The following is a 56,646-nucleotide window of genomic DNA, read 5'->3' on the forward strand; positions in this document are numbered from 1 at the left end:
GAGCCAGAGCCAGACCCGCAACCGCAGCCCGAGGCTGAGCCCGAGCCCGGCACTCCACCGATCGATCCCGGCGACGGCACCGGCGGCTAAGCGACCCGTTGCAACTAAGTAGAGGATTGAGGCCACTATGTGGCCCGAATCCTCCACCTAAGCGGCCGCCAATCTACTTAGGTGAGCCTTCGTAGCGGCGTTTCCCGCCGAGATGCAACTATGAGCAGGCATCAAGCATAAGTTACCGACGGGTAACTTAGAATAAGTTACTGTTGAGTAACTTACCAATACCGGGAGGCCTGCGGGTGGACACGCAAATGCTGATCAGACTGGTCATCGGCGTACTCATGACCGCGATCGTGCTGTTCTTCGCCGCCAAGCGCATGCTGTGGCTGACCAACCTGATCCGGTCCGGCCAACCGACCAGCGACGAGCGCGGCCGCAAAGACCACCTCGCCACCCGCATCACCACGCAGATCAAAGAGGTCTTCGGGCAAACGCGCCTGCTGCGGTGGTCGATCCCCGGCATCGCCCACTTCTTCACGATGTGGGGCTTTTTCATCCTCGCGTCGGTGTACCTCGAGGCCTACGGCCTGATCTTCGATCACGACTTCCACATCCCGGTCATCGGCCGCTGGGACGTGCTGGGCTTCCTGCAGGACTTCTTCGCCGTCGCCGTGCTGCTCGGCATCATCACATTCGCGATCATCCGCGTGGTCCGCGAGCCCAAGAAGCACGGCCGCGACTCCCGCTTCTACGGCAGCCACACCGGCGGCGCCTGGCTGATCCTGTTCATGATCTTCAACGTCATCTGGACCTACGCGTTGGTTCGCGGCGCCGCGGTGAACACCGGCGCACTGCCCTACGGCGACGGCGCGTTCTTCTCCCAGTTCATGGGCTGGGTGCTGCACCCGTTGGGACACACCGCCAACGAGTGGATCGAGACCATCGCGCTGCTGGCCCACATCGCTGTGATGCTGGTGTTCCTGCTGATCGTGCTGCACTCCAAGCACCTGCACATCGGCCTGGCGCCCATCAACGTCACGTTCAAGCGGCTGCCCGACGGCCTGGGCCCGCTGCTGCCGATGGAGTACAAGGGCGAGCCGATCGACTTCGAGGATCCTGCCGAAGACGCCATATTCGGTCGCGGCAAGATCGAGGACTTCACGTGGAAGGGCTATCTGGACTTCACCACGTGCACCGAATGCGGCCGCTGCCAGTCGCAGTGTCCGGCCTGGAACACGGGTAAGCCGTTGTCTCCCAAGCTCGTCATCATGGACCTGCGCGATCACATGTTCGCCAAGGCGCCGTACTTCCTCGACGGCAAGCCCGTGCCCGAAGAGGGCGCCGAGGAGCTCACCACCGCCGAGGGCGGCTTCATCGAAACCCACCACGACGAAGAGCACCACGTGCCGGAGTCGGGCTTCGGCCGCGTCCCGATGAACAGCCCCGAGCAGGCCACCCGCCCGCTGGTCGGCACCGCTGAGCAGAAGGGTGTCATCGACCCCGACGTGCTGTGGTCGTGCACCACCTGCGGCGCCTGCGTGGAGCAGTGCCCGGTCGACATCGAGCACATCGACCACATCGTGGACATGCGCCGCTACCAGGTGATGATGGAGTCCGAGTTCCCCGGCGAGCTCGGCGTGCTGTTCAAAAACCTTGAGACCAAGGGCAATCCGTGGGGCCAGAACGCCAAAGACCGCACGAACTGGATTGACGAGGTCGACTTCGACGTGCCGGTGTTCGGCAAGGACGTCGACTCCTTCGAGGACTTCGAGTACCTGTTCTGGGTCGGCTGCGCCGGCGCCTACGAGGACCGCGCCAAGAAGACGACGAAGGCCGTCGCCGAGCTGCTCGCGACCGCGGGCGTGAAGTTCTTGGTGCTCGGCGAAGGCGAAACCTGCAACGGCGACTCCGCCCGCCGCTCCGGCAACGAGTTCCTGTTCCAGCAGCTGGCCGCCCAGAACGTCGAGACGCTCAACGAGCTGTTCGAGGGCGTCGAGCGCGTCGACCGCAAGATCGTCGTCACCTGCCCGCACTGCTTCAACACGCTGGGCCGCGAATACCCGCAGGTGGGCGGCAATTACACCGTCGTGCACCACACCCAGCTGCTCAACCGCCTGGTCCGCGACAAGAAGCTGGTGCCCGTCAGCCCCGTCAGCCAGGACGTCACCTACCACGACCCGTGCTACCTGGGCCGGCACAACAAGGAGTACACCGCGCCGCGTGAGCTTGTCGGGGCGTCGGGCGCCAAGCTGACCGAGATGCCACGGCATGCCGACCGCGGTCTGTGCTGCGGTGCCGGTGGCGCGCGGATGTGGATGGAAGAGCACATCGGCAAGCGCGTCAACCACGAACGCGTCGAAGAGGCGCTGGACACCGGCGCGTCGACGATCGCGACGGGCTGCCCGTTCTGCCGGGTGATGATGACCGACGGCGTCGACGACGTCGCGGCGGCCAACGATCTGCCGAAGGCCGAGGTGCTCGACGTGGCGCAGCTGCTGCTCGGCGCGCTGGACAAGAGCACGGTCACGCTGCCGCCCAAGGGTGCCGCCGCCGAGGCCGCCGCCGCCAAGGCCGCGAAGGCTGAGGCCGCTCCGGCACCCGCGAAGGCCCCGGCCGAAGCGGAGCCGGAACCGGTCGAAGCCAAGACCGAGGCCCCGGTCGAGACCAAGGCGGTCACGGGGTTGGGCATCGCCGGCGGCGCCAAGCGACCCGGCGCCAAGAAGGCCGCTCCCGCGGCCGAGGCATCTGCGCCTGCGGCACCTGCCAAGGGGCTGGGTCTGGCTGCCGGGGCCAAGCGCCCAGGCGCCGCGAAGGCTGCGCCGACGGCCGAAAGCGCGCCTGCTGCCGAAACCGCCTCTGCGCCTGCGGCACCCGCGAAAGGCCTCGGCATCGCCGCCGGCGCCAAGCGGCCGGGCGCGAAGAAGACGGCCGCGGCACCCGCCGAAACACCTGCCGAAAAGCCTGCGGAGGCACCCGCGGCGGAAGCCAAGGCCGAGCCGCCAGTGAAGGGCCTGGGCATCGCCGCCGGCGCACGTCGGCCGGGCGCGAAGAAGGCGCCGGCCGCCCCGCAACCCGCCGCGGCGGAGCCGCCGTCCACCGCTAGCGAACCCGAGTCCACGGCGGTCGAGCCCAAACCCGCCGCGAGCACCGATGACAATGGCGAGAAGCCGCAGCCGCCGGTCAAGGGGCTGGGCATCGCGCGGGGCGCGAGACCGCCTGGCAAACGTTAACCGGACGTTCGTGCAAATTCAGTGGACGACGATGAGACCATGGTGAACGTGTCCACCCATCAGCTGCCGTGGCAGACCACGAGCCACCACCCGCGACAGCGCACGTTCACGCAGTCGACCAAACTGCAGGACGTCCTGTACGAGATCCGTGGCCCGGTGCACGAGCATGCCGGGCGGTTGGAGGCTGAGGGCCACCGGATCCTCAAGCTGAACATCGGCAATCCCGCCCCGTTCGGCTTCGAGGCGCCCGATGTCATCATGCGCGACATCATTCAGGCGCTGCCGTACGCGCAGGGGTATTCGGACTCCAAGGGCATCCTGCCGGCGCGACGGGCGGTGTTCACCCGCTACGAGCTCGTCGACGGTTTCCCGAAGTTCGACGTCGACGACGTCTTCCTCGGCAACGGCGTCTCCGAACTGATCACCATGACGCTGCAGGCGTTGTTGGACAACGGCGATCAGGTGCTGATCCCCGCGCCGGACTACCCGCTGTGGACGGCGTCGACGTCACTGGCGGGCGGCACGCCCGTGCACTACCTGTGCGATGAGACCCAAGGCTGGCAGCCCGATATCGCCGACATGGAGTCCAAGATCACCGAACGCACCAAGGCGATCGTGGTGATCAACCCGAACAACCCGACCGGCGCGGTGTACAGCCGCGAAATCCTCGAGCAGATCGCGGATTTGGCGCGTAAGCATCAGCTGCTGCTGCTCGCCGACGAGATCTACGACAAGATCCTCTACGACGACGCCAAACACATCGCGATGGCGTCCGTTGCGCCAGATGTGTTGACGCTGACCTACAACGGGCTGTCCAAGGCATATCGCGTGGCCGGCTACCGGTCGGGCTGGCTGATCATCACCGGGCCGAAGGAGCACGCGACCAGCTTCATCGAGGGCATCAGCTTGCTGGCCAATATGCGGCTGTGCCCGAATGTGCCTGCGCAGCATGCGATTCAGGTGGCGCTCGGCGGGCATCAGAGCATCGATGACCTGGTGCTGCCGGGCGGGCGACTGCGCGAGCAACGCGACGTGGCGTGGGAGAAGCTCAACGAGATCCCGGGGGTGTCGTGCGTCAAGCCGCAGGGCGCGTTGTATGCGTTCCCGCGGTTGGATCCCGAGGTCTACGACATCGTCGACGACGAGCAGCTGGTGCTCGATCTGCTGTTGCAGGAGAAGATCCTCGTCACGCAGGGCACCGGATTCAATTGGCCTGCACCGGATCACCTGCGCATCGTCACGCTGCCGTGGGCGCGTGACCTGGCCGCCGCGATCGAGCGGCTGGGCAACTTCCTGGTCAGCTACCGGCAATGAGGTCGTCACACGACGACTGAGTGTCGAGTGTGCAATCACTGCGTCGAGTGTGCAGTGACTGCGGGATTTTTCGAGTTTCGGCGCAGTGGCCGCACACTGAACGCAGTGAACGCACAGTCGATGCGACGACCCTGCAGCTTCGCCCCTTACCCTTGCCGGGTGACGCACTCGCACGCCCACTCGCACTCGCTGGACGGCCCGGCCCCGCTCGGCCCGCTGGCCGCCAGGATCGTCGTCGGCCTGCTGATCGCCATCGGCATCGCCGTCATCGCCGGCGCCGCCCTGCTATGGCCCAGCCAGCAGAAGGTCGACATCCCGCTGCCGTTTCAGAACGCCGCCGGCGGGGCCGTCACCACCGAAGCCGGCCACGTCCTTTCCAGCAGCCTGGCCACCTGCGGCAGCCCGTCCGTCGGCGCAGTGCTGACCGACGACCCTCTGCCCGCCCAGGGCGACGGCGCGCAGTGCGTGCAGACGCTCATCGCCATCGACTCCGGCCCCAACAAGGGCGCCAACACTGTCCTCGAGTTCAGCGGCGGCCCCGGCCAGCCCCAGCTTGTCGCCGGCGACGATATTCGCCTCAGCCGCCAGGTCGATCAGGCCGGCACCACCACCTACGCGTTCTACGACTACGAACGCGCCTGGCCCCTGGTCATGCTGGCGCTGGTGTTCGCCGTGGTGATCGTCGCGGTCGCACGGTGGCGCGGGCTGCGCGCGCTCGTCGGCATCGTCGTCGCATTCGCCGTGCTGGTGATCTTCCTGCTACCCGCCCTGCGCGACGGCGCTGCCGCCATCCCCGTCGCGTTGGTCGCCTCCGCGGCCATCCTCTACGCCGTCATCTACCTCGCCCACGGCGTCAGCCTGCGCACCAGCGCGGCGCTGCTCGGCACGCTCACCTCGCTGGGCCTGGCCGCCGTATTATCCTGGATCGCAATCAAATTCGCCCACCTGACCGGGCTGTCGGAAGATCAGAACAACGAAGTCGCCGCGTATCTCGGCAATGTATCGATCACGGGGCTGCTGCTGGCCGGGTTCATCATCGGCTCGCTCGGTGTGCTCAACGACGTCACCGTCACGCAGGCGTCGACGGTGTTCGAGCTGGCCGAGATCGAAGGCGCCACACGGCGAAAGATCTTCACCGGGGCCATGCGCGTCGGCCGCGACCACATCGCCAGCACCGTCTACACGCTGGTGCTGGCCTATGCCGGTAGCGCGCTGCCGCTGCTGCTGTTGTTCAGCGTGGCCAATCGGTCGCTGGGTGACGTGTTGACGAGCGAGAGCGTGGCCATCGAGATCGCGCGCTCCGCGGTCGGCGGCATCGCGCTCGCGCTGTCGGTGCCGCTGACTACGGGCATCGCCGCGGTGCTGGCAACACCGAAATCCGTTACCGCTCCAGTAGTTCGAGCAGATAGGCGCCGTATCCCGACTTGAGCAGGGTGTGCGCTCGCGCGGCCAGCTGGTCGTCGTCGATGAAGCCGACGCGCCAGGCCACTTCCTCCGGCACGCTGATCTTGAGGCCCTGCCGACGCTCGATGGTGCGGACGTAATCGGCGGCGTCCAGCAGTGAGTCAAAGGTGCCGGTGTCCAGCCACGCGGTGCCACGCGCCAACACCTCGACGGAAAGCCGACCCTGGTTCAGGTAGATCTGGTTGATTTCGGTGATCTCGTACTCGCCGCGGGCCGACTTCTCAAGGGAGCGGGCTATTTCCACCACGTCGTTGTCGTAGAAGTACAGCCCCGGAACGGCGTAGTGCGACTTCGGCGTCGCGGGCTTCTCTTCCAGCGACAGCGCGGTGCCGTCGGCCCCGAATTCCACCACTCCGTAGGCCGATGGGTTGGCCACCCAGTAGGCGAAAATCGCTCCGCCGCTGACGTTTTGGAATCTCCGCAAGCTGGTGCCAAGCCCTGGCCCGTAGAAGATGTTGTCGCCCAACACCAATGCTACCGAGTCGTTCCCGATGTGGGACGCCCCGATCACGAAAGCCTGTGCCAGCCCGTCGGGCGCGGGCTGCACCGCATAACTGATGTCGATGCCGAAAGCCGAACCGTCGCCGAGCAATCGGTGAAAGCTCGGCGCGTCGTCGGGCGTGGTGATCACCTGGATATCGCGGATGCCGGCCATCATCAACGTGGACAGCGGGTAATAGATCAGCGGCTTGTCGTACACCGGCACCAACTGCTTGGACACGCCCATCGTGATCGGGTACAGCCGCGTCCCCGATCCACCCGCCAGGATGATGCCCCGCATCAGCCCATCAAATCCTCTTCGGTGAGGTCGGTGGCGGCCAGCGCGGACTCCAGATCCGGATGCCGGAACACCGACGTCACGTGGTCCTGCACGACGCGAAACGCCGACGCCATCGGGGTGGTCTGGCCGTCGGCGGAGGTCACCTGCTGCTCGACGACGACCACGCCGTCGTGCACGTACATCCGGCCCGGCTCGGCCTTGATCCCGGCCGACTGGGCCCACTCCAGCAGGGCGGTATGACCCTGCGCGGCGCCGTTGGCGTCGCCCACCTCGATATCGTCGCTGGACAACCGGACCAGCGTGTCGAAGTCCCGCTCGTTGAGCGCGTCATGCCAGGCGAGAACGGTGGCCATCTCCGAAGTCGTCATGCTGGCAAGGTACGCCACTCAGAACGGCGTGCGCTCCAACCAGTCATCCCAGATGGCGTTGTCGCCGAAAACCTCGATGCCGGCCTCCGCACCAGAGCGCCGCCGCGTGATCGTCAGCAGCAGGTCCTTGGCCGGGCCCCGCAGCGCCACATCGCCCTTCGCGTGCGCATGCGACCAGTCCAGGCCTTCCTCGTCGCTGGTGATCTGCCATTCGCCGATGCCGCCGAGGTTGTCGTCGGTGGCGTGCAGATGCAGCGTCTTGCCCAGTTCCAGCGGGCGCTGGCCGCGCCGCTTGGTCTCGATGGCGACGCGTTCGATCCATTCGCTGATGGCGTCGGCGGCCAGTTCGGACGGCAGGTCGTAGTCGGCGCCCAGGGCCAGCGCGGCGTCGGCGCGATGCACCACGACCTCATGCACGCGCCGGCGGATCCACCAGCCCGCCGGGCGCGGGCCCAGGAACGTCCACACCCTCGCGTCGGAGCCAACGTGATCGACCGCCCGGATGACCAGCTCGGCGCCGTCGTTCAGCCAGTCGATCGCCGCGTCGGGGTCGTCGGGCGGTTTGCCCTCGGGCACCTCACGCGGGTCGGGCGCTTCGGAGAGCCGGTGCGCGACAATCTGTGCGGCCCAGCGATTCCCGCGCCCGACATGACGGAACAACTGTTTGAGCGTCCAGTCGGGGCAGGTCGGGACGGGCGTCGTCGGATCGGCCGTCCGGATGAGCTCGCCGAACGCTCGGGTCTGCTCGAGCAGTGCCGCTCGGAAATCCACGTCACGAACTTACAGCCGCGCGCGCCTTCCCGAGTGCGATCGGCAGCGTCGACCACCCATGCAGCACCCGGGTTTCGCGCCGGGCGCCCTCACCGGCCAGCCGCGCGTCGGGGAAGCGCTCGAAGAATGTGCGCAATCCGACTTCGCCTTCCGCGCGCGCCAGCGCCGCACCCAGGCAGAAGTGCCGTCCACCGGAGAACGACAGGTGCCGGCCGGCGTTGGCGCGTTCGATGTCGAAGCGATGGGGGTCGTCGAACACCTTGGGGTCGCGGTTGGCGCCGGCCAGGTGAATGATGACCAGCTCGTCTTGCCGCACGGGCGTACCGGCGATCTTAGTGTCCGTGCCCGCGATCCGCGCGGTCACCTGTACCGGCGAATCCAGCCGCAGGATCTCCTCGACGGCGTTGGGCCACAGCTCGGGGCGGGCAGCGAGCGTATCGAGATGCTCGGGCGCGTCGAGCAGCATCCTGATCCCGTTGCCGAGCAGGTTCACCGTCGTCTCGAAGCCGGCCGCCAGCACGAGGCCGGCCAGCGCCTGCAGTTCGCGTTCGTTGAGCGGTTCGTCGTTGTTTTCGTTGGCCACCAGCATCTGGCTCATCAGGTCGTCGCCCGGGTTGCGGCGCAGCTCCCGCAAGTGTGCGGTCAGCCAGCCCTGGAACCCGACGATGCCCTGATGCACCTGCTTGTACTGTCGCCAGGTCAGCCCGAAATCCAGGCTGGGCGCGGCGAGTTCGCCGTAGTGCAGGATGCTCGGACGCGCGTCGTAGGGAACGCCGAGGATGTCGCCGATGATCGCGACGGGCAGCTGCGAGCAGTACCGCTCGACCACGTCGACGACGGTGTCGCCCTCGATGTCGTCGAGCAGTTCGTTGGCGGTTTTCTCGACCCCATCCCGTAGCTTCGCCACCGCGCGCGGGGTGAACACCGACGACACCAGCTTGCGGTAGCGGGTGTGGTCGGGCGGGTCGACGGCCAGCAGCGACGGCGGTTCGATCGGGTGCAGCAGCCCGGTGTCGGTTTTCTCGACGACCCAGCGCAGCGGCCGGGGCAGCCCGTCACCGCCCGCAGAGGTGACGAGGAAGTCATCGGAGCGCAGCAATTCGGCCGCGACGGCGTGGTCGAACGTCAGCAGGCCCAGCATGCTGCGGATCATCGGGCCGCGGCCGCGCAGCTCATCGGCGAAGGCGGCCTGGTTGTCCTTCACCGTCGGGTCGGCGATCAGGCGTGCCTGCGGGTCGCCGCGACGGGCTCCGTACGCCGCGAGGCCGCGAACCACTCCGTGCAGGGCCAGCCAACGGATGCGTTGCCTCATGTTTTGAGCGTACGACCGCGCCCGCTGTTCTACAAGTGTCAAACAGTGGCCCGGCCGAGCGCGTACACCCGCCAGCCGGCGTCGTGCCACCGCGCGGCGTCGAGGCAATTGCGGCCGTCGACAACGACTTTGGCGCGCACGGTGTCGGCCAGCTCGGCGGGATCCAGCTCGACGAACTCGCGCCATTCGGTGAGCACCAGCACCGCGTCGGCCCGCTCGCAGGCCTCGACGACCGACGTCGAGTAGTTCAGCGTCGGGAAGAGTTTTTGGGAGTTCTCCAGCGCCTTGGGGTCGTAGACGTTGACGGTCGCCCCGTTGAGCTGCAGCATGCCGGCCACGTTGAGCGCGGGCGAGTCACGCACATCGTCGGACTCGGGTTTGAAGGCCGCGCCCAGCACGGCGATGTTGGCGCCCAGCAGCGAGCCGCCGCACGCCTTGGTGGCCAGTTCGACCATCCGGGTGCGACGGCGCATGTTGATGCTGTCGACCTCGCGCAGGAATGTCAGCGCATGGTTGGCGCCGAGCTCGCCGGCGCGCGCCATGAACGCGCGGATGTCCTTGGGCAGGCAGCCGCCGCCGAAGCCGAGGCCGGCGTTGAGGAAGCGACGGCCGATGCGGGGGTCGTAGCCCAGCGCGTCGGCAAGCAGGGTGACGTCGGCGTCGACGGCCTCGCACACCTCCGATATCGCGTTGATGAACGAGATCTTGGTGGCCAGAAAGGCATTCGCGGACACCTTGACCAGCTCGGCGGTCTGCAGATCGGTGACCAGGAACGGCACACCTTGATCGAGCAGCGGGGCATAGAGTTCGCGGACGGCTGCTTCGGCGCGTGTCGAATCTCGTTGCACGCCAAGGACGATGCGGTCGGGGTGCAGGGTGTCGTGGACGGCGAAGCCTTCGCGCAGGAATTCGGGGTTCCAGGCGATTTCGACGTCGTGGGACGCTAGCTTGCGCGCCCGCTCAGCGAGTTCGGCGGCGGTGCCGACGGGCACGGTGGACTTGCCGACGATGATTGCAGAGCGCTTCAGCCGCGGGACGAGCGTGTCGATGACGGCGTGCACGTGGCGAAGGTCGGCGCCGTAATCGCCCTTCTTCTGGGGGGTTCCGACGCCGAGGAAGTGCACATCGGCGTGCTCGGCGGCGTCGTCGTAGTCGGTGGTGAAGCGCAGCCGGCCCGCAGAGAGGTTGCCGTTGAGGACTTTTCGCAGCCCCGGCTCGTAGAACGGGATGTCACCCGCCGCGAGCTTGGCCACCTTGCCGGGGTCGATGTCGACGCCGACTACCTCGTGGCCCAGTTCGGCCATGCCGGCGGCGTGGGTTGCGCCGAGGTAGCCGGTGCCGAATACGGTGCATCGCATACTGCCTCTATAGGCAGGCGGAATGAGCTAACCGCTACGCGACACTGAGCGCCAGACCAACGGCAGATGAACCACAAACGCCCCATCAATCCGAAGATTGATGGGGCGTTGCGAGAGTCTGGGTTAGACGACCGTTACGCCGGTTGCCTGCGGACCCTTGGCTCCTTGCTCGACCTCGAACTGAACCCGCTGGTTCTCTTCGAGAGAGCGGTAGCCGCTCCCGCCGATTTCGGAGTAGTGGACGAACACGTCTTCCGCGCCGCCGTCAGGAGCGATAAAGCCAAAGCCCTTGTCGCTGTTGAACCACTTCACAGTTCCCTGTGTCATACAAATAACTTCTCTCATTTTCAGTGGATGTCAGGAAAACATCCACGTCAACCATATCACGGTCGAATTTTTTTCAATCTCGCCCGTGGGGCCGCACCCTGGCCCCTCGAGTGTGCGGCCACCGCGTCGAGTGTGAACCCACGACGCCATACGCCGACAAATCCCGCGGTCAGTGCACACTCGACGCGGTCAGTGCACACTCGACGAGCTGCCCGGCGAAACCGACGCAATGGTTGCGAAATGCCTTACGAGAGCGACCATTTCGTCGATCTCGCGACGGGCTAATTCTCGCAGAACACCAGGAAGCAGTTGCCTCCGCCCGAGCCGCCGCGCGAACCACCGCGGTCGTAGTCACCTGAGCCTGAGCCTGAACCCGATCGCGGCCATTCGCTATCCGAACCCGAGCCGCTACCCGAGCCCGGGTACTGCGGGCCCTGCGGATAATCCGGATAGTCGGGCCGCTGGGGGTACTGCGGGTACTCCGGCTCGTCGGGCTCCTGCCACGGCGGAGTCCACGGCGGGCGGGCCGGCGGATCATCGTCCTGCCACGGCGGCCGGAAGATCGGCGGCTGCGGCCGCGGCGCCACGATGACCGGCGGCGGGTAGTACGGCCGCGGCTGGTACACCCCCGGCGGGGTGAAGATCGGCGCGGGTGCCGGCTGCACCTGGACCGGCGGGGCCGGCGGCGGTGCCGCCGGAGCGGGCGCGGGAGCAGGCGGAGGCGCGGCGGGCGGAGGCGCGGGAGCGGGCGCCTTCGGCGCAGGTGCCGGTGCCTGCTCGACGTAGACGGTGCGCGGCGGCGCGGCGGGCGCTTGCTGCACCACCGGGATGGGCGCCTTGATGGTCTCAGGCGGTGGCGCCGCGGGCGGCGGTGCGACCGGTGCCGCTTCTCGCACCGGCGGCAGCGGGGCGGGCGCCTCGGAGCTCGGCACGATTGCGGCCTCGCCTGGGGCCGGCCGCTGGTCGACCGTCGGCCGGATGCTCACCGCGAGCGAAATCACAAGAGCCACAACGCCTACCACGAAGATCGACGTGAGTGCGCTGCCGACGAGCAGGAACGGCTTGCTGCCCTCGTCGATCGGCTCTTCGTCGGTGACCGGATCGAAGTCGGCCACCGGCTCGGCACCGACGGGCGCCAACTGGGTGGCCGCGCCGGCCAGCCCGGCGTAGGCACTGCCCGCGGTGGTCCCGTCGTCGGGATCCAGCGAGTAAGCCAGGCCGACGGTGGTGGCCTCGAGCGCCGGGGCATTCGCCGAAGCCAAAGCGGCGCCGCGGGCCAACGCGAGTTCGGGCTCCTCGGGCGCACTCACCGGCAGCGACACGAGGTGCTCGAGGTGCGCTTTGACGGAGCTGACGTCGACGCCCGAGCCGACGATGAACATGCACTGCGGTCGCGGTTCCTGCGCGTCGACGGCCGCGGCCATCTCGGTGAGGACGGCCATCGCGTCCTCGCTGTGCAGCGTGCGGCTGAGCACCTTGACGACCGACCCGTCGTCGGTCTGAACCACCGACAGCGTCGCGGTGTCGCGGTCGATGAACAGCAGCGCGGTGGTGTCGTAACCGACCGCGCGTCCGACCGCCTGGGCCAGGGCCGCGGCGGCGTGGGTTTCCGAAACGAGCATCACATCGTCGATGCCGCGGGCGGCCAGCGCGTCGCGCAGCTGCGACGCCTCGGTGTGATCACTCCATGTGACGCCGATGGACTTCAGATAGTGTCCGCCCGCCTCGGCGGACTCCTTGGTGCCGAGCACGGCGGCGATGACTTGTTCGGCCGCGCTCGACGTTGCCGAGCCCTCGACTGCAGAGATGTCGAAGACATCATGATCGACCGTGACACCGTCGGCTTTTTCGCCTTCGACCAGCACCATCCGGACCGTCGTAGGTGTCATCGACACACCTAATACGATCTCCACCGATCCTCCAATTGAGTTTGCTACGCTGCCTAGCCCGTCCTTGCACACCCATCTCGCACAAGCCAACAACTAGTACTTCATCGTCGCAACCAGCTCCGTCGTTACAAACGACGGCATTAGCTGATGGCTTCCGTCTTTAGACCCTACTCGGATAGACGGACAATCGCGCCGGCCAGTTCAATATCCAACGGGCTCTGCGGGATCAGCCCTCTTCAGCTGCCTCGGGTTGACGCCCGAGAGCGTCGAAAGATCCGAAGGATGAGGGCCGACGCGACGGCGTGTACCCGTGGACGCCCTCGGCGTAGGCGGTCTCGGCGTGCTGGGTGAAGTCGACGCCGGTGGTCTCGTCCTCGGCGCTGACCCTGAAGCCCATGATGCGGTCGATCACCTTGGCGATGGCATAGGACACGGTGAAGGCATACACCGCGACGACGACCGCCGCGAGCGCCTGCTTTCCGAGCTGGGCCAGCCCGCCGCCATAGAAGAGGCCCTCGGCGCCGCCGGTCATCACCGCGGTGGCGAGGAAGCCGATCAGCAGCACGCCGACGACGCCGCCGACAAAGTGCACGCCGACCACATCGAGCGAGTCGTCGTAGCCGAACCGGAACTTCAACCCGATCGCGAACGAGCAGACGATGCCCGCCGCCAGCCCGACGATCGCGGCGCCCAGCGTGTTCACCGTGCCGCAGGACGGCGTGATCGCGACGAGGCCGGCGACCACACCCGACGCCGCGCCGAACGTCGTCGGCTTGCCGTCGCGGATGCGCTCCACCGACAGCCAGCCCAGCATGCCGAGGCAGCCCGCGACGAGCGTGTTGAGGAAGACCGCGGCGGCCGTGCCGTTGGCGGCCAGCGCGGACCCGGCGTTGAACCCGAACCAGCCGAACCACAGCAGCCCGACGCCGAGCAACACGAACGGCAGGTTGTGCGGGCGCATGGCGTCCTTCTTGAAGCCGATGCGGGGGCCGAGCACCAGAGCCAGGGCGAGCGCCGACGAGCCGGACACGATCTCGACGACGAGGCCGCCGGCGTAGTCGAGCACGCCGAGTTCGAAGAGCCAGCCGCCGGGACCCCAGACCCAGTGCGCCACAACGGCATACACCGCGACGGCCCAGATCGGCACGAACGTCATCCAGGCGGCGAATTTCGCGCGGTCGGCGATGGCACCGCTGACCAGGGCGGCGGTGATGATCGCGAAGGTGAGCTGGAAGGTGGCGAAGAGCAGCTCGGGCACGGTGCCGCGCGCGGTGGTCGGGTCGATGCCGAGCATGCCGAAGTGGGCGAGGTTGCCGATCAGCCCGCCGGCGGCGTCCTCGGAGAAGGCGACGGTGTAGCCGAGCAGCAGCCAGGCCACCGTGCACAGCGGGATGGTGATGAAGCTCATCATGATCATGTTGAGCACGCCGGTGGTGCGGACCATGCCGCCGTAGAAGATGGCCAGGCCGGGCGTCATGAGCAGGACAAGGGCGGTGGCGGCGAGCAGCCAGGCGGTGGCGGCAGGATCGATCGCGTCCAATTCGGGCTCCCTCCAGGATCGGAGACGAGCATGTCGGCCGTGCGTTTCGGGGATGTTTCGGCGGCGTTACCGAATGCTCACCGCGCTGTCGTCGCGCCTAGGACTTGAGGAAGTTCTGGTACGAGCGCGACGGCGTCGGCCCGCGCTGGCCCTGGTATTTCGAGCCGGCCTTGGCGCTGCCGTAGGGATGCTCGGCGGGGCTGGTCAGCCGCAGCAGGCAGAGTTGGCCGATCTTCATGCCGGGCCACAGCGTGATGGGCAGGTTGGCGACGTTGGACAGCTCGAGGGTGATGTGGCCGGAAAAGCCGGGGTCGATGAAGCCGGCCGTCGAGTGGGTCAGCAGGCCGAGGCGGCCCAGCGACGACTTGCCTTCGAGGCGGCCGGCGAGGTCGTCGGGCAGGGTGCACAGTTCCAGCGTCGAGCCGAGCACGAATTCGCCGGGATGCAGCACGAACGGCTCGCCCGGATCGGGCTGGACGAGGCTGGTGAGCTCGTCCTGCTGAATGCTCGGGTCGATGTGGGTGTAGCGGGTGTTGTTGAAGACGCGGAACAGGTTGTCCAGGCGGACGTCGACGCTCGATGGCTGAACCAGGCTGTCGTCGAACGGCTCGATGCGCAGCCGCTCGGCGGCGATTTCAGCCCGGATATCACGATCGGAGAGCAGCACTCGATGAGAGTATCGGCTGAGGCTGCTAATCTCCGTGATCACTGATGCCAGTCAGAACGCCGATGTAGTTCAATGGCAGAACATCAGCTTCCCAAGCTGAATACGCGGGTTCGATTCCCGTCATCGGCTCCACTGCACCGACTTACTTGCAGAGCCCTTCGATTCGCTCGGTCTCGGCCTGCGCCTTCTGCAGCAAGCCAGCTTGGTCTGGCGCGTTGTTGTCGATGCCTGCCAGTGCGTTCACCGTTACCGTCTGCACATTTCTGAAACACGTTTCAGTGTCGATATCCTGGACGTACACATTCTGTTTCACTGAATAGCGTGAACAGGAACATGACAGGAGAGGTAGCGCGATAAAATCCCTGTTGACTAGCTATTCAGCTTCGAAGACCGTCGGACCATCGACAGTTCGAACTTTGCCAGTTGTAATATTTTGAATATTACGATCCGTAGTGTTTTTAGCCTCAAAAGGCCCTCGTTCGCGACGGCATGAGCTCGCTGCGCATCTTCGGCTAACCATTTGGTCGGGATCAGAATGAGCGACTGGCGACCGTCAAACCTGAGAATGCGGGGTTCGGTCCCGGCATTGCTCCGATTAATCGATCCGGATGACGTACGTCCCGTCTTCGTCGCGCTCGACCTGTCCGCTGTCGGTGTTGACCCAGACCACTGGAGCGTCCTGCGCGCCGAGATAGGCGTTGCGGATAGCCCCGCCCCCGGGCTGCAGGTAGACGTTCCACGGCCCTTCCGGACCCGCGAGCGTAGAGAGCGTCGCGACCACTTCTCCATTGGCGCGGCGGACCGCCAGGATGTGCCCGTTCGCCTCTCGCTCGTCCATCTCGTCGTCTTCGTCAGCCTCGATGGCCCACGCGTCGTCCACAGTCAGCTCGTCGTCATGCATGCGCCTCACAGTAGTGGCCTCGGGTGTCCTCCTCGGGTCGTGAAATGAATCCAAACCGATCATCTCGATCGAATCTTCTCGCTACACTCCCTCGCGATTGACGAAGCCGTCAGAAGGTTCCGCGGATGAGATTGTGGGATGGCGAGCGCGCTCTGACCCCGCGCACCGTGCTGCACGAAAAGACCCTCACGACAAGCGGTTTGGCCTTTCGATACCCGACCGAACAAGTGGACGCAGAGACTGATTGGTGCTGCGTCGATGACACCCTGCACTTCATCTCCGTGCATCGTCGCGCATAGCTGCGATCGATGGAGTTCGAGGTCGACTGGGGCCAATCCGGCCGGACCCTCCTGAATGCGGGCGACATTTGGGTGATCCCCGCGGGGCAGCGGTGCTCGGCGCTGGTGCGCGGGGACACCATGAGCTACTGCCAGATCGCCATCCCGGACCGAGCCATCGACACCACGCCGTTGGTTCCCCGGATCAACCATTGGGACCCGCTGATACACCAACTGGTCGAAAAGCTGCACACCGTCGCACGGCTGCTCAAAGACTCTGCGGCAGAGACGTTTCGGCTCTTGGTCGCCGACTCGTACTCAGCGGCGCCGCCACGACGTAAGGAGCGTTGTCGTCGCACTCTCTACGCCGCCACTCGGTCGCTGGTTGTCGCGTACCTCGAGGACGGTCTCGACTCACAGATCACACTGGAATCGCTTGCACGGCTGGCCGATATGTCTGTCAGCAACTTCATCACGGCGTTTCGCGCGGCCTTTCATACCACCCCGTATCAGTTTCTGCTGGACCGGCGGATCGATCGCGCCAAGACCCTGCTGTTGGCGACCAAACAATCCATCACCGACATCGGCACCTCCGTCGGGTTCTCGACTCCGAACCACTTCGCCACCGCTTTCAGGCGCCGCGTCGGGGTCTCGCCGCGCGAATACCGCGCGAGCCGCTGAGCGCCGGCGACACCGACAGTGCAGGCGACAGCGAGCAACGGCCCTTACCGCGACGCGCGGATCACCTGCACCAGGTTGAATTGCCACCGCTCGAAAAGCTTGAAGCCCAAGCTGTTTGGCACAGCGAAGGCGGGCGTATTCCCGAACTGCGGGCCCGGCGGCAGCGGCGACCCCACCTCGTGCTGCGGCCTCGTCTCATCGGCTTGGGTGATGATCCACACGTCGCGGCAGTGGTGGAGCGGCCCGACGCTGGCCTCCGGGATGAGGTTGGTGTCGAACACCGCGTTGCGCTCCGTCGCGCGTTGCCAGAGGCTGACATCGATCAGCTTGCGGTAGGCGTCGGGCCGCGCCGCCATCAACGGGCGCATCGGCGCCGGGTGAAACGTCACCGTGTCATTGACAAGAAGGCAATCACCGGGCGCCGCCTTTGCGGTGATCAGATCGGCCACTTGGCTGTAGTCCATCCCGTACTTCGCATACGGACTCTGCTGCACCAGAAGATAATTCGGCGCCGCAGCCATCGCCATCACGCCGACGACGACGGCCGCCATCCACGGCACAGTGGCCACCGCGCCGACGCAGACACCCAACACCAGCGCCATCGCGGGCGCGGTGAAGGACATGTAGCGCGGGGTGTACACCGAATCCGCCACCGCCGACCACATCACGATCAGTCCTGTCGGTACCGCAAGCCACGCGATCGCCAACACGAGGAGCTGACGATCACCACCCACCAACCGTCGGGAAGTAAAGCGCCACACCGCAATCGCCGCCGCCACGACGAGCGCGGAGACCGCCAGGAACAGCGGGCTTCTGTCGAAATACTGTTGGACGGCGACGTCTTCGATCGTCCGCCGACCGATCGGTGTGATCCAGCTGATCTGCTGCACTTGATCCGTGACGATGCGCACGAACGGCGCCACCGCGCCGAGGGCCAGCATCGAGGTAATCGTGAAGGGCACCAACGCCGGTCGCATGCGGTGGAAAAGCAGGACGAAGACGACGTGCGCGATCCACAGCAACGCCAGATAGACGGAGAGCAAGATCGACAGCACCAGCACAACGCCGTAAACAGCCCACCGCCACCCGCCACCGCGCCGCGCCGCATACACCAGGGCTACCGTCAGCCAGACAGCGGCCATCATCGTCAGGGCGTACGGCCGTGCCTCGATGCCCGCCCACGTCGACCTCGGCAGGATGGCGCAAATGACGCCCGCTGCCACTCCCACAGTGCGCGACGAAAAGTGCTTGCCCAGCACGACAATTCCGGCCGCGGCTGTGCCGATCGCCAGCCCGCTGGGCGCGCGCGACCAGAACTCGGTCGGCGGGAAGATCTGGAACCAGCCGTGCATGAGCATGTAGTAGAGCCCGTGCACGGCGTCGACGTGGCCCAGCATCTCCCACAGCTGCCCTAACGAACGGCTGTAGGCGGCGGAGATCGTCGCGGCCTCGTCGTACCAGAACGACGGGCGTGCAGCGCCGGCCAGGCTGACCGCAGCGCCGAGCAGCCCGACGGCCAGCGGATCCAGCAGCCTGCCCGCGGCGGGACGAATGCGAATCGCTACCAGACGCGTATGTAGTCGATCAGCATCGCCGCCGGGAACTGTCCCAGGTTGGGATCACCGCCGCCGGGGCCGCCGACCGCGAGGGTGAACATGGGCGACATCCAGTAGCCGGGATTGTTGAATGGCCAGCGCAAGTCGCCGGGCCGTCCGGAAACCGGGATGGGCTTCGGCGGCACACTGAAGTACGGCTCCGCACCGTCCACGTAGTCGCGCCAGAACTTGAAACCGTCCTCGTCCCAACGCATTCGCCAGGTATGCCAGGCATTGTCGACCATTCCCGGAATCGACTTGCCCTCCCACGTCTTCCCGTTGGATGCCGCGTGGACGGTGGTGCCCGGAGGCCACTGCCCATTGCCGTACCACTCGAAGACGTCGACCTCACCGTCGGGCAGCGGATCCTCGTTCACCGCCCAGAACGCCGGCCAGCAGCCGGGAGTCAGGCAGTCCAGCTTGACTCGCGCTTCCCACGTGGTGTTGATCATCCCGCGCCAATTGCCACGCAGTTTGCCGCTGTAGTACCGGCCGTCCATATCTCGCGTGGCGAGCAGGACGAGATTGCCGTTGCCGTCCTGAAAGACGTTTCGACGATCATCGCGATATAGCCCCTGCACCGGCGGGTACACGTCGTCCTGCCAGCTCTGCACGGTCCACTTCGAGTAATCCGGCGGCGCGCCGGCCGGGCCGTCGAACTCGTCGTGGAAAAGATACGACCCCGGAGTGGCCTCAGGCGCCGTCGGCGGCGGCACACGGTCCACCGGCGAGGCATTGGCCCGGGTGTCCGGCAGGGAGATCGCGGCTGCCAGCACGCCGATCCCGGTCATCAACATCATGCTGCGACGATCGAATTCAGGCACACGCAGACCTTAACGGCCCGACTTCTGGACTGTGCGCCTTTCCCCGAGGCAAAGTTCCGTGCCGCAGGTCAGGCGACGAATTCAGCGGACGTATACCTCGTCGCCGTCGGGATACCCGCCACCTTTGGTGGTGATGTGGACGTGGTCATAGTGGCCGTAGCCGCCCGCTCGCGAGCCGCTAGGCGTGTAATAGGTGCCGCGCCAGATGGCATCTTGGATGGCGAGTCGCTCCGCATTCTTGAGCACATACGCGACGATCTGGTTGCCGAGCGCAATGCCCTCGTCGCTGCTGGGGTTGGGGATCATCACGTCGATCGCCAGACCGTGCGGATGCCATGGGAGCGGATCCGGCCGGACGCCGCCGATGCTGAGAATCTCGGGGAACACCGCGCTGATACTGCGGGCGGCAAGGATCGTCTTGACCTGCAGGCCCTCCTCCGGCGCGATCCCCTTGGGCAGCAACTGCGGGACATGACGCTCGACGACGCGCCACCTGGAGGCGGGCGCCGCCTGGGCCGGGGCGGAACTCGCGGCGGGCTGCGCGCCGGGTGCAGGCGCGTTGGGCGCGGCGGCGACGATCTCGATGCAGCACGGCGGACCGTCCTCGGCGACCTTGGCGGTCTCGGTAACGGGCTCCGGCGTGTCGCGCGGGGGAAGGGGGCGGACATCTCCTCCGATCGCGAAGAAGACGGCGGCCGGAGCGACGAGCGCAGCCAGCGCTAACGGCGGCTTCCGTCGTTCCTTGGCTAAGCTGTGGCGCCCCACGGAGAGGCAGCATACAAAAATCACGAAATAGTCACAATCTTTACCGCCCCGTGACCTGGGCGGCGCGTGAGCTCGGCCAGGCTTCAGGCGTCGAGACTGTCGTTAGCGAGACGTTTGTCGAGTGCGGACGTCGATAACTACAGCCTCGCGGAACGGCGGATATTCGGTGCGTCGCCGCCGTCGACGGTCGGCGATCCGCAAACTCCGACACGCACTGCAAGGCAGAGCAAATGGGTTGTCGTCAGCGCGGGGAAGTTGGGTCCGCCGGAGGTGTCGACCGGTGAGCCGGGGAAGCCGCGGGGGCTTTCAGGTAAGGCCGCTGCTGTTCACCATCGCGCTGAGCGGGCACTGCCTGTGGCAGCAGCAGTGACGGAGATCTAAGAGCCCCTTGGCAATCTACCCCGAAGTGCGCGCGGAGTCGGGACCCGTCGCCAGACTAGGACGCAGGTTTGCAAGGGGGCAGCGTGATGGCTAACGCGGTTGATCAGGTGCGCGCCGAGTACGACGAGGTGCCGTACGACTCGCATGCGTTTCCGTTGTCGGCGCCGGGACATCTGGCCGCCATCGCTTACCTTTTCGGCCTGGATGTACCTGACGTGTCCAGTGCGCGAGTGCTGGAGATCGGCTGCTCGGCGGGAAGCAACCTCATTCCGTTCGCGGCGTGGCATGCCGAGGCGCACGCCGTCGGTATCGACTTGTCGCAGGTTCAGATCGACCAGGGGCGACAGCGAGTACAAGCGCTGGGGCTGGACAACCTGGAACTACTGCAAGGTGATATCGCCGAGATGGCCCTCGAGGCGTTGGGCCAATTCGACTACATCATCTGCCACGGCGTCTACAGCTGGGTACCGGAGAACGTCCAGGACGCAATCCTTTCCGCTTTCCGTCGATTGCTCGTTCCCGACGGCGTCGCCTATCTCAGCTACAACGTCTATCCCGGCTGGAAGGCCAAAGAAATCGTGCGCGACGCGATGCTACTGCGCGGTGGTGGCAGGGGCACACCGGACGAGAAGCTGGGTTATGCGCGCGGCATGATTGATTTCCTGGAGGAGGTGGCGCCCGCGGACAGCGTGTTGGCCAGGGCCCTGGCTGATTTCAGGATCGCCACCGGCAACGTCAGGGACTACTACCTGATGCACGAGTACCTGGAGACGTTCAACTCGCCGTGCTACTTCCTGGAGATGCTCGAACGTGCGCAAGAGCACGGCCTGGCCTACTTGGCGGATGCGGTGCCCAGCACAATGTTCGCAATCAACTACGGCGACAAGGTTTCCGAACCGCTGCTCAAAGAGTGTGGGCACAGCCAGGTGCTGCTGGAGCAGTACTTGGACTTCGTTGTCAATCAGACGTTTCGGCGATCGCTGCTGATCCACGCCGAACGTGCACCACAGATCCGCTATCGGCTGGACCGCAGCCGGTACGGCCGGCTGCATTTCGCCGCGTGGCTACCGCCCGTCGCCGGAGAAACCCGTATGGACGAGTCGCGGCAGGAGTACGGTGACCGTGATGCGGGCACGTTGATAACGCACGATCCCGGCGTCAAAGCGGCCGTGGAGGCACTCAATGACCGCTGGCCGTGGACACTTTCGCGCGACGAGCTGTTGACGGCGGCGCAATCGCGGCTCAGCGCCGCAGGGATCGGCACTCCGTCCGATCTAGATGCGCGCCTCGACGATCTGCTGGACCTGCTCATTGTCCGCGGGCAGCTGCGATTCCGTCTCGAACCGGTAGTGCCTCACCCGTCGGCCACGCCGACATGGCTGGACGAGACCACGAGGCGACTGGCGGAGTTGGCGCGCGAGGACCCCGATCCGTGCGTCTACAACGCCTGGCATGAAGAAGTAGCGCTGTCGCCCCTTGATCGGCATCTGCTGCCATTGCTCGACGGCACCCGGGATCGCAATGACCTCGTCAAGGAGCTGTTGAACGTCGCGGGCACCGACGTCAACGCTCTCAGCCGCGACGCCGTGACCCAACACGTCGACACGATTCCGCAGCGGCTGGCGGGAATGAAGCTGTTGCTTCCGTGACTGCGGTTGGCCCTACCGGCCGGCGATGTCTTGAATCGCATCCACCAGCTCCTGGTTGGCGACGATCAGCTGTTCCCGCAGGACGGGGTTGTACCGCTCCCGATTCGCCGCATCCAACTGCCCGGACCGGATGGCCTCGGCGAGCTGCTCACTGAGCAGACCGATCCTCTGTTGATACTCATCGATTGCGACGTCGATCGCCGTGTCGGTGTCGTCGGCCATCGCCGTACTCGCGGGGCCGGCCGTCACCATGGCACCGGCAGCTAGCGCAGCGAGGATGACCTTTCCTGCCCACTTGGCGTTTGTGGCCATGTTCTGAATTCCTCCCTTTGTGGGCGGGTTGCGTCGTTCAAACCGCTCGAGAAACAACAACCCACGTGAGCTCGACAAATCGACTAAGTGTCTGGTGCCCTATCTCCTGATGAGGCCCTAGCAGCAAGGCTAACAAAGCAGCTTGACCACGAGAAGCCATTCAGGTATTTGCCGACGCGGCGGACCGAGATGTTTGCACTTTCAACTAGATCCGCTCACGAATCTTTTGACTTTGGAACGAATGAGTAAAGCCTCAACTGGCTTTGATGTGCAACTATCGCAATTCAGTTAGATTCGCTTAGTGTAATGCCTGTACTCAGAGAACGCGCTTGGATTCCGGGGATGGCAATGTTTACCTTGCTTCAGCGTGAGACGCTGGCGAGTTTTGCGCATCGTGCAGTATTGACCGAAGCGAAACCAAACTTCGGTCGTAGCGTGATGTTCTTTTGCTAATTGGTCCCCAAAATCGTTTGCTCTCGCTAGTGTTCGTTTTGCCAGATAGGCACCCCATACAAGGAGGGAAGACCCATGAGTCAGCACAGGAACAGCTCAGCGGGTAAGCGCAGGCTTGCGGGTGGCATGTTGCTCGGCGCCGCGGCGTCGGGCGCGTTGGCCATCGGAGCACTGGGTTCGGCCGGCACGGCCGAAGCCACCTGCGCATCGGTCAGCGGCATCAACAACGGCGGCGGCTGCACAACTACTGCGGGCCCCAACGTTGCGGTGGGCATCGGCGCCGACACCACGGCAACTGCCGCCGGGTTCGGTAACCTCGCCGTCGCGGTGGGCACCAAAGCCAATGCTCAAGCAGTGGGCACCGGCAATCTTGCAATCGCGGCTGGCAACCCCGCCAACAACTCCGTTCTCGGCCCTAATACGCCGACGACCGCGGTGGCCGCTGGCAGCTTCAATAGGGCCGTTGCGATCGGAAACGGCAGCACGGCGGTAGCAGCCGGCGGCGGCCTCATCCCGACGCTGGCAAACCCGGGCAACAACACGGCGTTCACGTTCGGCGACGGCAGCAATACGCAGGTCACCGGGAATAACAGCGTCGCGACCGTAGTTGGCAACGAGAGCAATGCGGTGGCGCAGGGTGGCAACTTCAACCTGGCGGCCGCGCTCGGCAACAAGTCGACTGCCGTCGCGGGCCCCGGAGATGGCAAGGTCGCCATCTCCGGTCCGGGCGAGACCTCGACGAACCCGTAGGTCGACGTTGTCGCAGCACGGTGTCATGCCGCGCTGCCTGGGAGGGGACGTGGGATTTCCCACGTCCCCAACCTGTCATCCGGCTAGCGCTACAGATCAACCGGTTCCAGGCGTCGTTCACCTCTTAGCTGGCGCACCTCTAGCAGTTTGCTATATCTGTACGGATAGGCCTATGGTGCTTTGCTGGCATGGATCATCCGCTGCGATAACGCGCCTGGCCGGGCCACGACGAAAACGCAGGTCAGACCGGAGTTCGCATGGTCTCGCGTTGCGACGCCGCCGCCAAGAAAATATTGCTGTCAAGTTCGGATTCAAGATCAGTTTGCTAACCGTTCGTTCGTTCAATTCAAGATCACGAACCGAGCCGACTAAGCGACGTTAATGCTGTAGTTCTTTACAGGAGTTCTGCCTAGGGTCGTATCAAGCAATTATTACGGCTGGCGGGAAGTAGAGGTTCTGCGACAAGCACCGAATGCCTCCATGAAAATTCGTTCGCTTTTCTACTGGCTTCGCCACCGAAGCCGATGTGCGGCGCCTGAATTTTGACCCCTTTCGTCGAGCACCTGCGCGCGAGTTGAGAGGAAAAGAAGGTTGTTGTCAGTCGATGAATGGGCTGAAATCCGTCGGCTGCATCAAGCGGAGGGCTTGCCGATCAAGATGATCGCGCGGACGTTAGGGATATCGCGGAACACCGTTCGAGCCGCGCTGGCCTCCGACAGACCGCCGAAGTACAAACGCAAGCCGAAGGGATCGGCGGTTGATGCGTTCGAGGAGGCGATCCGCGCCGAGCTCGAAGCGGCGCCGATGATGCCGGCGACGGTGATCGCCGAGCGGGTCGGCTGGACGCGCGGAATGACAGTGTTCAAGGAACGCGTACGAGAGTTGCGTCCGGCGTATCGGGCGCAGGTCGGCCGGACGACCGATGAGAACAAACGTACTGCCCAGTGCGACTCGTAGGTCGCCGGCGCAAAGCGCGCGAACAACCCGCCGTTGGGGCGGCTAGGTTTCGTATCAGGACGAGCACTAGGTTCGTGCGATTGGAAACAGCCGCGAACCCGGCACCAGCGGGTCGTAACCCAAGCCGACGTCGTTGATCGCGTTGTTGATGACAATCGCATTCGACGGGATGTTGTCGATTTCCACGCCGAGACCGTCGAGGATCGCCTGCACTTCCTCAGGCAATAGCTCTTGAACGTCGACGCCGACTGCGTCGAGCAGACCGAACAGCGGGCCGGTGGTGACGGCGGCGATATCCGCGTCGGCCTCCGGCATGCGGGGTGCGGCGACCCCCACCGTCAACGCAGCAGCCGCTGCTGCGGCGGCTCCCGCAAGCGTGAACTTCCTAACTCGTTTGGTCTCGCCCACGTCCACCATGGCCCATGGACGTTACCCCGCAGTCAATTCCACTGTATTCGGTTTGGCGCCAATGATTTTGGTGCGCAACGGCAGCAGGTGTTAGCTGGAACTCCAGTTCGCTAATACAATTTCGCTGTCGTTACGGATGCCACCACCGTCAACAAACCATTCGTGCCAGATCGGCAACCGCTTACTGGAACGGCCCTGGATACGGATTCGGACTCTGCTGCTGTGGCACCTGAATGGGAATCGGCACCGGCACAAAGGGCACCGTCACGTACGTCGTCGTCATCGGATTCGTCGTCGTGGTGGTTGTCCTGGTGGTGGTGGTTGTGGTCGGCGTGGTCGTTGTCGTTGTGGTCGTTGTCGTTGTGGTCGTAGTCGTGGTGGTCGTAGTCGTGGTGGTGGTTGTCGTTGTGGTCGGCTGCGTGGTCGTCGTGGTCGTCGTCGCCCGCCACGTCGTCTGCGGCGGTTGCGTTGTCGTCGGCGGCGGTGGTGGCGGAGGAGGCGGCGCCGGCTCTTCGCTGACCGTGACGACGCGCGGCGGCGGAGGAGGTGCAGATGTCACCGGCGGCGGTGCCACACTCGTCGGCGGCGGCGCTTCGGCCGTCGACGTCGGACCGGTGCTGCTCGTCATCCCGGTCAGCGCGTACGCCACCCCGCCCACAGCGACCACCGCCGCCACCGCTGCCAGGCCAAACGCCAGCGTAGGCAGCCGCTGCCATGAGCGTGGCTCCTCGATCGGCCCGGTCGGCGGCACGTACTGCACCGGCGGGCGCGCGCTGGGCGCATCGGTGTCGTAATCCTCGCCCGCATAGGGCACGGGTTCGCCGTCGGCGTCGTCGGCCTCCGACCACGCCAGCGCCCGGAACGTCGCCGACCCCGGCTCGTCGCTCGGCACATCGGCGACGACGGGCACCACGGGCGCCACCCCGGTCTGTGCCTCCGCTGCCGCCCCGTACGCGGCGAACACCGCGGCACCCACGGCCGCGTCGAGCGCCGGCTGCGGCGTCGTCACCATCGGTGCTCGGGAATGCTCCGAAAGCCGTTGAGTGATAAGCGGAATACTGGCACCGCCACCGATTGTCACCACCGATGACACGTCAGCCCAGTGAATCCTGTTGCGCTGCAGCACGTTCTCCAGAGCTGACAGCACGCCGTCCAGCTGGGACGAGATCAGACTCTCCAGCTCGGTGCGGATGAGCCGAACCCCGGAGCTGTATCCCGGTAGCTCGACGCGCAATTCAGTGACGGTGTCCGAGGAGAGCCGCTCCTTGGCGCGACGGCACTCCTCGCGCAGCCGCGCAAGCGAACCCACCGCCGCGGTTCCGGCCGGATCGACGGCGCCGGCCCTGGCGATGTCCTCCAGCACATGGGTCAGCAGCGCCTGGTCGATCTGGTCACCGGAAAAGTCTGTGTGGCGCACGGTCTCGTCGATCAGCTCAAACGACGACGCCGCGTCGGCCAGGGTGATGCTAGTGCCGCTGCCGCCGAAATCGAGCAGCGCCACCACACCTTGTGGCGGCAGACCCGGATTGGCGTGCAACGCCGTCAGCGACGCCACCGCGTCCGGCACCAGCCGCGCCGGCACACCGTTGGGCGCCAGCACCGGGTTGGCGCGCATGCTGTTGCGCAGCGCCCACAACGTCGACTCGCCCCAATGCGCCGGCACCGCGATAGCGATGTCCGCGGTCGGCTGGCCGCCGGCGGCCTGCACCATCAGGTGCAGTGCGTCGACCAGCAGCCGCTCGGCGGGGTGCGACGAGCCGTCTTCGGCCACCAACGGCACCGGATCGCCGACACGTTCGACGAATCCGCTCATGGTGACGCCCGACGGCAGCGTCAATACTGCCCGCCGCGTCACGGGTTGATTGCCGACACGTGCCGCGACCAAGTTAGTCGTCCCGATCGACAACCCCAACGGGTCGCTCATAACGGTCCACACCATAGTCGCCGCGCACAGCCGCGCACGTCAGACACTCCGCGCGGACGGTGTCGAACAGCGTTGGACCGCCGAGGTTTTGCCTGCTCGCAGGTGGGTACAAACACGGGCATGACGTCACTGTGGCTCGCCGATCGAGTTAGCCAGCCGGTACCGCCAAGTCCTCTCGATGAATCGAATCGCAGCGCCGATGTCGTGGTCGTCGGCGCGGGCATCACGGGATTGGTGACGGCAGCATTGTTAGCCCGCGCCGGCAGGGACGTGCTGGTGCTCGAGGCCCACACGGTCGGTGCCGCCGCGACGGGCAACACCACCGCAAAAATCACGCTGCTGCAGGGCCGCAAGCTCTCGAAGATCCTCGCCAAACACGGCGCCGACGTCGCACGCAACTACGTCCAGGGCAACCGCGAGGGCCAAGACTGGATCCTGCGCCACTGCGACGCGCACGGGCTGTCCGTCCAGCGCGAGGACGCCTACACCTATGCCCAGTCCGAACAGGGTGTGCCGGCGGCGCGCGCCGAGCTGCAGGCCTGCGAAACCGCCGGGCTGCCAGCCGAATGGGCCGACGACGCCGATGTGCCGTTTCCGTTCCACGGCGGAGTCCGGCTGGCCGATCAGGCGCAGTTCGACCCGATGCCGTTGCTGGACAGTCTCATCGTGGAGTTGGAAGAACGCAGCGGGCGCCTGGTGCAAGGCGTTCGCGTGCAACGGGTCTCGGGTGACGGCAACGGTCTGAAGCTGCACGTGCGCACGGTGACCGGTGACGAGTTCGACGTGGTATGCGGGCAATGCATTCTGGCGACGGGCATTCCGATCCTCGATCGCGGCGGGTTCTTCGCCCGCCTCAAGCCCAACCGCTCCTACTGCATGGCGTATCAGGTGCCCGGCAACATCACCCGCGGCATGTACATCTCCTCCGACTCGCCCACCCGATCGGTGCGTTACGCGCCCACCAGCGACGGGGATCGGTTGATCGTCGGCGGCGCCGGGCATCCCGTGGGTCGCGAGAAGAGCCCGGCAAGCTCGGTGCAGGAGCTGGGCTCGTGGGCCAAGATGCACTATCCGGGCGCGATGCAGACGCACTACTGGTCGGCGCAGGATTACACGCCGGCCGACGAGCTACCGTACGTCGGCCCGATCCTCCCTGGCAACGAGAAGATCTTTGTCGCAACGGGTTTCGACAAGTGGGGTATGACGAACGGGACCGCGGCTGCGCTGGCCCTATCGAGCCGCATTCTCGGCGGGCGGATGGATTGGGCCGATTCGTTCGCCAGCTGGAGTCCGCATGCGGTATCCGGCATTCCGACCGCGCTGCAAGCCAATCTCGAAGTGGGTTTCAACCTGGCCAAAGGCTGGATCGCCCCGGTGACGCGCATCGGCAGCCGCGTGCCCGAGGACGGCGGCGTGGTCAGCGGCCCGCCGTGGCACCTGGAGGCTCGATGCCTGGTGGACGGCGTCGAGCACCGGGTATCACCGGTGTGCCCGCATCTCGGCGGCATCGTCAACTGGAACGACGCCGACGAATCGTGGGACTGCCCGCTGCACGGGTCGAGGTTCGCACCCGATGGCACGCTGCTGGAGGGTCCGGCGACGCGTAACCTGACACGCCATGGGTGACATCGACGACATCAAACAAGTCAAGTACCGCTACCTGCGCGCCCTCGACACCAAGGACTGGGACGAGTTCGCCGACACGCTCACCGAGGACGTGGCCGGCGATTACGGGCAGTCGCTGGGCGGCGACGGCCTGCACTTCACCGACCGCGCCGCGCTGGTGGACTTCATGAAGCGCTCGCTGGGCCCGATCATCACCGAGCACCGCGTCACCCACCCCGAGATCACCGTCGACGGGGACGAGGCGACGGGCACGTGGTATCTGCAAGACCGGGTGATCGCAGCCGATTTCAACTTCATGCTCATCGGCGCGGCCTTCTACCACGACCGCTACCGCCGCACCAGCGACGGGTGGAAGATCTGCGCGACGGGCTACGACCGTACCTATGACGCCACCATGTCGCTGGAGAATCTGAACTTCAAGCTGAAAACCGGTCCAGCACTGAAGATTTGACGGCTATTTCGCGATAGCGATCAACGCGCCCGGGCGCAGCCAGCGCATGATCTGCACCAGCGTGGCGTCGTCGATCGCCACGCAGCCCGCCGTCGGTCCACCGTCGGTGGTGTGCAGGAAGAAGGCGCTGCCGTGGCCCGGGATCCGCGCCTTGTTGACACCCATCACCACGGCGTGCGCGTACTGCGGGATGTCGAGGTTCTCACTTGCGCCGTCGATGCGGAACGGGCACTGCTCTCGCTTGCACACCTGCATGGTGTTGTAGGTCGGGCTGTTTACGTCGCCGTCCCACCAATGATCCGGGCCCACCTGCACATACTGCAGTCCGGTGCCGGGATTGGGCTGCGTGCCGAACGCGAAGTCGAGCGTGAAAACGCCCATCGGGGTCTTCTTCTCACCTTCGCGTATTTGCGGGGCCATCCCGTTGGCGCCGATGTGCGCGGGGATGCCCGCGGCGATCGGCTGCCAGCCTTGGGGGCCGCGTTGCCACACGTCCATCTTGGCCGACGAACCACCCACGCCCACAACGGAAATCACCTGCGTCGCACCGCCGACCGAGCCGGCGAACCACGGCGTCACCGCATGGCTGATCGGTGCTGCGGCCAATGCGATTGCCGCGCATACCAACACCAGCAGCCATCGCATCCACCCATGCTAGGTGGCGACGGGTTCACCTTCGAGCAAGCCACGCAGCCACGCCGCCCATTTCGTCTTCTCGGCTGCCGCGGTGTCGGCGGCGTCATCGCCGTAGAAAAAGACGCTGGCAACCCCGCGGGCCCCGTCCCCCATCCGGAAGGCGCCGATTACGGCAATGCCGCCTGCGGGCTCGTCGAGGCGGAGCATCAACTCGCGGTGGTCGGCGGCCTGGTGGACGCGCTCGACGACACCGGCGAGCCGCGGGGCTCCGGAGGGAGTTTCACGCCGGTCACCGACGTTGGCGCCCGCGAGGTTCAGCGCGCTGGTGAGCCGCTCCCACACCTGCGCCTCGTCGCCGGGGTAGTTGGCCATGGCCCTGACGGGCGCTGGGCGCTGACCCGCGAAGTGCTTCAGGTACACCCGCAGCACCTCGAAGAAGCCGGGCCAGCCGCCCTCGAAGCTCTCGAGTTCGTCGTCCCAGTCGTCTTTTTCGGTGAACAGGCTGTGCACCATTCGCACCACACATTGCCCGCCGGAGTGACTGGTGACGACGACTTCGGTCGCGACCGGCGGCGCGTCGCCGCTCCACCCGTACTCCTCGTAGGCGAACCGGACCGGCGGCTCCCACGCCGTCACCGTTCCCGTAGAGGTGACCTCACCGCAGTTCACGTCGCCGAAGTCGAATGTGATTGTGCCGCGGACACGTTCGTCGACCGTGGTCGGAGTGAACCACGCGCTCATACCCGGTCCGGTGGCGATCGCGTGCCAGACCTGTTCGGGAGTGCCGGGCACGAGAAACTCCATCTCAACCCAGCGACGGCCTGAATCGTCCTTCTTCAACGGCATTTCGCGTCCTCCTTGGTGTCTGGGGCGTCTGGCATGGGATAGGCGGCGAGCACCAGCCGATAGGCGCGGCCGGCGTCGTCGTGATAGCGGGCGACCAACGACGTGACCGCCTCCGATAGTTCCTTGGTGAAGGCGGCACGGTCGGCGGGCGACCGGAACCGCACAGCCGTGTCGATCGTCAACGTCGCCAGCCGCTTGTTCTGCTGGCGCGCCTTGCGCCACAGCCCGCCGACCTCGCGGACCGCCCGCGCGGCGACGGCGATCAGGTAGCTCGCAGATAGCCGGTCGTTGGTGCGGCCGGGATCCGCGGCGACGGGTCCGAGCGCACCGGGAGACACGACGTAGGACGACGCGGTCGCGACCATCAGCCGTTCGGTGAGCCCACCCCACCGGCGCTCGCCCGCGACTTCGACCAGCCGATGAGACTCCAGCGCACGCAGGTGATAGTTGACCTTCTGCCGCGAGATTCCCACCCGCGACGCCAGCGTGGCGGCCGACGCCGGCTCGGTCAGCTCGGCCAGAAGCCGGCTGCGGACGGGGTCCAATGCGGTCACCGCGGCGGCCGGGTCGGCGATCACCTCCACATCGAGCATGCCTGCATCGTCGCCTTGACAAGTTTGGTTGTCAAGGGCACGGGATACGTTGGCTTCATGGATCTGCCGTTGCGACGACGCCGGGAGGGCCTACGGCAGATCGGCCGGGGGCTGGGGACGCTGGACCGCGAAGTGTTCGAAGCGATCGCCGAGTCGCCCAGCCCGCTGCTCGACGCCACGATGCCGCGGCTGACGCGCGCCGCCGACCACTCCAAGCTGTGGTTGGCCATTGGCGCGGCGCTGGCCGTACTCGGCGGGCCGTCGGCGCAGCGCGGCGCTACTCGCGGCTTGTTCAGCCTCGCGGTGACCAGCCTGCTGACCAACCAGGTGGCCAAGCGAGTGTGGCGACGGCCGCGGCCGAACCGGCTGTCGGTGCCTCTGGCGCGGCAGACCCGACGCTCGCCGACATCGAACTCGCTGCCGTCGGGGCATGCGGCCAGCGCGGCGGCGTTCGCGGTCGGGGTCGGGCTGGAGAGCCCGCCGCTAGGCCTCGGCCTGGCGCTGCTGGCGGGGCTGGTGGGCATGTCACGCGTGGCCACCGGGGCGCACTATCCCGGCGACGTATTCGCCGGTTTCGGCATCGGCGCGGGTATCGCGGTGCTCGGTGGCCGTGTGGTGCCGCCGATTGCGGAGGCCAGTCTGCCCGCCGCCGATCCGCTGCGGGTGGACACCCCGCCCCGGCCCGACGGTGCCGGCGTGGTGCTGGTGGTCAACCCCGCGTCGGGCGGAGGTACCGGCGCCCGCATCGCCGATGAGGTGCGAAAAGCGTTGCCGCGGGCTGAGATTGTCGAAGTCGGCGACGACGACGATGTCGAGGACGTGCTGCGCGCGGCGGCATCTCGGGCCGAGGTGCTGGCCGTCGGCGGCGGCGACGGCACGGTGGCGTGTGCGGCCGGCGTGGCGGTAGAGAAGGGGCTGCCGCTGGCGGTCTTTCCCGGCGGCACCTTCAACCACTTCGCCAAGGACATCGGCTGCGATTCGGTCGCCAAGACCGTCGACGCGATTCGCCGCGGCAGCGTGGCGTGCGTCGACCTGGTCTGCCTCAACGAAGGTCATATGGTGATCAACACCGCCAGCATCGGCGCCTACCCCCGCTATGTACGGTTTCGTGAACGGCTCGAACACCGGATCGGAAAGCCGCTGGCCGGCGTCTACGCGATGTGGCACACGCTGCGCCGCGACGAGCCGGTGCGCATCAGCTACGACAACAAGACATTGCAGACATCGCTGTTCTTCCTTGGCAATTCGACGTATCTGCCTTCGGGTTTCGCACCGTCACGGCGCACGCGCATGGACGATGGGCTGCTCGACGTGCGGATCCTCGAGACCGGCCGCAGATTCGCCAAGTTGAGGATTGTGACGTCGCTGCTACTCGGACGGCTGGAGCGCAGCCCGCTGTATCACGAACTGCGCGTGCCGGAGTTCTCGTTCAAGGCGGTGGACGGTCCGACAGTGTTGGCGCATGACGGCGAAGTCGGAACCAAGTGCAGCGAGGCGACTTTCAGCGTGCGCTACCGGGTGTTGCCGGTGTTTCGTCCGCTTCCGTGACGGGAGCCGACGGCTGCAGCATCAGCACGCAGGCGACGAAATGGGCGTAGCCCAAAGCCCATCCGGCGATGACGTCGGAGAGGTGATGCACGTTGAGCACCACCCGCCCGAGCCCGATCGCGATGACGATGACGGCGCCGACGGCGATCAACCAGCCGCGCAGCGGAGCTCGCAGAAACCGCCAGACGACGGTGAGCAGGGCCAGTACACCGACCATCACGCCCAACGCGTGCCCGGAGGGAAACGACGACGACGGCGCGAACACCAGCGCGGTGGCGGGACGTGGACGGTCGGACGCCCGCTTGGCGATTTCGATGAGGAGCCCGCTGAGTTCGACGCTGAGCACCAGGAACAGGGCAAGCCGAAGGTTGCGACGGGTGAGGGCCACGACGATAACCACGAGGGCCGCCAGCCGGAAGGCCATCGGCCCCAAGACGGTGCAGAAGACGTGCCATGCGGTGACCCAGCCGGGGCGGGTTTCGCCGTACCGGTGCAGCACATCCAGGGTTGCGGTGTCGAGGTCGACGAGCCAGTTCCACTGCGACGCATAGCCGATCCACATCAGTACGTAGATTGCGACGGCCGCAATGGCCGACCCGATGAGCCATCTGCGGTGCGCCGTCATCTGTCTACCTGTACCACCCGGATGCCCGCCCGTAGGGTGACGGGGTATGGCTGTGTTCCTGCGCAAGCTGCTACGCATCGGCAAACTGCCTGACGAGCTGCGCGCCGAGCTGGAGGCCGAGGGCATCCTGCACCGCGCGGAATACGTGCCGGTGACGCGCCGGTTCAGCGGGACCATCCCGGGCCGGCGAGCGGCGGGCAGCGTTGCGAGCTACGTCGGTTCGTTGGTGCTCACGAACCAGCGGGTGCTCGGCACGCTGTCGACGGTGCCCAAGCTCGCGGGGCGCACAATCGACCAGCGGTGGGATGCGGTGCAAGCCGGGCCCGTCAAGGCCTCGATCTCTGACAGTGGTCTGGTGTTGGAGGCGGACATCGCCGAGGTCGACCCGCGGTTCGAGGGCCGGCTGTCGCTGCACTACAAGGACGCGATCGGCGAGGACGTGCTCTCGCGGTTGCCGCGGCGGTCGCTGGCGTTCGATGTGCCGCCGGAGTACGTGTTCCGGGCGGTCGGGGTGCCGTACCACCCGTAGTGCCCCGTCGCTCGACGGCGTCCGCGTTTCCCAAACCAGCTCACTAGCCTCAGGGCGGTACCGTGACGCTGCCAGTTGTGAGGACCTGCCGCTGGTCCGGCAGAAGATCAAGGGTTGGTGATACGACGCCGTGACTGGGTTCAGGGACGCCGTCGCGGCGGCCGTGCACGGAACGCCCTACATCGTCGTCGACACCAAGAAGGGGTTTGACGTACAGCTAGACATCGCCAACGCCCAGTGGTGGGGATTGTTCAATCGGGCCGGCTTACGGAAGAGCTTCCGTTGGCGGGTAACCGAGCACAAGTCGAATTTCACAGTCACTGATAAGCAAGTCAGCGTGTCGTGGCGGTCCGGTGTTCCAGCTTTCGGCGCCTCGCTGGAAATGCAAGGCGGACGGATCATCTCATTCTCCCGTGAGAAGATCTGGGCGCTGTCGGACCGCGGCCGCATCGAGCCAGTCGTGGATTATCGATTCAACTCCAGAGAGGGTAGGGATCTGATCCGCCTCGTGGCCCGGCAATTGGGCCTCAAAGAGCGCCAGCCCCTGATGCTTAAGCTCACGCTCGCGGTGGTGCTGATAACGCCACTGTTCTTTGCCATTTACGGGCTCGTACAGATCGTTCTCCGAATAACGGGTGTAAATCCCTGATTCCAGACACGCCCTATGGCGAGGCCACGGTCGTCACTAACTTGCGGCCGTGATCTGTCGCCTGCCCCCATGTGGCGTCATTGGGCGACGTTGTATTTGTAATTTGACCAAGTTACCTCGAGCGCGAGTGAAAACAGCGGAGCCACTGGGATTGGCGTGCTTCCAATGGCTACAATGCGAAATCCGTTGCCGCTATTGATATTCGGATGGTCTCAGTTAATATCCAGTCGGCTGCTGGCGGCAGAATCAAATCTGTGGTTTCGTCGAGTCGGACTCCCCTCCATCGCGGTGTTCAGCCGTAGTCAACCGCTGCGACGACGACGAAGCACTGCGGTCAGGACGAGTACAGAAATTCCTACCATCGCCATGATCACTCCCCCTACAACTCCAACGAGGGATCCGAAAAGTAGGGCGCCTCCTGGACTTTCGCCTACCCCGAAAGTGTCCGAGGCGGCCCCCATGCACGTGACTGTGTAGTTCCCACTGGTACCCGGGGTGATGGTGAAGGTCGCTTCCCACTGATTTAAGGTCAAGCTGTCTTCGAATTGCTTCATTTCGACGCCACGACCACCCTCGCCGAATGTGTCGCAATGCACCTGGTGGCCGCCCGCCACAGCGGCATTGGCGATGAACACCACCTTTGTTTCCCCTGCGTCGATCCGGACGGTGGTTGATCCTCCCGAGCCGAATGTGTGCTCGCTGTCGGGCTGCTTACCGAAGGCCCTCATCATCATGCCGATCCCAGCGCCGGCGAGGACGAGTCCGATAACCAGCAACACGGCGCCGACGACGTACCAGTACTTCTTAGGTGCCGGCTTGCGAGCCTGCGATGACGGATATGCACCAGAAGCGTGCGGATCTACTCGAGCCCAACCGTACTGGGGCTGCGGGCTACATCCCCCGGGCTGCCAGCCGGGAGGTGGGGGCGGAGGAATCGATGGCGGAACGTCACCGGAGATCCACTTCGACGGATCCATCGACACGGGCGGCTCCTCAAGGCGTTATATGAGTTGGAGAAATTGCACGACTCGTCCTCGTCGCCCACGCAGCTGTAATGTACTGATTAAGCGGGGCGTCAACGAAGTTCAGGTTCTTGCCTCGTCCACCAATTCCTTGGCTACTCGCTCACCGGACTCGGTGAGCCCCAACCAAATGGAGAAGTCCCACTGCGCCGGTTCGTCGTAGTGTTCGACGTAGCGCTCGCGCAGACGGGACATCGCCTCGTCCAAAGACAGATTCCAGGCAATGAGTCTGGTGCCCTCAGTCGGAAGGTCTCCGATTTCCATGAGCCCGTCCTCCACGAGCGACCGGATGGTTCGCAGAGCAAGCTCTTGGCGAACGTCTCGAGAATCGGCGAGCTGGAAGTAGGAGATGACCGTTTCGACCTCAGTGAGGGGCACCCAATCTTCCAACGCGCTGGTCAGCAGTTCGGTGCGCAGCTTTTTCAGCGCTTTCGACACGGCGTGCCCCGCACGCGGGGTTGATCGTCCGCGGTTTGTCATCGCCATATATCTTTGCTGACAAGTCAGCAATCTACCCCACCGCCACGGACGGTGGCACTCGCCGTGGTCCAGAATTACGTCGTGCTGGACCCTTACGGGCGGCAATCGCTACCGCGCCGGACCCCATGTCTTATCGGCGTTGGCGCGGCGTAACGCGCGTAGCGCATCACAAGTAGCTTCGACGGTGGACGGATCGGAGAACAGGCGCGCTATGGGGTCAAGGTTCGCCCGCGCCCATTCAATCTCCTCCACTACCGGTAGGTACTGGATCTCATCATGACCTTCCACGTACTGCCTGATGAGCGATATCCAAAACCAACTATCGGATGTCGAAAGCCGAGTTGGGGACACGGACAATTGCATCTGTCCGCGGTCATTTACCACCGACCATGTCAAGTCTGTTCCCTGTACCTTTAATGACGCGTTGATCCTCTCGCCGCCCGTCTTAGAATCCACGATGCGATACTGCGGATCTAGATACAAGAAATCAAGATATTTGAGAAAGAATTCGAGCAATGCCCTCATCAATTTCCTCCCTTGTCAGGTGGAGCGAAAGTCCAATCATCAACACGCTCATAGCCGTTGGCTTGTAGATATCTAATTTCAGCGCCCGTGTACGAATCGGGTCGAATTTCGTCATACGGCACCGATAGTCGGATGGTGTCGCCATTTGCAATTGCGACGTCCAATACATGTTGATTCGCGGCGAGTTGTTGAGTCGGTGTGGATGTATACCACGCGTCCCCGATGTCGAAGTAGCTCGCTCCCCGGTCTTCCGCCACTTCGATGTACGAAGGACCTCCGCTGCTCGGTTGATAGGGTCCGAGGACTGTTTCTCCGCTGCCGGTCAGGTGCTGCTCGGACAATCGGAGCAACTCAGGGCTCATATGCTCGGCCGGGTTGGCAAGTGTGAACTCGGGGCGCGAAACGTCGATCGGATTGCCAACTTCGAATGGCAAATCATGGGCGCTGGTTGGCCCATGGCCAGCTAGCAATGGGTTGTCTGGGAGTCCAGCGGCAAGAGGGTCTGCAGCAGGCGCCGGCCCTGGGCCGTCGATGACCTGGTGGGGTATGCCGTCGCCGAGTTCTCCGGCGCCGCGGGCGACGAGGGCGGCTTCGCCACCGAGGATGGCGCCGGGCGCGGTATAGGCGGTTTCGCCGAGTTGCTCACCCAGGTAGTGCCCGGGGTATTTCGTGGCGTGTTCGACTTCTGCGGTCCAAGAGTCGATGGGGTTGGTGATCCGTTCCCAGGCGCCTTTGCCCATGTCGGCCCAGGAGTCCTTGAAATCCTCCCATCCGTTCGCCCCGATCACGTCTCGGAGGCGTTCTTCGGCGTTAAACCAGCCTTCGGCGAACCCGTCAGAGACACTGGGACCCGGCCCAGGCTTCTCAGTGGGTTTATGGTCGGGCAAGGGTTGCCGGGCGGCGGCGACCATCGCATCGACCCGTGCCTCGATCTGATCCGCGGGCACGCCCTGGTCTTGCAGGATCCGCCGAGCGCTCGCTTTGGCGCTCTCAACAGCCTTGGGGTCCAACGGCACCGATGCCGCCCCGGCTGCTGGACCGGCTGCGGATGCCGCCGCGGGCTGCCCGGCGACCTGCTCGAGTGCATCATCCAGACTCTCCGGCGATGTGGGCGTGTCGTCAGCGGGCTTGGCGGCCGTTGCGACGGAGCGCGGCACTGGGAACGGCCCGATCTGCCCCGGCGCCGGGGTTGCCGCCGTCTCGCTTGCTCCGGAAGCGGCGCGGATCGCTTGCCCCAGATCAGAATCCACCAGCCGACCCGCGGCCAGGACGGCGGCGACGCGCTCCTGCAGGTCGGTGACCTTGGCCGCAACCTCGGCGGCCGCCTCGTCGGTCAAGTAGTCGGTGCTGGGCGGGATGACCTGGTTGGTGTCCTGGTCGATCTCCACCGGATAGGGCCCGGCGGCGGCATCATCGAGGATGTTCTTGATCTGGTTGTCGATGAGCTCGGCTTGTTCCTGAGTGCGGCCCATGCCGGTGGCGGCGGTGGTCAGGTTCTCAGCGGCCGCGTCATGATCACCCGCGGCGGCCAGCATCGCCGAGCGGGCGGCGTCGCCGCCTTCGCCCTCCCACGTGGATGCCTTGGCCAGTACGCGGTAGAAGTCGGCGGAGTTGGTGTGGTTGGTGGCGGCTTCGCGGGTAGCGGTGGCCAGGTCGTCGATCTCGGCGGGCCACTCGCGCAGCTCCCGCAAGTTCATCGCCACGAACTCCGCCTACGGCGCAGGGGCAGTATCGTCGATGGTGCTCGCGCCATGAGCATCGGTGCGCACATACCCGTCAGCCGCTGCGCGGTGCGCTTGGGCGTGTTTCGCGAACTGCTCGCCGAACCGCGTGGCGTCGGCCTCCCACGCCGCCAGCATCCCCGGCAACGCCGCACCAGCCTGGCCCGAGCCGAGATCAACATGACCGGCCCGCGACTGCGCCGCGTCGTGCGCTGACTGGAATCCGCTGCCCTGAGCGTCCAGCTGGCCTGCCGTCTCGTGCAGCTTGCGCGGATCAACCCTCAACGGCTTCCCCGGAGTCGTCATACGTCCCCCTTGCAGCAAACCCGGCGTCAGCCGCAGACTACCACCAACCGCCGGGGTCTAGAGACGCCACGGCGACCTTCCGGAACCCGACAAGGCAGGTCAGCCCGGCTGCCATCGCGGCCGCGCCGCGCGCTGTGGTGTACTGCCGTGATGGCACCACACCCCGCGAGGCGATGAAGAGTCCACAGGCGATGCTTCGATATTTGCAAGCGCAGCGCCAGCAAACGGAAGACAAGATCGGTCAGCGGCCCATCGGTGTCGCCGCCTGCGCGGTGCTCGATGAGCTGATCCGCCGAACCCGGGTTCTGGCCGCCGCCGTGCCCGCCGACGCACCCCTGACCCTCGCTGTCATCAACAATCACTTCTCCGACCTCGCCGCCACCCTGGCGTTTATCTCCACGACGTTGAGAAAGATGGCCGACCTGGAGATGGAGGGCGGCAACGCCGTTGAGGTGCGCCGTCAACCGTTGCTGCGGTTCGTCGCAAGGGTCCGGGCCGACGGCTACGAGGTCGCCGACGATTTCACCGTGACCGACACCATCGACTGGGCAGCCCTGGATGGTGGCAGTGTTGCATCCGTTGAGGTTCAGCACGCCGCGGAGAGGATCGCCCGCGCCGAGCAGGCCACCATCTACCAGCAGCGCATCGAACGCATGGCCCGTGAGGTCGCTGAGACCGAGTACGGGTACGCGCAGCGCATCCGCGACCTGATCGACGAGATCGGCTGACCGGCGGCGCGGCACGCGCTGGGCTCGGTAACCGGGCTCACGGCGCGCCGGTCTTGGGCACCAGCGCGATTGCGCGGGTGCGGGCGTTTCATGTCACCGACACCGACATCGCCTGGCTGGCCAACCATTTCGCCCCGCCACCCCGGCCCCACCGCGGCACGAACGGGGCCCGGCGGTGATCAGCCTGGCCGCGGCCTCGCTGTCGGACTGGCTCGCGCCGGGATCGGCGGCGGTCGGGTTCTGCGCCCAGCCGATCCACGCCACCGCCCACGACCCGCACACCTGGCGACCGGTGGCGGTGATGATCCGCTGCAGCAACCGCCGCGCCGCGATGTGCCCGTCGTGTGCCGACCTGTACGCCGCCGACAGCTGGCAGCACATCCATGCCGGCACCTGCGGCGGCCACCAAGCATGCCTACCACCGTGGCGTCTTAGCTTCCTCAAAGTTGTCTGCCACACCGCGGCCTCGATTCTGCGCTGATGGCGCTGGTTACTCGTACTTCTCCGCCATAGCCGCAGCGTCGACGCAAAGATGACGATGAGTCAAAGGGTTGCCGAATCCACTCGCCGGCTATTCGGTAGAGCCATGGCAAAGGGGCGGATGTGACGCGACGAGACAACGTGCTGATCGTGCACTGGCACGACCTCGGCCGCTACCTCGGCGCCTACGGCCACGCCGACGTGTCCAGCGCCCGCCTCGACCAGCTCGCCGCCGACGGCATCCTGTTCACCCGCGCGCATGCCACCGCGCCGCTGTGCTCACCGTCGCGCGGCTCACTGTTCACCGGCCGCTACCCGCAGAGCAACGGCCTCGTCGGCCTGGCTCACCATGGCTGGGAATACCGGCCCGACGTCCGCACCCTCCCCCACCTGCTGTCCGAATCCGGTTGGCACACCGCACTATTCGGTATGCAGCACGAAACCTCGTATCCCGCCCGGCTCGGTTTCGACGAGTTCGACGTGTCCAACTCCTACTGCGAGTACGTCGTCGCGCAGGCCGTCCGCTGGCTGCAGCACCCGCCGACGACGCCCTTCCTGCTCACCGCCGGCTTCTTCGAAACCCACCGCCCCTATCCGCCGGAGCGCTATACGCCCGCCGACCCCGACACCGTCACGGTGCCCGACTATCTGCCCGACACCGCGGAGGTCCGCCAGGACCTCGCCGAGTTCTACGGCGCGATCACCGTCGCCGACGCCGCCGTCGGCGAGCTCCTGGATACGCTCGCCGCCACCGGGCTCGACCGCACCACCTGGGTGGTCTTCATGACCGACCACGGCCCCGCCCTGCCACGTGCCAAGTCCACCCTCTACGACGCTGGCACCGGCATCGCGATGATCGTCCGCCCGCCCACCGGCGCCGGCATCGAGCCGCACGTCTACGACGAGCTGTTCAGCGGCGTCGACCTGGTGCCCACCCTGCTCGACGTGCTCGGCGTCGACATCCCCGACGACGTCGACGGCATTTCACACGCCGCCAATCTCCTGAAGCCACCGCGACCCCCCGTGCGGACCGAGGTCTACACCACGAAGACCTACCACGACTCGTTCGACCCCATCCGCGCCGTTCGCACAAAGGACTACAGCTACATCGAAAACTACGCGCCCCGACCGCTGTTGGACCTGCCGTGGGACATCGCCGACAGCGCACCCGGTCGGGCGATGGCGCCGAAAGCTCGAGATCGGCGGCCCGACCGTGAGCTCTACGACCTCGTCGCCGACCCCTCCGAATCACGAAACCTGTTGAGGGCCGAGACCACCGACAAGGCGGAGGCCATCGCCAACGATCTGGCGCTGCTGCTCAACGACTGGCGGCAGAAGACCAACGATGTCATTCCCTCTGAATTCGCCGGCACGCGCATCTCGGAGCGTTACACCGAAACCTATTTGCGTATTCACGGCAGGCCCGCGGAAAGCCGTTCGGCCATCGCAGCCGACCGAGGGATCGAAGATGTTCGCAGACAATAGTTTTCGTCGCCGTGAACTTAATCGTCGCGCTGCACAGCTAACCAATTGCGGTTAGGCTCACGCGCATGTCTGGCCATCCGACGGCATATCTGGTCCTCGCATCGCAGCGCAGCGGCAGCACGCTGCTCGTCGAATCGTTGCGCGCCACCGGCGTGGCCGGCGAACCGCAGGAGTTCTTCCAATATCTCCCGCACACCAGCCAATCGCCCCAGCCGCGGGAATGGTTCGCCGGGGTGGAAGACGAATCCATCCTGCGACTGCTCGACCCCCTCGACGACGGCACACCCGATATCGCGCCCGCCGACATCTGGCGGGACTACATCCGCACCGTCGGCCGCACCCCCAACGGCATCTGGGGCGGCAAGCTGATGTGGAACCAGACCCCGCTGCTGATCCATCGCGCCAAGAATCTGTCGAACCGCTCCGGCGACGGGCTGCGCGCCGCTATCCGCGACGTGATCGGCAGCGAGCCCGTGCTGGTGCATGTCCACCGTCCCGACGTGGTGTCCCAAGCGGTTTCGTTCTGGCGGGCCGTGCAGACCCGGGTGTGGCGCGGGCGGCCCGATCCCATTCGCGATGCTCGCGCCGAGTATCACGCCGGAGCGATCGCTCACATCATCACCATGCTGCGCGAGCAGGAGAAGGGCTGGCGGGCATGGTTCGACGAAGAGGGGCTCGACCCCATCGAGGTGAGCTATCCGTACTTGTGGCGCAACCTCACTCAGGTGGTCGCGACGGTGCTCGAAGCATTGGGTCTGGATCCGCGGCTGGCGCCCCCTCCGGTGCTGGAGCGCCAAGCCGATCAGCGCTCCGATGAATGGGTGGACCGCTACCGCGCCGACGCCGCACGCGACGGGCTGCCCACCTGAGCGACCACGAACACCCGCCGGAACGGAAAGAACGTCGTGCCGTCGGGACGGGCCGGATACGCCTCATCCAGCAACGGAATCAGCTCCCGACGGAACTGCTGCCACTGCTCGTCGGTGAGGCGGCTCTTCACCGGCGTCAACGCGGTGCCGGTAATCCATTCCAGCACTGGATGTTTCCCCTGCAGCTCGTGCACATAGGTGGTCTCCCACGCATCGACGGCGCATCCGGCGTCAGTCAGCAGCCCGGCGTACTCGACCGCACTGGACACCACTTTGCCGTCACGAAACGGCATGTCCCGCAACGGTTCCGACCATGGCGGCCGCTCGGCGAGCTCGCGGACCGCCCGGTGCGACGGGGCGTCGAAATTGCCCGGCACCTGCATGGCGATCCACGCGCCGGGGCGCAGCTGAGAAGCCCAGCGCACCAACAACTCCGCATGCTCGGGCACCCAGTGCAGCGTCGCGTTGCTCACCACGACGTCGGTGTCGGGCGCCGGTGTCCAGTCCCGAACATCGCCGATCCGCGCGTCGACGCCACGCTCACGCGCAGCCTGCACCATCTCCGGTGAGCTGTCCCACGCCTCGATCACCGCGGCGGGCCAGCGCTGCGCCAGCGCAACGGTGAGATTGCCCGGCCCACAGCCCAGGTCGACCACCCGGCGCGGCGTGTCCGCCCCCACCCGGGCCATCAGGTCGACGAACGGCCTGCCCCGCTGGTCGGCAAACGCCAGGTAGACTTCGGGATTCCACATCACCATCCACCGTATAGCGTCCCACGGGCTACCATCGTCGCGATGTCCGATGACGCCGTCCCCGTGGACCTCCCCATCCCGCTACCGGACGTCCCCGGGGCTGATGCGAGTACGGGTGGGCTGCCGCGGCGTGCCGATCTGACCCTGCGCCAGCGCCTCATCGTGGACAGTTCGGCCGTCGCCGACATCGCCCTGCGCACCGCGATCGCCTCGCTGATCAGCACCACCATTCTGCCCAGCATCGCCGGTTCGGTGCTGAGCCGCTCCGAGGCCCGTGCCGAACGCGAATACCTGCAGTTCTACGCCGAACTGGCCGCCAAGCAGGACCCCGCACTCGCGTTCCCCAAACCGACAACGCCCCCGCGGGTCTCCTCGCGCCCGGCCAATCCCGTCGCCGAGTGGATGGCCAACGGCCGGGTGCACAACCTGCGCTTCCAGAGCAGCTTCGAGGCGGTCAATCCCGCACTGCGGGAGCGCTGCCGCAGCTATGAACGCAACAACGTCGTCCACGCCCAGCACTGGGTGCACGACGACGGACCGCACCCCACCCTGTGTCTTATCCATGGCTTCATGGGCTCGGCGTACCTGTTCAACGGGCTGTTCTTCTCGTTGCCGTGGTTCTACCGCGCCGGCTACGACGTGCTGCTCTACACCATGCCGTTCCACGGCCGCCGCGCCGAAAAGTATTCGCCGTTCAGCGGTTACGGCTGCTTCGCGCACGGCTTCGCCGGATTCGCCGAGACCATGGCCCAGGCGGTGCACGACTTCCGCTCGGTGATCGACTATTTGGAGTTCACCGGTGTCGATCGGATCGCGTTGACGGGCATGTCGCTGGGCGGCTACACCGCCGCGCTCATCGCGTCGGTCGAGGACCGCATCCAGGCCGTGATCCCGAATGTTCCTGTGGTGACGCCTGATAGGACGGTCGACGAGTGGTGGCCGGCCAACATGGTGGTCGCGTTGCAGAGCCTCATCGCCAACACCGACCGCGACCTGGCCAACGCGGCCGGGATGTATCACTCACCGCTGAACTACCGACCGCTGGTGCCCAAGGACCGGCGGCTGATCATCACCGGACTGGGCGATCGGTTGGCACCGCCGCAGCAAGCCGAATTGCTGTGGGAACACTGGGATCGCTGCGCATTCCATTGGTTTCCGGGTAACCACATCTTGCACGTCAGCCAACCCGACTACCTGCGTCGGATGACGCGCTTCATGCGCGACTTCATGTTCGACTGAGCTGCGGCTGCTCCACCAACCCGTCGGGCACCGGCACCGCCCCGCCCTCCAGCGGGTACACCGACCGCGGGCTCAACGCCTGCAGCGCCGGCCGGTGCCGTCCGCTGTGCGGGGTCAGCCCGGGCAGCGGCGCGCCCGCGGTCGGCTTGTCGTTAGTACGGAACGAGCATCCGACTGCGATCTTGGGATCCTTTGGGCTTCCCGAGAATTCGATCGCGGTCCAGGTGTCGTTCGACGGGTAGCCGCGGATTTCGGCCAGGGTTTCGGCGAGGCGGTCGGTGGCGTCGACGCGGTAGGCGGCGACATAGCCTGACTCGTCGCGCATTCCGCGCCAGGTCTCCTTACCGGATCTCGGGGCCGGACCGTCGACACCGTCGACCATCGTCACCGCCACCCCGGTCTCCCGAAGGTGGTCAGCCAACCGCCGCGCAGTGATCTCGGCGGTTTCTCGCAACGGGATCTGCGGGGATCGGGCCTGTAACGCCGCGAGATTCTCGGCGGCGTCGAGTGTCAACCCGATCCAGGTGGCGCCCCCGCCCGAGGTGATCCGCACCGACGCGGCCGAGATGCCATACCGGTCCAGGTAACTGACGATCAGCGGCAGCGGAAGCTCCGTCGGCTCGCCAGCATCGGTCTGCAGCAGCGCGGTAGTGCGGGTGGGCCCCTGTTGTGCACCGTGACCGGAATCCTTGCGACGATTACGTCGCCACAACGCGATTCGGCGGCCGACAAGGTCGGTGACGAACGCCCCGCGCCACCACGCGAACAGCACGATGACGGCCGTCACGGCCGTGCCGAGCAGCCACCAGTCGACGGTCGACGACCACGGGTAGGCCATTGCGGCGGGGACAATGAACAACAACGCCAACGTGATTCGGGCCGTCATGTGGCCTTGTCCTTTCGTCGATGCGCGGCAACGGCGGCCACAATCAGCACCACGAGCGCGAGCGCGCCGGTGCCGGCGAACGCGATGGTGCGCGGGGTGAGGTCACGCGGTGCCGGCGGTGGTGGGGCGGCGATCGGCTTGGCCGATGGCGGTTGGGTTTCACGCTCGGCGGGCACTTCCCACGTCAGCGCCGCCACCGGGTCGACGCTGCCCGCGCCGACCAGATTCGACGGGGAGCGGGCCCCGTCGTGTGCGGTCGCCGTGAGCCGATGCATCACCTGCTCGGCGTTCAAATGCGGAAACTTGCTGCGCACCAACGCCGCAACGCCCGATACGTAGGCCGCCGCGTAGCTGGTGCCGCTGATCGGGAACAGCTCCTGCTGGTCGTTGGGCAGGCCGTTGGCCAGCCCGCCATTGGGGGCGTTGCTCACCGATGTGATGTTCTCCCCCGGCGCCGCGATGCCGAGCCACGGCCCGGCCATGGTGAATTCGGACGGCTGGCCCGCGGGAGTCAACGAGCCGACGGAGAGCACATACGGTTGCCACCACGACGGAACGGACACCGAGGTGACGCCGGACCAGTTGCGTGGATCGTCGGGCCGGCTAGCGTCGTTGAGCGGATTGGATTCGCACGCCGACCCGGTGCCCATGCCGGCCCGGTTGTTGCCCGCCGCGGCGACGATCACCGCATCCTTGTCCACCGCAGCGTATTTCAGTGCCGCGCCGAGTGCCGCCTGGTCGATGGGCTTGTTGGCCGGCAGGCAGGTGACGGCCGAAATGTTGATGACCCGTGCGCCGAGGTCGGCGGCGCGCACCACGGCCCGGGCCAGACTGACGACGTCGGCCGCGGCGCGTGCCAGCGTCGGGTCCTCACCCGGCGTCTGCGGCGCGAACTTCGCTGAGGTCTGCCGGATCGAGATGAGCCGCGCGGCCGGTGCCACGCCGGAGAATTCGTCGTCGCCGGGCTGTCCGGCGATCAGTCCGGCCACCAATGTGCCGTGCCCGTCGCAGTCGGTCAGGCCGTCGGTCGCCTCCACGAAATCGCCGCCCGGGTCGACGTTGGGCAGCCGCGGCCCCGGTTGCACACCGGTGTCGATGACCGCGACCACTTGGCCTTCACCGCGGCTGTGCTGCCAGGCCTCGGACAGGTTGAGCGCCTGCTGATTCGGGCTCAGCCCGCCGGGGTTGCTGCCGGCCAGCACGCCCGTCGTGGTGCACGCACCCCGCTGCGCCATCGGTGCGACCGGCCCCGGGTTCCCGCTCGGCGGGGCCACCGACGCGTCGACCTGCGGCGGGCCGATGGCGCCCGCCGACGGACAGCTGACCAGCGCCACTGTGAAAGTGGCTGTCAGCGTGGATAGTACGGCCCTGATCACCGATTGAGCACCCAGCTGAACAGGCCGACCAGGTACGCCATGGCCGGAATCAGCGATGCGTCGATGCCGGACGCGAGGAACCCGACCAGGCGGCGCACCGGCAGCGAATAGCTCTCCGGGGACGCCACACTCGGGTTCAGCGCGACCACGACCCACACCACGACCAAGGCGGCCAGCACCGCCAGCGCCCACCAGGCGGCGACATAGCGACCGGTGACGGCGAACGTCACCAACAGCGTGACCGTGACCAGATACGAGTGGCCCAGCAACCACGCCTTGCACGGCGCCGAATCCCACACCCGCGCACGCAAAGTCGCTCCAGCAGCCACAGCCACCACCACGTACCACGCCCACGGCGAGGCCCCCGCAGGTCCGACCAGTGCCAGGGAACCGAGGACACCGAGCAGCACCCCGGCCGCAATGAATCCGGTCTGGTGAGAATCGCCGGCCCGGACCCGTCGCGGCAGGTCTTCGAGAACCTTCAGCGGCAGCGCCGACGGCGTCGGGTCACCGGGCGCCGGGATAACAGGTAGCGGGAACCGGGCCCACGCCGCCGACAGTTGCGCGGCCTGCACCGTTACCAACAGCCCCGCCACGATGAGTCCGCAGCCGAGCTTGACCAGCGACAGCTCCCAGACGCTCGCGGCCGCTGCGGCGAGCAGAATCGCGAGGCCGACCACGGTGGACGCCGTGAAGAACGCGATCGCGCGGTCACCGAGCGTGACGGCGATGATCGACCATGCCGTCACACCGGCGGCGGCGAGCATGATCTGCGGTGCGCCGAATTCGCCTGGGATCGCCAGCGCCAACGCCGCAGCCACCGGCACCAGCGCGGTCACCGACAGCGCGGTGGCCAGCCGCGGGGAACGGGCCCGGCTCAGCAGGGCACCCACGACCGTTGCCACGGCGATGCCACTGACCGTGAACAGGCCCAGCGCCTCGCCGGTGACGACGCGATGCGCGACGGCCAGCGCGGTGCCGATGAGGATCAAGCCGATCGATGCCAGTGCCGCGGCGCGCTGGATTTGCGCAGTCCCCCAGGGCCGTTCGCGGGCTGCGGAGAAGATCATCGCGGCGTCGGCGATGTCCTCGATGATGCGCGGTGCGGGTGGTCCGGCCAGCACCGGTTGCAGCACCAGGAGATCACCGTCGACCACGCCGACCGTGTCGAGCGTGGCGTCCAGACTGAACGGCGCGCCGCCGACGGGTGCGAGGCTCATCAGTTGCGGCGCCCGCGCGGATTTCGCGTCGTCGTCGGCGGGGCGTACCAATCGTTGGACGGCGGGCAGGATTTCGCGCAGCGGCAGTTCGGCCGGCAGCGCCAGTTCGGTGAGGCGCCCACCGTCCTCGGCCGAGGCCAGCACGGCCACGCGGACGATCGGCATCACAGTGTTGTCGGACATGGTGTTCTCTGGTTTTCCGTTCTTTCGTCGAAATCTCGGGTGAGGGACAGGTCGGGGAACCACGGCCCACTGGGCAGGGTGGCGGTCAAGCGTTCGACCGCCGCGGCGATGGCGAACGATTCGCCGGGCGAGAACGTCGAGATCCATTCGCCGTCGAAGGCCCGTGCCGGGCTCACCAGGATCCGCCCCGCCGGAGTGTCGACGATGCTGACGCCGACCTCGGTGCTGACGCGGTGACCGTCGCGGTGCTCGCCGCCGACGATTTCCACATAGCAGCGTCGCGGGTCGAACGCAGCCGTGACGACCGGCTTCGCCGACACCGGAACGCCCAGGAAGTCAAGAATTTCCGCCAGGTCGGCGCCGTTGCGGAGCTGTTCGTCGGCCCGAGCACCGACGCGTGCCGGCATCGCGAACTCGTCGAAGCGCGCCGGCGGTTTCTGGGCCAGCCCGGCGCAGAGCACTGGGACGAGCGCCTGCGGGTGGTCGATGTTCATCTCGGTGAACGTGACCAGTTGCGCGTTGCGCAGGGCCACCACGGTCTGGCCGTCGCGGCGTGCGAGCACACCGCGCAGCAGATCGCCCGGCCCCGAGACGAATCTGAGTTCGAGCCACTGCTCGGCCCGGCAAACCAGCCGGATCCATTGCGCCACAGCCGGGTTGATCGCATCATCACCGGTCATCACGCCCATGCGGACCAGGCTCGCGGTCTGCTCGGCCGCGAACCTGGTCCGTTCGGACGGCTCACTGTAGGGCGGCGTGATGGCCAGCACCCAAGGGAAGGTGCCGGCCCCGACGGATTCGCCAATGAACCACGCCTGCTCGACAGTCAGCTCGACTGCGTTAAACCGCACTTAGCCCCACTTGGCGCCTTCGGCCTGATCCCGGGCGCTCATCGACATGGTGTTCATCTCGTGGGTGCTGGCCATCGCCCGGTATGCGCGGACGAGTTCCTCGAGGCTGGCATTCCACTGCTCCTGCCACGCCTGGTAGGTCATCCCGGTGTCACCCTGCCACGCGCCGGACAGCGCGGCCTGCTCGCTGGCGATGTCGGCACCGACGGCGTGCAAAGCGCCTGCGTAGCTTGCCATTTCACCCGCGTGCGCGATCATCGCCGGGTAGTTGTACATGATCTGAGACATATGTGTTCCCTTCTGGTGTTACCCGGTGATCAGATGGCGGTGTAGGTGCTGGCCGCCGCGGCGTCCTCGGCCACATAGGTGCCTGCGGCGTCGCCCAGGTTGACCTGCGCGATGTCGAGCAGCGAGTTGATCTTGGCCGACACTTCCACGAACCGGGCGTGCGCGGCCTGGAACGCGGCCGAGGACTCGCCCATGTGGAACGCCTGCGACGACTGCGCGGCCTGCTCGGCCTGCGCGATGGTGCTGCGCATCAGCGCGGCCTTCGCGCCGAAGGTCGCTTCAGAGGCGACCAGTTGCGGGATGTGAGCGTCGAGGAGGCTCATGGCTTTTCCTTTCGATGTGGTGACTGACGGTGGTGTGCGGGTGATCTGTTCAGGTGCGCGCTCCCCCCTTCGGATCCGCGCCGGAATCGTCGTCGGGATCCCACGTTCCGGGCAGCATCGGGCTGACGGGTCCGCTGCCGAACGCGTCGCCCGCGAGCGTCGTCAGTCCGGTGGCCCCTGCGGATTCCTTACCGGCGGTGCCGGTGAAGCCCATCGGGCCGGCCCCGCGCGCCGACGCGGTGACACGAGGTTCTTCGGGTGCCGGCGGCTCGTCGGGCTCGGGCTCGTAATCCATGTAGGCGTCGGCGTAGTCCTTCATCTCGGCCGCCTTCTTACGGCGCCGCTTGCGTCGCTGCGCCGCCGATGCCGCAGCCGCCGCGGCGGCCGCCGCGGGCACACCCGCCGACGGCGCTTTGGCGCTGGTGCGGTCCTTGATGATCGGCGTGAATCCCTCGCCGGGGTCGGCGCCGCGCACTGCGTAAGGGACCGCGGGTGCCGCGGCAGCCGCCGCCGACCCGGCAGGCACTGCAGGCGCACCGCCCGGAGCACCGCCCGGCGCGCCGGCGGGTGCGGCCACCCCGCCCGGTGCGGGCACTCCGGCCACCGGCCACACATTCGACTGCTCCGCGCGGGCGAAAGGTGTCGCCGATTGCTGCGGCGCCTCCTCGGCGTCAGCCGGCACGTCGGCCTGGTTGGTGAGGTAGTCGGTGAGCAACACCAGCCCGGCGATGCCCAACGGCACCAAGAACGGCGAACTCAGGATCATCGCCCACGTTGGCCAGCCGACCAAGTTAAAGAACACCTGATATGCCACCAGGAACAGGAGCGGACCCCACGTCACCAAGGCGGCCGACGGATTGGTGAGGAAGTCGTTGATCAGTTGGCCCAGGTTGCCGATCGGGTCCTGCAGGAAGTCGAGGATGGGCCCGTAGAGCTGGTCCAGAATGTCGAGATACCACCCGATCGGATCGGAGATGATGTCCGAAAGGTTCAGCGCCGAACCGGATTCGGCGGCCTGCGCCTGTGCGCCGAGCTGCTGGAACGTCGCCGCGGCGCTACCGGCCTCACCCACGCCCGGCTTGAGGAGAAACGGCGCCGGCGTCGAGGCGGGTGTCGCCGCGACAGCCGCGCCCGAAACGGCTTGGTAGGTCGACATCGTGGTGGCCGCCTGGATCCACATCCGTACGTAATCGGCCTCGTTCAGGGCGATCGGGATCGTGTTGATACCGAAGAAGTTCGTCGCCACCAGGACCGCGTGGATGGTGTGGTTGAGTGCCAGCTCGGCCAGCGTCGGCATGGCGGCCAACGCCGCGGTGTAGGCGGCCGCCGCGGTCTCGTGCTGTGCGGCCGTCGCGGCGCTCTGTGCGCTGGCCTGGGCCAGCCACGCCAAGTACGGGCCGTGGGCGGCGACGTACTGTTCGGCGCTCGGGCCTTCCCACGAGCCGGCCTGCACCGCGGCCAGGGTGCTGGTGAGTTCCGCTGCTGCCGAGGCGTATTCGGTGCTCAGCGACTGCCACGCCCCAGCGGCGGCCAACAGCGACCCGGGGCCAGGACCGCTGCTCAGCAGCGACGAGTGCACCTCGGGTGGCAGCGCCATCCAGATGGGGGCGGTCATGTCAGCCGCGGGCGATCAGGTACGACGCCGCAGCCAGCGCGTCGCCTTCGGCGTAGCTGGTCCCGGACTGTGCCACGCCGACTCCGGAGCGGCCCAGCTCTTCCACACCCTGTGCGGCGGCGGCCTCGTGTTGGGTGCCGTGAGCGCTGAAACCCGTTGCGGTCTGCAGAGATACCGCATCGGCGGCGGGCGGGATGACCGCGGTGATGAGCGGGGCGGCAGCGGCGTGCGCCGCCGCCAGGCGAGCGGTCAGCGCTTCGACCGTTGCGCTGGCGGCGGCCAGGCCTTCGGGAACCACTCTGAGATTCATCAGTTGTATTCCTTTCCGTACGTGGCAGTTTCAGCGACAAGCGGGTTGACGAGTTGGACGAACGTCGGGGTGTCGGTGTCGTCGAGCAGCATGGCGCGGCCAGCGGGCAACCGACTGAAACGGTGGCCACGCAGTTTTCCGCCGTCCGCCGGATTGCCGGACAGCATCAGCGTGGTGGCCTGCAGGTCGTTGAGCCGCCGCAGCAGCGGGGCGGTCATCACTGCGTGCGCCGAGCCGGCCGCGCGGGCGGTGACGATCACTCGCAGGCCGAGATCGGCGGCCTGCGAAAGCAATCCGATCAGCGGCGTCCAGGGGCGCTGCCCGACGTAGGGTCCGCTGACCGCCGGGCTGTCGGGGATCTGGTCGACGTCGTCGACGATCAGATAGTGCGTATGGCCCTGGTACGACCAGCCGTTGAGCTCCTGGGCGCTGAGCCCGGCCGGCGGACGGCGCTTTTCGATCAACGCCGACAGCCCCATCATCGCCGGGATGATCCGGTCGATGTTCGGGGTGTACTCGTTGTCGGGGAACAATGGCTCGTCCACCAGATGCAGCCGCCGGTCGATCACCGTGAAGGCGACCTGGTCTGGATGCGAGTTCTCCCGAATCGTGCGGATGAGGTGCCGCAGCAGCGTGGTCTTGCCGGTCTTGGCGTCGCCGAACACCATCAGCAACGGGTTCTGCGCGAAGTCCAGGGTGACCGGGGCGAGATCCTCCTCGCGCTGGCCGATCACCACCTGCTCCGGGCCGGGATACAGCTGGCCCAGTGCCGCGGGCGCCAGATCGGTCGGGAGCAACCGGATCGGCGGCGCGGTGACGTCCGGGTACTTCGCGTTGATCGCCGCGACGCTGGCCAGCGGGGGCTTCGCGAACAGGAAATGCTCTGCGGCCATGGTCAATCCGCGGCCCGGCTGGTCGGCGGGTACGCCGTCGGCCGGACGGCGCAGCGCGCCGACGACGCGGACGTTACTGTCCTGCGAGTCGTGCAGTTTGAGCTCCAGCCGCAGCCCGAGCCCGTCGCGCATGGTCAACGGCACCTCGAGCCAGTTCGGCGTGGTGATCACCACGTGGATGCCGTAGGACATCCCGGTGTTCACCAGCTCGGTGACCTTGGCCAGCAATGGGTTTCGCGTGTTGAAGGTGTCGGTGTTGTCCCGGCTGAAGGCGTAGAGGTTGTCGATCACCAGGAACACCTCGCCGTAACCGTCATCACGGAAGCCGGCGCCGCGCTGCCGGCGTGACCGCAGCAGTTGTTCCAGTTCGGCGAAGGTGCGGCGGATACGTTCGGGTTCCAGCGGCGAGGCGACACTGCCGACGTGCGCCAGGTCCTTCACCGCGGCCAGTTGTCCGCCGCCGTAGTCCAGGCAGTAGAACGTCACGTCGCGCGGTGAATGCAGCGCCGCAGCGGAGAGGATGAACGTCTGCAGCGCCGTCGACTTGCCCGACTTCGGGCCGCCATGGATCACCATGTTGGCGGCCGCCGACGAAGCGTCGAACACCAGGGGGTCGCGGCGCATCTCGAACGGCTTGTCGATCTCGCCGAGAGGCCAACGCCGTTGACCCGCAGGGATGCCCGCCCGCTGCAGCACCGACTCCAGCGAAATCGGCTCGTCCAGCGGCGGCAGCCACAGTTGCGGGGCTTTCGGCCCGTACTGCGCCAGCTGCTCGCCGATGGTGGCGATCAGCTTGCGGGGCGGACGCACGTCGACGTCGTCGTCGGCCTCGACGATCACGGTGTCGGGCTCTGGTTCCACCCGTGCCGCGGTGAACAGCTGCGGCTGCGGAATAGCATGCACCACAATGGCTTTCTCTTTGCGGGGCGGTTCGTAGATGCCGTCGACGTAGGTGCTGCGGAACTTGATCGGAATAGCTCCCGGGGCCGGCACCAGATAGCCCTCGCCCTTGTGCTCGCGGCCCGACTCGATGTGGTAGGCATCCTCGACGCCGATGATCTGGCGGGAGATGCTCGGGCTGGCGACCTTCAAGCCGATCCGGTAGGAGGTGTTCTTGTCGATGTCCTTGATCTTGCCGACGTCGAGGGTCTGCGACGCAAACAAGAGGTGGATCCGGAACGACCGGCCCTTGCGGGCCACGTAGTCGAACAGTTCGGCGTACTCCGGGTGGTCGGCCAGCATCAGGGTGAACTCGTCGGCCACCACAAACAGCGTTGGCATCGGCGGCAGGTCGTGGCCCGCGGCGATGGCAGCCTCGTACTCGGTCACCGAGTTGAAGGCGCTGCCCTGCACCCGGCGGCCGGTCTCCTTGAGGATCTGCTCGCGGCGGGCCACCTCCCCGCGCAGCGTGTCGGCGAATCGGTCGGCCAGGGAACGCTTCTCGGCCATGTTGGAGATGACCGCGACGACTTGGGGGAAGTTGCGGAAGATGTCCGCACCCGCTTCACCCTTGAAGTCTGCGTAGATCACGATTAGCCGATCGGCCGGGTGCGTCGTCAACAGCGACAGCAGAATCGACATCAGCGTCTGCGACTTGCCCGATCCGGTCATACCGATCATCAAGCCGTGCGGACCCATGCCGCCTTCGGCCTCGTCCTTGAGGTCGAAGATCAGCGGCTCTCCTGTGGCCGTCACGCCGATCGGCACCCGCAGTTCCTCGTCGCGGCTGCGCGGGGCCCACAGGCTCGCCACGTCCAAGGCCGATGCGTCGGGAATACCGAGCAGAGTGGTGAAGGTGGCGCCGCCGCCGGTGGCGGTCGAGCGCGCCTGGTTCGGGTTCGAATCCCACCGGGCCAGCTGCCGGGCAATATGGCCGGCGTCCGCGGCGTCAAGACCGTCGGCGGCGTCGATGTAGGCCTGCCAGCCGCTGCTCTGCCAGCGTTCGATCTTGCCGTCGGCGATGCGCAGAATCGGCCGTTCGGGGTCCGGATACTGTTCGCGGTGCGGGGCTTTCGCGATTCGGTGCACCACGGTGACACCGGCAAGGCCGGGCTTGCGGATGAACGCGTCGGGGTCAGCGTCGGGGTCGTCGAGCACGATCAGCAGGTGCCGGCCCGACGCGGCGCCCTGGCCGGCGAACGGCGGACGCTCGGCCAGCTCCGGCTCCAGCAGCGCGCGCAGTTCCGCCGCACCGGTGGCCAGGTAGCGGGCCGGCCCGACGCCGTCGGCCTGGCCCGGAACATCAACGTGGGGCAGCCATTTCAGCCACGACCAGTCATCGGCTTCCAACTCCGGTGTGGCCAGGGCGACACCCAGCACCGTCGGGTCATGCCATGTCACGGCCTGGGCGATCCACGCGCGCAATGCATCACGGACCTCGTCGGCGTCGCCGTAGACGGTGATCCGCGCCAGTTTGGTGATGTCGATGCCGGTCGGCGCGTTGCGCACCGTGCGCTGCACGTCGAGCAGGCCGCGCAAGGTGCTGTGCGACACCGGCTCCAGGTCGATCTCATCCGCGGTGTCCTTGACCCGCAGCGCCGTGTTCAGCGGAACATCATGCAGGCCCGCGCGCAACACCAGGAAGTCGGCGTCGTGCGGGTCGCGTTCCCACTGCCGGCGGGTGCCCGGGATCGCGGCCAACACCTGCGGCGCGGGGTGCGACCACTCCAGTGCCGCACGCTGTTCGGCGGCATGGGCGCGGACGTTGTCGCGGACCACGGAGAGGTAGCGCAGATAGTCGGCGCGTTCGGCGTCGACCTCTTCGGTGCGCATCTTGTTGTCCGAGCCGCGGTACAGCGCGGTGGCGGCCAGCAGCAAGACGAACGGGAAGAACAGTGTGGTCGGTGAAATCAGCCGCATGCCGGTGGCCACCAGCGCCACGATCATCCCGACGATCAGGATCACGATCAGGTAGGGCAGCACCCGACGCAGCAGCGACGGCGGCACCAGCCGGGGCAGTTCCGGCGGAGGCTCGATGGTGATGGTGCCCTTGCGGGTTGGCGGCGGCGGGAGCCGGCGATGGTGCTCGAAGATCAACCTGCTCATCGGGCCTCCAGCCGGGCGGGATTCGGTGCGGGCGCAAGGGCGTCGTGCGCCAACAGCGCGTCGCTGCGGGACAGGGTCGGGCCGGCGGCGAACTGTGCCAGCACCGACCAGGGAATGGGCAGCGGCGGCGAGCTAAGCCCAAGCGCACCAAGGGTTTTGTCGTCGCCCGCGGTGTCGATGCCGTAGCGGACGCCGGTGTCGCTCACCCAGAACAAGGATCCGGCGAGCGGCGAGCCGGGTTCGGCGCCGCCGGTCTGCACGAAGTATCCGCTGCCCGGCGACAGCGCGACCCGGTCGGCGCCTTCGGAGCCGACCAGCGCGACGGTGTGCTGGTCGTCGGGCAGGGGCAACGCGGCACCGGACAGCAGTGTCAGCGAACTCGTCGCCGCCTCAGCCGGTTTCGCCCAGCGCGCACAGGTGACCGGGTCGTCGGCCGCGCTGACCAGCGTGATGGGTTCGGCCGGGTAGGCGTCGGTGTCGATGCCATGCGCGACCGGCATGCGCGCCACCTCGTCGGCCCCCAGCCGTGGCGGCTGGTCGAGCCCGAATGAGTTGGTGTTGCGCAGGATTGCCGCCAGCACCGGTGAAATCGGTTGTAGCCCATCGGTAAGCACCGCGTAGTGCCGAATCGAGTTGTCGGCCTCGTAGGCGGCCACCACCGCGCCCACCGGGGCGGATAGCGGCAGCGGGAAGCGCGGCGGCTCACCGGCGCCCGGAATGGGCGGGGCGGAGAGCGCCGGGCCCTCGGGGATCGCGTTGAAGAGTCCCGCCGCGATCGGTCGAGGCGCCGGAATGTCGACGCCGAGGCCGACGGCGTCGGTGATCGCGCGGTTGCCCAGGTCGATGGCGCTGCGCCGGCCGTCCCAGAGCAGCCAGGCGCCCGCGTCGTTGCGCACCAGCACGGCATGGTTGTCGCGCAGCGTGCCGGCGCGTTCGCCGTCGGTCGAAAGGTCGCCGGCGATCAGCGTCACACCGCTGTTGGGGCCGGACACCGCGTCGCACACCGTCCAGTCGGCGTCGCGAGATGCGTTCTGCACCATGCGTTCCGGCGCGCCAGGGATGCCCAGCAGATTGCCACGCGGGAACCGGTCGAGCTCACTGGTCTTGACGGTGGTCGGGTTGTCGGGCCGTCCCGCGATCAGCCGTGCAGAGGTGAGATTGAGTACCGGGTGCAGTTGTTCGCCGACCCGCACGTACAGCGCCGCGGTGGACCGGTCGGCGAGGATCGCGTCGTTACCGGCAACACCGGCGGGGCGGATCCACGAGAAGATCAGGCAGCCGATCAGGCCGGTGATCAGGATCAGCCCGCCGACGAGCACCGCGCGCGACTGAGTGCGCAGCGGGTCGACCAGCATGCGGGTGTCATGCAGCGCAACGCCAGATGCGATGCGGCGCATGACGAATCGCCAACCCGATACCTGATGTCGGGTGACGAAGCCGCGCCGGTAGACGACCTGATCGGGGTTCTCATTGGCCGGTGTGCGCGAGGTGAAAGAGCGTCGGTCGTCGTTGTTTTCGCTCATGCCGGCACCGACAGGCCGAGGCCCCGCAGCAGTGGCGCGGCCGAGTTGCGTACATCTTCGACAGTGATCGTCATCAGTTCGTCGTCCGTGAATTCCTCGGCGTCGGAATGGTCAAGCCGGTATTCGC

At 66.5% G+C, this 56,646-nt stretch carries 54 protein-coding genes, 1 tRNA gene and 1 pseudogene (2 of these 56 running past the window's edge); 19 read left to right on the top strand and 37 right to left on the bottom strand.

Annotation, left to right across the window (positions count from 1 at the left end; all coding sequences use genetic code 11):
* The 4 genes from CWS39_RS02205 to CWS39_RS02220 all read left to right on the top strand — a co-directional run.
* Nucleotides 1–90, top strand: the 3' end of a protein-coding gene (locus CWS39_RS02205) for an Hsp70 family protein (RefSeq protein ID WP_102141278.1). 1,479 nt of this gene lie to the left of the window's left edge; 90 of the gene's 1,569 nt are visible here — the last part of the coding sequence; its start codon lies beyond the left edge, outside the window; it ends in the stop codon at nucleotides 88–90.
* Between the two features lie 218 nt (nucleotides 91–308).
* Nucleotides 309–3,227: a (Fe-S)-binding protein gene (locus CWS39_RS02210; protein ID WP_431306071.1), complete on the top strand. Its 2,919-nt coding sequence runs from the start codon at nucleotides 309–311 to the stop codon at nucleotides 3,225–3,227.
* Between the two features lie 21 nt (nucleotides 3,228–3,248).
* Complete coding sequence (locus tag CWS39_RS02215) at nucleotides 3,249–4,541, top strand: pyridoxal phosphate-dependent aminotransferase (protein WP_199177921.1); 1,293 nt, start codon at nucleotides 3,249–3,251, stop codon at nucleotides 4,539–4,541.
* A gap of 159 nt (nucleotides 4,542–4,700) precedes the next feature.
* The gene (locus tag CWS39_RS02220) at nucleotides 4,701–5,969 is read left to right on the top strand and encodes a YibE/F family protein (protein WP_102141280.1); all 1,269 of its coding nucleotides are present in this window, start codon (nucleotides 4,701–4,703) and stop codon (nucleotides 5,967–5,969) included.
* On the opposite strand, the gene rfbA is transcribed toward CWS39_RS02220, so the two are convergent.
* The 9 genes from rfbA to dcd form a co-directional block, all read right to left on the bottom strand.
* Nucleotides 5,923–6,786 (bottom strand): glucose-1-phosphate thymidylyltransferase RfbA, encoded by an 864-nt coding sequence (gene rfbA / locus CWS39_RS02225; protein ID WP_102141281.1) that lies wholly within the window; start codon nucleotides 6,784–6,786, stop codon nucleotides 5,923–5,925. The two genes, CWS39_RS02220 and rfbA, sit on opposite strands and share 47 nt — an antisense overlap.
* Complete coding sequence (locus CWS39_RS02230; RefSeq protein ID WP_102141461.1) at nucleotides 6,786–7,154, bottom strand: nuclear transport factor 2 family protein; 369 nt, start codon at nucleotides 7,152–7,154, stop codon at nucleotides 6,786–6,788. The genes rfbA and CWS39_RS02230 overlap by 1 nt, the downstream gene beginning before the upstream one ends.
* Nucleotides 7,155–7,172: 18 nt before the next feature.
* Entirely contained in the window at nucleotides 7,173–7,925 is a 753-nt protein-coding gene (locus tag CWS39_RS02235; RefSeq protein ID WP_102141282.1) for a maleylpyruvate isomerase family mycothiol-dependent enzyme, read from the bottom strand.
* Nucleotide 7,926: 1 nt separating this feature from the next.
* The gene (locus tag CWS39_RS02240; protein WP_102141283.1) at nucleotides 7,927–9,237 is read right to left on the bottom strand and encodes a cytochrome P450; all 1,311 of its coding nucleotides are present in this window, start codon (nucleotides 9,235–9,237) and stop codon (nucleotides 7,927–7,929) included.
* Between the two features lie 38 nt (nucleotides 9,238–9,275).
* Nucleotides 9,276–10,595, bottom strand: coding sequence for a UDP-glucose dehydrogenase family protein (locus CWS39_RS02245; protein WP_102141284.1), 1,320 nt, complete (start codon nucleotides 10,593–10,595; stop codon nucleotides 9,276–9,278).
* 123 nt (nucleotides 10,596–10,718) lie between these two features.
* Nucleotides 10,719–10,922: a cold-shock protein gene (locus CWS39_RS02250; protein WP_102141462.1), complete on the bottom strand. Its 204-nt coding sequence runs from the start codon at nucleotides 10,920–10,922 to the stop codon at nucleotides 10,719–10,721.
* A 281-nt stretch (nucleotides 10,923–11,203) separates the two neighbouring features.
* Nucleotides 11,204–12,835 carry a DUF7159 family protein gene (locus CWS39_RS02255; RefSeq protein WP_102141285.1) on the bottom strand — a complete coding sequence of 544 codons (1,632 nt, stop codon included), beginning with the start codon at nucleotides 12,833–12,835 and terminating at the stop codon, nucleotides 11,204–11,206.
* A gap of 202 nt (nucleotides 12,836–13,037) precedes the next feature.
* On the bottom strand, nucleotides 13,038–14,351 hold the full coding sequence (locus CWS39_RS02260; RefSeq protein ID WP_102141286.1) for an ammonium transporter: 1,314 nt from the start codon (nucleotides 14,349–14,351) through the stop codon (nucleotides 13,038–13,040).
* Between the two features lie 97 nt (nucleotides 14,352–14,448).
* On the bottom strand, nucleotides 14,449–15,018 hold the full coding sequence (dcd, locus tag CWS39_RS02265) for a dCTP deaminase (protein WP_102141287.1): 570 nt from the start codon (nucleotides 15,016–15,018) through the stop codon (nucleotides 14,449–14,451).
* Nucleotides 15,019–15,076: 58 nt separating this feature from the next.
* Between dcd and CWS39_RS02270 the strand changes: the two genes are divergently transcribed.
* A tRNA-Gly gene (locus CWS39_RS02270) sits at nucleotides 15,077–15,150 on the top strand.
* 463 nt (nucleotides 15,151–15,613) lie between these two features.
* Here the strand turns inward: CWS39_RS02270 and CWS39_RS02275 are convergent.
* Nucleotides 15,614–15,919 carry a hypothetical protein gene (locus CWS39_RS02275; protein WP_233213327.1) on the bottom strand — a complete coding sequence of 102 codons (306 nt, stop codon included), beginning with the start codon at nucleotides 15,917–15,919 and terminating at the stop codon, nucleotides 15,614–15,616.
* A 308-nt stretch (nucleotides 15,920–16,227) separates the two neighbouring features.
* On the opposite strand from CWS39_RS02275, the gene CWS39_RS02280 reads away from it, so the two are divergent.
* Entirely contained in the window at nucleotides 16,228–16,878 is a 651-nt protein-coding gene (locus tag CWS39_RS02280) for a helix-turn-helix transcriptional regulator (protein ID WP_306768689.1), read from the top strand.
* A 44-nt stretch (nucleotides 16,879–16,922) separates the two neighbouring features.
* On the opposite strand, the gene CWS39_RS02285 is transcribed toward CWS39_RS02280, so the two are convergent.
* From CWS39_RS02285 to CWS39_RS02295, 3 genes are all read right to left on the bottom strand, one after another.
* Nucleotides 16,923–18,275, bottom strand: coding sequence for a glycosyltransferase family 39 protein (locus CWS39_RS02285; RefSeq protein ID WP_431306072.1), 1,353 nt, complete (start codon nucleotides 18,273–18,275; stop codon nucleotides 16,923–16,925).
* 164 nt (nucleotides 18,276–18,439) lie between these two features.
* Nucleotides 18,440–19,273, bottom strand: a complete 834-nt coding sequence (locus CWS39_RS02290; RefSeq protein ID WP_102141290.1) for a glycoside hydrolase family 16 protein — start codon at nucleotides 19,271–19,273, stop codon at nucleotides 18,440–18,442.
* Between the two features lie 105 nt (nucleotides 19,274–19,378).
* Complete coding sequence (locus CWS39_RS02295) at nucleotides 19,379–20,062, bottom strand: VldE C-terminal domain-containing protein (protein ID WP_102141291.1); 684 nt, start codon at nucleotides 20,060–20,062, stop codon at nucleotides 19,379–19,381.
* A gap of 467 nt (nucleotides 20,063–20,529) precedes the next feature.
* Here CWS39_RS02295 and CWS39_RS02300 point away from each other — a divergent pair, with 467 nt between their 5' ends.
* Complete coding sequence (locus CWS39_RS02300; RefSeq protein WP_102141292.1) at nucleotides 20,530–22,092, top strand: methyltransferase regulatory domain-containing protein; 1,563 nt, start codon at nucleotides 20,530–20,532, stop codon at nucleotides 22,090–22,092.
* A 12-nt stretch (nucleotides 22,093–22,104) separates the two neighbouring features.
* Here CWS39_RS02300 and CWS39_RS02305 read toward each other — a convergent pair whose 3' ends face one another.
* Nucleotides 22,105–22,404, bottom strand: coding sequence for a hypothetical protein (locus CWS39_RS02305; RefSeq protein ID WP_102141293.1), 300 nt, complete (start codon nucleotides 22,402–22,404; stop codon nucleotides 22,105–22,107).
* A 528-nt stretch (nucleotides 22,405–22,932) separates the two neighbouring features.
* Between CWS39_RS02305 and CWS39_RS02310 the strand changes: the two genes are divergently transcribed.
* Both CWS39_RS02310 and CWS39_RS02315 read left to right on the top strand, forming a co-directional pair.
* On the top strand, nucleotides 22,933–23,607 hold the full coding sequence (locus CWS39_RS02310) for a hypothetical protein (protein WP_142386794.1): 675 nt from the start codon (nucleotides 22,933–22,935) through the stop codon (nucleotides 23,605–23,607).
* Nucleotides 23,608–24,198: 591 nt separating this feature from the next.
* Nucleotides 24,199–24,558: pseudogene (locus CWS39_RS02315) on the top strand (IS21 family transposase); the annotation flags it as partial.
* A gap of 72 nt (nucleotides 24,559–24,630) precedes the next feature.
* Here CWS39_RS02315 and CWS39_RS02320 read toward each other — a convergent pair.
* Together CWS39_RS02320 and CWS39_RS02325 are read right to left on the bottom strand one after the other, a co-directional pair.
* Complete coding sequence (locus CWS39_RS02320) at nucleotides 24,631–24,981, bottom strand: hypothetical protein (protein ID WP_142386795.1); 351 nt, start codon at nucleotides 24,979–24,981, stop codon at nucleotides 24,631–24,633.
* Nucleotides 24,982–25,153: 172 nt separating this feature from the next.
* Entirely contained in the window at nucleotides 25,154–26,896 is a 1,743-nt protein-coding gene (locus tag CWS39_RS02325; RefSeq protein ID WP_102141296.1) for an Hsp70 family protein, read from the bottom strand.
* Nucleotides 26,897–27,016: 120 nt separating this feature from the next.
* Between CWS39_RS02325 and CWS39_RS02330 the strand changes: the two genes are divergently transcribed.
* Entirely contained in the window at nucleotides 27,017–28,522 is a 1,506-nt protein-coding gene (locus CWS39_RS02330; RefSeq protein WP_102141297.1) for an FAD-dependent oxidoreductase, read from the top strand.
* Nucleotides 28,515–28,973: a nuclear transport factor 2 family protein gene (locus tag CWS39_RS02335; RefSeq protein WP_102141298.1), complete on the top strand. Its 459-nt coding sequence runs from the start codon at nucleotides 28,515–28,517 to the stop codon at nucleotides 28,971–28,973. The genes CWS39_RS02330 and CWS39_RS02335 overlap by 8 nt, the downstream gene beginning before the upstream one ends.
* Before the next feature lie 3 nt (nucleotides 28,974–28,976).
* Here CWS39_RS02335 and CWS39_RS02340 read toward each other — a convergent pair whose 3' ends face one another.
* Genes CWS39_RS02340 through CWS39_RS02350 form a run of 3 tightly spaced genes read right to left on the bottom strand, consistent with a single transcriptional unit; the run spans nucleotide 28,977 to nucleotide 31,048 of the window.
* Complete coding sequence (locus CWS39_RS02340; RefSeq protein WP_102141299.1) at nucleotides 28,977–29,618, bottom strand: L,D-transpeptidase family protein; 642 nt, start codon at nucleotides 29,616–29,618, stop codon at nucleotides 28,977–28,979.
* Nucleotides 29,619–29,627: 9 nt separating this feature from the next.
* On the bottom strand, nucleotides 29,628–30,455 hold the full coding sequence (locus tag CWS39_RS02345) for an SRPBCC family protein (protein WP_199177922.1): 828 nt from the start codon (nucleotides 30,453–30,455) through the stop codon (nucleotides 29,628–29,630).
* A complete protein-coding gene (locus tag CWS39_RS02350) occupies nucleotides 30,446–31,048 on the bottom strand; it encodes an ArsR/SmtB family transcription factor (RefSeq protein ID WP_102141301.1) in 603 nt (200 codons plus the stop codon). Before CWS39_RS02350 ends, CWS39_RS02345 begins: the two co-directional genes overlap by 10 nt.
* Before the next feature lie 57 nt (nucleotides 31,049–31,105).
* Between CWS39_RS02350 and CWS39_RS02355 the strand changes: the two genes are divergently transcribed.
* Entirely contained in the window at nucleotides 31,106–32,596 is a 1,491-nt protein-coding gene (locus CWS39_RS02355; RefSeq protein ID WP_102141302.1) for a bifunctional phosphatase PAP2/diacylglycerol kinase family protein, read from the top strand.
* Here the strand turns inward: CWS39_RS02355 and CWS39_RS02360 are convergent.
* Nucleotides 32,550–33,221: a phosphatase PAP2 family protein gene (locus CWS39_RS02360; RefSeq protein WP_102141303.1), complete on the bottom strand. Its 672-nt coding sequence runs from the start codon at nucleotides 33,219–33,221 to the stop codon at nucleotides 32,550–32,552. The two genes, CWS39_RS02355 and CWS39_RS02360, sit on opposite strands and share 47 nt — an antisense overlap.
* Nucleotides 33,222–33,267: 46 nt before the next feature.
* On the opposite strand from CWS39_RS02360, the gene CWS39_RS02365 reads away from it, so the two are divergent.
* Both CWS39_RS02365 and CWS39_RS02370 read left to right on the top strand, forming a co-directional pair.
* On the top strand, nucleotides 33,268–33,750 hold the full coding sequence (locus tag CWS39_RS02365; RefSeq protein ID WP_102141304.1) for a hypothetical protein: 483 nt from the start codon (nucleotides 33,268–33,270) through the stop codon (nucleotides 33,748–33,750).
* A 130-nt stretch (nucleotides 33,751–33,880) separates the two neighbouring features.
* Nucleotides 33,881–34,399 (top strand): hypothetical protein, encoded by a 519-nt coding sequence (locus CWS39_RS02370; protein WP_102141305.1) that lies wholly within the window; start codon nucleotides 33,881–33,883, stop codon nucleotides 34,397–34,399.
* Between the two features lie 302 nt (nucleotides 34,400–34,701).
* On the opposite strand, the gene CWS39_RS02375 is transcribed toward CWS39_RS02370, so the two are convergent.
* The 5 genes from CWS39_RS02375 to CWS39_RS02395 all read right to left on the bottom strand — a co-directional run bounded on the left by CWS39_RS02375 (nucleotide 34,702) and on the right by CWS39_RS02395 (nucleotide 38,453).
* Entirely contained in the window at nucleotides 34,702–35,178 is a 477-nt protein-coding gene (locus CWS39_RS02375; RefSeq protein ID WP_102141306.1) for a hypothetical protein, read from the bottom strand.
* A gap of 306 nt (nucleotides 35,179–35,484) precedes the next feature.
* Entirely contained in the window at nucleotides 35,485–35,859 is a 375-nt protein-coding gene (locus tag CWS39_RS02380) for a hypothetical protein (protein ID WP_102141307.1), read from the bottom strand.
* A 150-nt stretch (nucleotides 35,860–36,009) separates the two neighbouring features.
* The gene (locus tag CWS39_RS02385; protein WP_102141308.1) at nucleotides 36,010–36,426 is read right to left on the bottom strand and encodes a hypothetical protein; all 417 of its coding nucleotides are present in this window, start codon (nucleotides 36,424–36,426) and stop codon (nucleotides 36,010–36,012) included.
* Nucleotides 36,426–38,123 (bottom strand): hypothetical protein, encoded by a 1,698-nt coding sequence (locus CWS39_RS02390; RefSeq protein WP_233213343.1) that lies wholly within the window; start codon nucleotides 38,121–38,123, stop codon nucleotides 36,426–36,428. Before CWS39_RS02390 ends, CWS39_RS02385 begins: the two co-directional genes overlap by 1 nt.
* A gap of 15 nt (nucleotides 38,124–38,138) precedes the next feature.
* Complete coding sequence (locus tag CWS39_RS02395) at nucleotides 38,139–38,453, bottom strand: WXG100 family type VII secretion target (protein ID WP_102141310.1); 315 nt, start codon at nucleotides 38,451–38,453, stop codon at nucleotides 38,139–38,141.
* A 173-nt stretch (nucleotides 38,454–38,626) separates the two neighbouring features.
* Between CWS39_RS02395 and CWS39_RS02400 the strand changes: the two genes are divergently transcribed.
* From CWS39_RS02400 to stf0, 4 genes are all read left to right on the top strand, one after another.
* A complete protein-coding gene (locus CWS39_RS02400) occupies nucleotides 38,627–39,181 on the top strand; it encodes a hypothetical protein (RefSeq protein ID WP_142386796.1) in 555 nt (184 codons plus the stop codon).
* 175 nt (nucleotides 39,182–39,356) lie between these two features.
* The gene (locus tag CWS39_RS30205) at nucleotides 39,357–39,662 is read left to right on the top strand and encodes a replication initiator (protein WP_348535331.1); all 306 of its coding nucleotides are present in this window, start codon (nucleotides 39,357–39,359) and stop codon (nucleotides 39,660–39,662) included.
* Nucleotides 39,663–39,784: 122 nt separating this feature from the next.
* On the top strand, nucleotides 39,785–41,146 hold the full coding sequence (locus CWS39_RS02410) for a sulfatase family protein (RefSeq protein WP_102141312.1): 1,362 nt from the start codon (nucleotides 39,785–39,787) through the stop codon (nucleotides 41,144–41,146).
* Between the two features lie 65 nt (nucleotides 41,147–41,211).
* Nucleotides 41,212–42,015, top strand: a complete 804-nt coding sequence (stf0, locus tag CWS39_RS02415) for a trehalose 2-sulfotransferase (protein ID WP_102141313.1) — start codon at nucleotides 41,212–41,214, stop codon at nucleotides 42,013–42,015.
* Here the strand turns inward: stf0 and CWS39_RS02420 are convergent.
* On the bottom strand, nucleotides 41,976–42,767 hold the full coding sequence (locus tag CWS39_RS02420; protein ID WP_102141463.1) for a trans-aconitate 2-methyltransferase: 792 nt from the start codon (nucleotides 42,765–42,767) through the stop codon (nucleotides 41,976–41,978). The two genes, stf0 and CWS39_RS02420, sit on opposite strands and share 40 nt — an antisense overlap.
* 42 nt (nucleotides 42,768–42,809) lie before the next feature.
* Between CWS39_RS02420 and CWS39_RS28585 the strand changes: the two genes are divergently transcribed.
* A complete protein-coding gene (locus CWS39_RS28585) occupies nucleotides 42,810–44,006 on the top strand; it encodes an alpha/beta hydrolase family protein (protein WP_142386797.1) in 1,197 nt (398 codons plus the stop codon).
* Here CWS39_RS28585 and eccE read toward each other — a convergent pair.
* The 11 genes in view from eccE to eccA are tightly spaced (at most 49 nt apart) and all read right to left on the bottom strand, a layout consistent with a single transcriptional unit that may run on beyond the window.
* On the bottom strand, nucleotides 43,993–44,892 hold the full coding sequence (gene eccE, locus CWS39_RS02425) for a type VII secretion protein EccE (protein WP_233213328.1): 900 nt from the start codon (nucleotides 44,890–44,892) through the stop codon (nucleotides 43,993–43,995). The genes CWS39_RS28585 and eccE overlap by 14 nt on opposite strands.
* Nucleotides 44,889–46,268 (bottom strand): type VII secretion-associated serine protease mycosin, encoded by a 1,380-nt coding sequence (gene mycP / locus CWS39_RS02430; RefSeq protein WP_102141314.1) that lies wholly within the window; start codon nucleotides 46,266–46,268, stop codon nucleotides 44,889–44,891. The genes eccE and mycP overlap by 4 nt, the downstream gene beginning before the upstream one ends.
* The gene (gene eccD / locus CWS39_RS02435) at nucleotides 46,265–47,671 is read right to left on the bottom strand and encodes a type VII secretion integral membrane protein EccD (protein WP_102141315.1); all 1,407 of its coding nucleotides are present in this window, start codon (nucleotides 47,669–47,671) and stop codon (nucleotides 46,265–46,267) included. Before eccD ends, mycP begins: the two co-directional genes overlap by 4 nt.
* Nucleotides 47,653–48,522: an ESX secretion-associated protein EspG gene (locus tag CWS39_RS02440; protein WP_102141316.1), complete on the bottom strand. Its 870-nt coding sequence runs from the start codon at nucleotides 48,520–48,522 to the stop codon at nucleotides 47,653–47,655. The genes eccD and CWS39_RS02440 overlap by 19 nt, the downstream gene beginning before the upstream one ends.
* Nucleotides 48,523–48,810, bottom strand: a complete 288-nt coding sequence (locus tag CWS39_RS02445; RefSeq protein ID WP_102141317.1) for a WXG100 family type VII secretion target — start codon at nucleotides 48,808–48,810, stop codon at nucleotides 48,523–48,525.
* A 29-nt stretch (nucleotides 48,811–48,839) separates the two neighbouring features.
* A complete protein-coding gene (esxG, locus tag CWS39_RS02450; RefSeq protein WP_102141318.1) occupies nucleotides 48,840–49,133 on the bottom strand; it encodes a type VII secretion system protein EsxG in 294 nt (97 codons plus the stop codon).
* A gap of 49 nt (nucleotides 49,134–49,182) precedes the next feature.
* Nucleotides 49,183–50,748 carry a PPE family protein gene (locus CWS39_RS02455; RefSeq protein ID WP_102141319.1) on the bottom strand — a complete coding sequence of 522 codons (1,566 nt, stop codon included), beginning with the start codon at nucleotides 50,746–50,748 and terminating at the stop codon, nucleotides 49,183–49,185.
* 1 nt (nucleotide 50,749) lies between these two features.
* Nucleotides 50,750–51,058, bottom strand: coding sequence for a PE family protein (locus CWS39_RS02460; RefSeq protein WP_102141320.1), 309 nt, complete (start codon nucleotides 51,056–51,058; stop codon nucleotides 50,750–50,752).
* Entirely contained in the window at nucleotides 51,058–54,996 is a 3,939-nt protein-coding gene (gene eccCa, locus CWS39_RS02465; RefSeq protein WP_102141321.1) for a type VII secretion protein EccCa, read from the bottom strand. Before eccCa ends, CWS39_RS02460 begins: the two co-directional genes overlap by 1 nt.
* On the bottom strand, nucleotides 54,993–56,519 hold the full coding sequence (gene eccB, locus CWS39_RS02470; protein ID WP_102141322.1) for a type VII secretion protein EccB: 1,527 nt from the start codon (nucleotides 56,517–56,519) through the stop codon (nucleotides 54,993–54,995). Before eccB ends, eccCa begins: the two co-directional genes overlap by 4 nt.
* Nucleotides 56,516–56,646: the final stretch of a type VII secretion AAA-ATPase EccA gene (gene eccA, locus CWS39_RS02475; RefSeq protein WP_102141323.1), read on the bottom strand. Its footprint extends 1,696 nt past the window's final position; the window shows 131 of its 1,827 coding nt (coding positions 1,697–1,827); its start codon lies off the right edge, out of view — the gene reads right to left on this strand; its stop codon occupies nucleotides 56,516–56,518. Before eccA ends, eccB begins: the two co-directional genes overlap by 4 nt.

The sequence above is a fragment of the Mycobacterium hubeiense genome (genome assembly GCF_002838065.1).
GTDB classification, from domain to species: domain Bacteria; phylum Actinomycetota; class Actinomycetes; order Mycobacteriales; family Mycobacteriaceae; genus Mycobacterium; species Mycobacterium hubeiense.

Excerpts from the sequence above, each read along its gene's own strand:
- CWS39_RS02210 (WP_431306071.1), top strand. The coding sequence starts at position 309 with ATGCTGATCAGACTGGTCATCGGCGTACTCATGACCGCGATCGTGCTG.
- rfbA (WP_102141281.1), bottom strand. The coding sequence starts at position 6,786 with ATGCGGGGCATCATCCTGGCGGGTGGATCGGGGACGCGGCTGTACCCG.
- CWS39_RS02230 (WP_102141461.1), bottom strand. The coding sequence starts at position 7,154 with ATGACGACTTCGGAGATGGCCACCGTTCTCGCCTGGCATGACGCGCTC.
- CWS39_RS02240 (WP_102141283.1), bottom strand. The coding sequence starts at position 9,237 with ATGAGGCAACGCATCCGTTGGCTGGCCCTGCACGGAGTGGTTCGCGGC.
- CWS39_RS02245 (WP_102141284.1), bottom strand. The coding sequence starts at position 10,595 with ATGCGATGCACCGTATTCGGCACCGGCTACCTCGGCGCAACCCACGCC.
- CWS39_RS02250 (WP_102141462.1), bottom strand. The coding sequence starts at position 10,922 with ATGACACAGGGAACTGTGAAGTGGTTCAACAGCGACAAGGGCTTTGGC.
- CWS39_RS02275 (WP_233213327.1), bottom strand. The coding sequence starts at position 15,919 with ATGCATGACGACGAGCTGACTGTGGACGACGCGTGGGCCATCGAGGCT.
- CWS39_RS02280 (WP_306768689.1), top strand. The coding sequence starts at position 16,228 with ATGGAGTTCGAGGTCGACTGGGGCCAATCCGGCCGGACCCTCCTGAAT.
- CWS39_RS02285 (WP_431306072.1), bottom strand. The coding sequence starts at position 18,275 with ATGCTGGGCCACGTCGACGCCGTGCACGGGCTCTACTACATGCTCATG.
- CWS39_RS02290 (WP_102141290.1), bottom strand. The coding sequence starts at position 19,273 with ATGATGTTGATGACCGGGATCGGCGTGCTGGCAGCCGCGATCTCCCTG.
- CWS39_RS02300 (WP_102141292.1), top strand. The coding sequence starts at position 20,530 with ATGGCTAACGCGGTTGATCAGGTGCGCGCCGAGTACGACGAGGTGCCG.
- CWS39_RS02305 (WP_102141293.1), bottom strand. The coding sequence starts at position 22,404 with ATGGCCACAAACGCCAAGTGGGCAGGAAAGGTCATCCTCGCTGCGCTA.
- CWS39_RS02310 (WP_142386794.1), top strand. The coding sequence starts at position 22,933 with ATGAGTCAGCACAGGAACAGCTCAGCGGGTAAGCGCAGGCTTGCGGGT.
- CWS39_RS02320 (WP_142386795.1), bottom strand. The coding sequence starts at position 24,981 with ATGGTGGACGTGGGCGAGACCAAACGAGTTAGGAAGTTCACGCTTGCG.
- CWS39_RS02325 (WP_102141296.1), bottom strand. The coding sequence starts at position 26,896 with ATGAGCGACCCGTTGGGGTTGTCGATCGGGACGACTAACTTGGTCGCG.
- CWS39_RS02330 (WP_102141297.1), top strand. The coding sequence starts at position 27,017 with ATGACGTCACTGTGGCTCGCCGATCGAGTTAGCCAGCCGGTACCGCCA.
- CWS39_RS02335 (WP_102141298.1), top strand. The coding sequence starts at position 28,515 with ATGGGTGACATCGACGACATCAAACAAGTCAAGTACCGCTACCTGCGC.
- CWS39_RS02340 (WP_102141299.1), bottom strand. The coding sequence starts at position 29,618 with ATGCGATGGCTGCTGGTGTTGGTATGCGCGGCAATCGCATTGGCCGCA.
- CWS39_RS02345 (WP_199177922.1), bottom strand. The coding sequence starts at position 30,455 with ATGCCGTTGAAGAAGGACGATTCAGGCCGTCGCTGGGTTGAGATGGAG.
- CWS39_RS02350 (WP_102141301.1), bottom strand. The coding sequence starts at position 31,048 with ATGCTCGATGTGGAGGTGATCGCCGACCCGGCCGCCGCGGTGACCGCA.
- CWS39_RS02355 (WP_102141302.1), top strand. The coding sequence starts at position 31,106 with ATGGATCTGCCGTTGCGACGACGCCGGGAGGGCCTACGGCAGATCGGC.
- CWS39_RS02360 (WP_102141303.1), bottom strand. The coding sequence starts at position 33,221 with ATGACGGCGCACCGCAGATGGCTCATCGGGTCGGCCATTGCGGCCGTC.
- CWS39_RS02365 (WP_102141304.1), top strand. The coding sequence starts at position 33,268 with ATGGCTGTGTTCCTGCGCAAGCTGCTACGCATCGGCAAACTGCCTGAC.
- CWS39_RS02385 (WP_102141308.1), bottom strand. The coding sequence starts at position 36,426 with ATGAGGGCATTGCTCGAATTCTTTCTCAAATATCTTGATTTCTTGTAT.
- CWS39_RS02390 (WP_233213343.1), bottom strand. The coding sequence starts at position 38,123 with ATGAACTTGCGGGAGCTGCGCGAGTGGCCCGCCGAGATCGACGACCTG.
- CWS39_RS02395 (WP_102141310.1), bottom strand. The coding sequence starts at position 38,453 with ATGACGACTCCGGGGAAGCCGTTGAGGGTTGATCCGCGCAAGCTGCAC.
- CWS39_RS02400 (WP_142386796.1), top strand. The coding sequence starts at position 38,627 with ATGAAGAGTCCACAGGCGATGCTTCGATATTTGCAAGCGCAGCGCCAG.
- stf0 (WP_102141313.1), top strand. The coding sequence starts at position 41,212 with ATGTCTGGCCATCCGACGGCATATCTGGTCCTCGCATCGCAGCGCAGC.
- CWS39_RS02420 (WP_102141463.1), bottom strand. The coding sequence starts at position 42,767 with ATGTGGAATCCCGAAGTCTACCTGGCGTTTGCCGACCAGCGGGGCAGG.
- CWS39_RS28585 (WP_142386797.1), top strand. The coding sequence starts at position 42,810 with ATGTCCGATGACGCCGTCCCCGTGGACCTCCCCATCCCGCTACCGGAC.
- eccE (WP_233213328.1), bottom strand. The coding sequence starts at position 44,892 with ATGACGGCCCGAATCACGTTGGCGTTGTTGTTCATTGTCCCCGCCGCA.
- eccD (WP_102141315.1), bottom strand. The coding sequence starts at position 47,671 with ATGTCCGACAACACTGTGATGCCGATCGTCCGCGTGGCCGTGCTGGCC.
- CWS39_RS02445 (WP_102141317.1), bottom strand. The coding sequence starts at position 48,810 with ATGTCTCAGATCATGTACAACTACCCGGCGATGATCGCGCACGCGGGT.
- esxG (WP_102141318.1), bottom strand. The coding sequence starts at position 49,133 with ATGAGCCTCCTCGACGCTCACATCCCGCAACTGGTCGCCTCTGAAGCG.
- CWS39_RS02455 (WP_102141319.1), bottom strand. The coding sequence starts at position 50,748 with ATGACCGCCCCCATCTGGATGGCGCTGCCACCCGAGGTGCACTCGTCG.
- CWS39_RS02460 (WP_102141320.1), bottom strand. The coding sequence starts at position 51,058 with ATGAATCTCAGAGTGGTTCCCGAAGGCCTGGCCGCCGCCAGCGCAACG.
- eccCa (WP_102141321.1), bottom strand. The coding sequence starts at position 54,996 with ATGAGCAGGTTGATCTTCGAGCACCATCGCCGGCTCCCGCCGCCGCCA.
- eccB (WP_102141322.1), bottom strand. The coding sequence starts at position 56,519 with ATGAGCGAAAACAACGACGACCGACGCTCTTTCACCTCGCGCACACCG.